The organism is Streptomyces sp. cmx-4-9 (genome assembly GCF_046548835.1).
Lineage (GTDB): Bacteria > Actinomycetota > Actinomycetes > Streptomycetales > Streptomycetaceae > Streptomyces.
Window position 1 is genome coordinate 55,171 of the sequence record NZ_JAEBEE010000004.1, and the last position, 54,904, is coordinate 110,074.

Below are 54,904 nucleotides of genomic sequence, written 5' to 3' on the forward strand. Positions count from 1 at the left end.
GCCCCGCCCGCCCGACCCAGCCCGGCCCAGCCCAGCCCGGCCCCGCCCCCCCCGCCCGGCCCGACCCTGCCCGGCCCGGCCCCGCCCGGCCCGGCCCCGCCCGGCCCGGCCCGGCCCAGCCGGCCCAGCCCGGTCCCGGCCCCCGGCCCGGGCCCGCCCCCCAGCCCGGCCCGGCCCGGCCCCTGGCCCGGACCCGCCCGGCCGCCCCCCCAGCCCGGCCCGGCTGGCCCGGCCCGCCCCGCTCGGCTTGGCCTCCCGGCCCCCCGGCCCCCGGCCCCCGGCCGGGCGACGCACCGCGCCGGGGGCCGCGGCCCGGTACGCCTTGCCGGTCACGGCACTAGGCTGCGGGCATGACCGAACCACGCGACCCCCAGACGCCGTTGCCGCCGCTGCCGGAGATGCCGACCGACTGGAAGCGCGCCCTGGCGGTGGTGGCCCACCCCGACGACCTGGAGTACGGCGCCGCCGCGGCGATCGCGCAGTGGACCGACGGCGGCCGCGAGGTGGTCTACGTCCTCGCCACGCGCGGCGAGGCCGGCATCGACACCGTCGCCCCGGCCGAGTGCGCCCCGCTGCGCGAGGCGGAGCAGCGGGCGAGCGCCGCCGTGGTCGGCGTGTCCGCGGTGGAGTTCCTCGACTACCGCGACGGCGTCGTCGAGTACGGCCTGGACCTGCGGCGCGACATCGCCGCGGCCATCCGGCGCCACCGCCCCGAGCTGGTCGTCACCATGAACCACCGCGACACCTGGGGCGGGCAGGCCGGCGGCGGCTTCTGGAACACCCCCGACCACAAGGCCGTCGGCCGGGCCACCCTGGACGCGGCTGCCGACGCGGGCAACCGGTGGATCTTCCCCGAGCTCGCCGAGCAGGGCCTGGAGCCGTGGAACGGCGTGCGCTGGGTCGCCGTGTCCGGGACGACCACCCCGACGCACGCGGTGGACGCCGGTCCCGGCATGGAGCGGGCGGTGAAGTCCCTCATGGAGCACAAGGCGTACATCGAGGTGCTGACGGACCAGGACCCCGAGGAGTACGTCCGCGGCTTCCTCGGCGGCTACGCCGAGCAGGCGGCCGCCAGGTTCGGCGGCCGTCCGGCCGTGCTGTTCGAGGTCTTCCCCCGGTGACCCCGCCCCCCTAGGCTGACGATCCGTCAGTTTGCGGCGCGGGCCGGGAGGTGCGGTACACGGTGATCGACACCATCGCCACCGACATCGCGGAGGGTGAGGAGCGCATCCGGCTGGAGGTCGCGGACGGCATCGCGGCCCTCACCTTGTGCCGGCCCGACCGGCTCAACGGCTGGAGCTGGGAGTCCACCCGCCAGCTCGGGCTGCTGGCCGACCGGATCCGCTTCGACCCGGCCGTGCGCGCGGTCCTGCTGCGGGCCGAGGGCCGTGCCTTCTGCGCGGGCATCGACGTGAAGGCCCCCGGCGGAGCCGTCACGGGCGCCTCCGCCGCCGAACGCACCCGCAACTACTACGAGGGCATCCGCTGGGTCCACGAGCGCTTCGCGGTGCTGACCCGGCTGCCCCAGCCGGTGGTGGCCGCCGTCCAGGGGTACTGTCTGGGCTTCGGCTTCGAGCTGGCCCTGATGGCCGATGTCCGGGTGGCGGCCGAGGACGCCGTCTTCGCCCTGCCCGAGGCGCAGCTGGGCGTGGCCGTGGACGCGGGCGGGGACCTGCGCATCGCCCGGGAGGCGGGCGCGGGCTGGGCCAAGTTCCTCGCCCTGACCGGCCGCCGGATCGACGCCCCGACCGCGGAACGGCTGAACCTGGTGCAACTGGTCGTCCCGGCAGCCGAACTGGACTCCGTCGCCCGCTCCCTGGCCGCGGAGATCGCGGCGAACGCCCCGCTCGCCGTGCAGGGCATCAAACGCGCCGTCGACGCCTACGCAGACGCCGCCCTGCCCGCGGCCCTCGACCGGGTCGCCATGACCGCGGCGCTGACCCTCACCTCGGAGGACTGCCGCGAGGGCTACGGCGCGAAGGCGGCCCGCCGCGCACCGGACTTCAACGGGACCTGACCGCCTGCCCGACGCGGGGGGGCCGGGCCCGACACGGTCCGCGCGGGGCGCCTCAGCCGGTGAACGGCCCCCGCCCCAGCTGCTCGCGCACCGGGACCACGTCCGTGCCGACCAGCGTCCGGCGCTGCCAGTTCGCCCCGTCCACCACCAGGGTGTGCCCGGTGACGAACCGGGCGTACGGCGAGGCCAGGAAGGTGGCGGCCCAGCCCAGTTCGTGCGGTTCCCCGACCCGCAACGCGGGCTGGCGCCCGTCCCTGCTGCCCGGCGCGGCGCGCGCCAGGCCGTCCTGGATGTCCTCGGTCATGTCGGGGTGCGGGAACAGTCCGGGGACGAGCCCGTTGATCTGGATGCCGTACGGGCCCCACTCCACGGCGAGCGTCTCCACCAGGCTCTTCACCCCGGCCTTGGCCGCCGCGCTGTGGGCGAAGCCGGGCCCGCCCGTCCAGGCGTACGAGGCGCCGATGTTCACGATCGAGCCGGGGGTGCCCGCGGCGAGGTGGCGGCGGCCGAACTCGCGGGTCATGAACCAGGTGCCGGTCAGGGTGATGTCGACGACCGCCCGCCAGCCGTTGGGCGAGAGGTCCTCCGCCGGGCAGGGGAAGTTGGCGGCCGCGTTGTTGACGAGGACGTCCGGCAGGGCGAGCGCCGCCGCGGCGGCGTCGAAGACCTCCGCGACCCGCTCCGGGTCCCGGATGTCGCAGACGGCCGCCGCCACCCTGCCCGCCCCCGGGACGGCCGCCAGCTCGCCCCGGGCCGCCTCCAGCTGCCCGGCCCGCCGGCCGGCGATCACCAGGTCGGCGCCGAGCCGGGCGAACTCCGCGGCGATGGCCTTGCCCAGGCCGGTGCCCCCGCCCGTCACCAGCACCACCTGTCCGGCGTACGTACCGGGGGGCAGGGCGGCCGCGCCGGGCGGGGGCGGCGCGGGCAGGCCGCGCAGGATCTCGTCCGTCATGGGGGCATCGATAGCGTGCGGGCGCGCAGATCGCCAGGCCCGCGACGGACCGACGGGGTTCCCAGGACGGCAAGCGACCGCTTAGTATGCCCGCGAAGTGTGGTTCCTCGACGGCGGCTGGAGGCCCCCGGATGCAGGCATGGCGCGTACACACCCCCGGCGAACCCCGCGAGGCCATGCGCCTCGAAGAGGTTCCCGAACCGGTGCCCGGCGAGGGTGAGGTGAGGCTCAAGGTACTCGCCGCCAACGTCAACTTCCCCGACGCGCTGCTCGTGCGCGGCCAGTACCAGATCCGGCCGCCGCTGCCCTTCACCCCCGGCGTGGAGGTCTGCGGCGAGACGGAGGACGGCCGCCGCGTCATCGCGAACCCGAGCCTGCCGCACGGCGGCTTCGCCGAGTACGTCACCGCGCCCGCCCGCGCCCTGCTGCCCGCCCCGGACGCCCTGGACGACGCCGAGGCCGCGGCCCTGCACATCGGGTACCAGACCGGCTGGTTCGGCCTGCACCGCCGGGCCCGCCTCCAGCCCGGCGAGACCCTCCTCGTCCACGCCGCCGCCGGCGGGGTGGGCAGCGCCGCCGTCCAGCTCGGCAAGGCCGCCGGAGCCACCGTCATCGGGGTGGTCGGCGGCAAGGCCAAGGCCCGCACCGCCGAGGAGCTCGGCTGCGACCTGGTGATCGACCGCACGGCCGAGGACCTCGTCGCCCGGGTCAAGGAGTTCACCGGCGGGCGGGGCGCCGACGTGGTCTACGACCCCGTCGGGGGCGATGCCTACGCCGCCTCCGCGAAGTGCGTGGCCTTCGAGGGGCGGATCGTGGTCGTCGGTTTCGCCAGCGGCACCGTCCCCGCCCCCGCCCTCAACCACGCCCTCGTCAAGAACTACGCCGTCCTCGGCCTGCACTGGGGCCTGTACGCCGCCAAGGAGCCCGCCGCCATCGCCGCCTGCCACACCGAACTCACCCGCCTCGCCACCGAGGGCGCCATCACACCGCTCGTCAGCGAGCGGGTCCCGCTCGCCGCGGCCGCCGACGCCGTACAGCGCCTCGCCGACGGCACCACCACCGGCCGCCTGGTCGTCGTACCGGCGCTGGACGGAGGCACCCGATGACCGTCACCGCCGAGGACCTGAGCCGCCGCGTACGGGACCTGCTCGCCGCGCACCCGCCCGCCGGCACCGCCCGCGAGGCTTTCCTCCAGGCCCGGTTCGACGCCGGCCTGGCCTGGGTGCACTACCCCGAAGGACTCGGAGGCCTCGGCGCCCCCCGCTCGCTGCAGGCCGTCGTCGACACCGCACTGGAAGCCGCCGCAGCCCCGGACAACGACCCCCGCCGCATCGGCATCGGCCTCGGCATGGCCGCGCCCACCATCCTGGCGTACGGCACCGAGGAGCAGAAGCAGCGCTTCCTGCGGCCCCTGTGGACGGGGGAGGAGGTCTGGTGCCAGCTCTTCAGCGAACCCGGCGCCGGATCCGACCTCGCCGCGCTCGGCACCCGGGCCGTGCTCGACGAGACCACGGACGAGTGGGTGGTCGACGGCCAGAAGGTGTGGACCTCCAGCGCCCACACCGCCCGCTGGGCCATCCTCATCGCCCGCACCGATCCGGCCCTGCCCAAGCACCGCGGCATCACCTACTTCCTCTGCGACATGCACGCCCCCGGCGTCGAGGTCCGCCCGCTGCGCCAGATCACCGGCGAGGCCGAGTTCAACGAGGTGTTCCTCACCGGCGTCCGCATCCCCGACCGGCACCGCCTCGGCGCCGTCGGCCAGGGCTGGGAGGTGGCCCGCACCACCCTGATGAACGAACGCGTCTCCATCGGCGGCATGCGCATCCCGCGCGAAGGCGGCATGATCGCGCCGGTGGCCGCCACCTGGCGCGAACGGCCCGCACTGCGTACCCCCGCCCTCCACCAGCGGCTGCTGGAACTCTGGGTCGAGGCCGAGGTCGCCCGCCTGACGGGGGAGCGGCTGCGCCAGCAGCTCGCCGCCGGCGCACCCGGCCCCGAGGGCTCGGGCATGAAGCTCACCTTCGCCCGCCTCAACCAGGAGATCAGCGGACTGGAGGTGGAACTCCTCGGCGAGGAGGGCCTGCTGTACGAGGACTGGACCCTGCGCCGCCCCGAACTCGTCGACTTCACCGGACGCGACGCCGGCTACCGCTACCTGCGCGCCAAGGGCAACAGCATCGAGGGCGGCACCAGCGAAATCCTCCTCAACATCGTCGCCGAACGCGTCCTCGGCCTGCCCCCCGAGCCGCGCGACGACAAGGACCTCGCCTGGAAGGACCTGGCCCGATGACCCACTCGCCCGACCCGAGCGCCCCCCTCGACCTGCTCTACTCCGAGACCGAGGAGGAACTGCGCTCGGCCGTACGGTCCCTGCTCGCCGACCGCTGCGACGCCGCGACCGTCCTCACCCGGGCCGAGAGCGGACAGCCGCACGACCGCGCCCTGTGGCACACCCTGGCCGCCGGGATCGGCGCCGCGGGACTGCTGGTCCCCGAGAAGCTCGGCGGCCAGGGCGCAGGCCACCGGGAGGCGGCCGTGGTCCTCGAGGAACTCGGCCGGGCGGTGGCCCCGCTGCCCTACCTGACCAGTTCCGTCCTGGCGACGGAGATCCTGCTCGGCTGCGACACCGACGAGGCCGCCCCGCTGCTGCGGGAACTGGCTTCCGGCCGGCAGGTCTGCGCGCCGGCCCTGCCGCCGACCCTGGCGCCGGGCCACCCCCTGCCCGCGGCCGTGCGCGACGGCGGCGGCGGGGTGCTGACCGGCACCGTCGCCGCCGTGGCGGACGCCGAGGCCGCGGACGTCCTGCTCGTCCTCGCCGACACCGGCTTGTACGCCGTCCCCGCGGCGTCCGCCGCGCTGGTCCCGCTGGTGCCCCTCGACCTGACCCGCCCGCTCGCCCGGGTCACCCTCGACGCCGTCGCCGGGACCCGGCTCGCGGACCCGGCGACGGCCCGGGCCGCCGTGGCCGGCGCCCTGCTGTCCGCGGCCGGCCTGCTCGCCGCCGAACAGCTCGGCATCGCCGAGTGGTGCCTGACGCAGACCGTGGCGTACGTCCGCGACCGCCACCAGTTCAACCGGCCCGTGGGCTCCTTCCAGGCCCTCAAGCACCGCTTGGCGAGGCTGTGGCTCGACGTGGCCTCCGCCCGCGCCGCCTCCCGCGCGGCGGCCGACGCGCTGGCCACCGGCTCCCCCGACGCGCCGCTCGCGGTGGCCGTCGCCCAGGCCTACTGCTCGGGCGTTGCCGTGCGGGCCGCCGAGGAATGCGTCCAGCTGCACGGCGGCATCGGCATGACCTGGGAACACCCGGCCCACCTCTACCTGAAGCGGGCCAAGGCCGACTCCCTCGTTCTCGGAACGGCCGGCCACCACCGGTCCCTGGTCGCGGAGTTCGCGGAGCTCCCCGCCCCGTGACCGCCCCGCCCCGGGAGCAGGTGCGGCTGCCGGGGCGCCCCCGCGGCCCGGCTCCCGGACGGCAGCCGGGACCGGGCGCGGCCCCTCGGCCGGTCCGCCGCGGCCCGCGCCTGGCGGCCGGCCGGTGCGCGGGCGACGGCGCCTGCGGCAGGCCCGACGGGGCACCGGACTGCGGCGGGTCCCCGGCTCACGCGCCCCGCGCCGCAGACCCCGTACGCGCACCCGCAGGGGCGCCGCGCCCTGCCGCAACCCCCGCAAGGGTGACCTTCGCCCGCCGCGCCGCGTTAGACCCGTAGCCGCCGGCCGCCGAGCGAGGGAGACCGTATGTCCGCAGCACCAGCCGCCCCCCTGACCCGCCGCGCACTGCTGCGGTCGGCCTTCACCGCGGCCGTGCTCGCCGGTACGGCGGCTGCGTTGGCGCCCGTGCTGCGGGCCCGCCGGCCCCGCCAGACCCTCACCCCGGCGCCACTGGCGGAGGAGACCTACCGGGGCCGGCACCTCGCCGTCGACCAGGCGGGGGTGCGGATCGACGGCCGCCCGCTGCACGTCATGCGCCGGGCCGACGGCAGCTACCTGAGCGGGATCAACCACTTCCAGTCCTATCCGACACCGCTGGAGCTGGCCCGCGCCGCCGTCGACGAACTGGGCACCGCCCAGCTCGCGCCGGCCGCCCCGCACCACGGCTGAGGGGAGCACCGCCTTGTACACCCGGCAGAACCAGAAGGACCTGACCAGCGCCCAGAAGAAGCGGTTCACGGCGGCCGTGCTCGAACTCAAGCGCAACGGCACCTATGACCGGTTCGTGCGCACCCACGACACATTCTTCGTCCCCGACCGCGACCGCAAGCTCCGCGTCGGGCACATGTCCCCGTCCTTCTTCCCCTGGCACCGGCGCTACCTGCTGGAGTTCGAGCGGCAGTTGCAGGCCGTCGACCCGGGCGTCTCCATCCCGTACTGGGACTGGACCACCGACACCAGCCCGGTCTCCCCGCTGTGGGCCGACGACTTCCTCGGCGGCACCGGCCGCGCCGCGGACCGCAAGGTCATGACGGGCCCCTTCGCCTACGACCGGGGCAACTGGACCGTCACCGTCGGCGTGTCGGAGGCCCGCTTCCTCACCCGCAACCTGGGGCGGCCGCAGAACCCGATCTCCCTGCCCACCCCCGCCGAACTCCAGTGGGCGATCGACGACCCGGTCTACGACGTCTCACCCTGGGACTCCACCGCCACCGCCGGGGGCTTCCGCAACAAACTGGAGGGCTGGGCCGCGCCGAAGAGCGAGCGCTGGCGCAACCACAACAAGGTCCACCAGTGGATCGGCGGCCACATGACCGGCGGCACGGCGCCCAACGACCCGGCGTTCTGGCTGCACCACGCCTTCGTGGACCTGGTCTGGGACCGCTGGCAGCAGAAGCACCCCGGCTCCTCCTACCTGCCTGCCGCCCCCTTGCAGCCCGGCGACCTCCAGTGGGGCCGGGTGGTCGCCCTGGACGAGCCGATGCCCCCGTGGGACGTCACGCCCCGCGAACTCCTGGGACACCAGGGCGTCTACCGCTACGCATGACAGCCCCGGCCCGGCCGGATGCGGCCCGGGCCGGGGCGGTGGGCGCACGGGGAGGGCCCCCGCCCTGAGGGCGGGGGCCCTTCGACCGTCGTGCCGGCCGGAAGATCGAGGGGGTCAGTGACCGTAGCCCTCGGTGTGGTGCTGGTCGCCGCCCGAGGCGTTGACGCAGGTGTTGCCGAACGCCGGGTTCAGCAGGGCGATCACGTTGACGGTGTTGCCGCAGACGTTGACCGGGACGTGGACCGGAACCTGGAGCAGGTTGCCCGACAGGACACCGGGGGAGCCGACCGCCGCACCCTGCGCTCCGGCATCGGCGACGGCCAGACCCGCACCGGCGGCCATGGCGCTACCGGCGACAGCGGTGATGGCGACAGCCTTCGCGATACGCGACATCAAGATCTCCTCGAAAGGTATGGGGCGCCGCAGACTCTGCGGCATTTGACATGGCATACAACGCAGCGGTGGCCCAGGGGTCACGGCCCGTGGGCCTACCTGGTGACGGCGAACCGTACCGAGGCGAAGGACGGGCGCACCTGGGTGGAGGTTCCGGGCCGCACCACCTCCACCACCCGGCCGGTGCAGCCGGCCTCCCGGTAGAGGGTCGCGGTGCCGGTGGTCCGGTTCGTCACGGCCCGGGCCCCACCGCCCTCCGCCTCGACGCAGCCCCGAGGGGCGATGAGGCCGTGGACGCGGTCGTCCTGGCCCACGTACTGGAAGTCCGGCCCGGCCGCCGCCAGGGCCGGGCCGGCGGCGGCTGCCGGGACGGCCAGCAGAAGGAGGGGGCCCGAGCAGACCCGGAGGATGTTCCGTACGGTGTGGTGGCGCGGGGATCGCATGCCCGTCCAACCCGGCCGGGCCGGGGCGCGGTCACGCCTTGTCACCCGTTGGACGGCAGTGCGACCGGCGGGGCGGGGCGGACCCGGGCCCGCACACCAGGAGGACGCAGATGAGCGCAGCGGGCAGCACCCGGCCCCGGGTCAGGACCTCGTCCGGGGTGGTCGAGGGCCGCACCGGACCCGACGGGACCGCCGTCTTCCGGGGCATCCCGTACGCGGCCCCGCCGGTCGGCCCGCTCCGGTTCGCCGCGCCGGCGCCCCCGGCCGCCTGGGACGGCGTCCGCGATGCGGGGAGCTTCGGGCCCACCGCGCCGAAGGTCCCCTACCCGGAACCCTTCGCCTCCCTGCTGTCCGACCCGGTCGTCCCCGGGGACGACTGCCTGAACCTCAACGTGTGGACGCCCGATCCGGCGCCCGGCGCCGGGCTGCCCGTCATGGTGTGGATCCACGGCGGAGCCCTCACGCGCGGCTCCTCCGCCGTCCCCGTCTACGACGGCGCGGCCTTCGCCCGCGACGGGGTCGTGCTCGTCTCCTTCAACCACCGCCTCGGCGTCCTCGGGTACGGACTCTTCCCCGACGCCCCCGCCAACCGCGGCCTGCTGGACCAGATCGCCGCCCTGGAATGGGTCCGCGACAACATCGGCGCCTTCGGCGGCGATCCGGCGCGCGTGAGCGTCTTCGGCGAGTCCGCCGGGGCGATCAGCGTCGGCGCCCTGCTCGCCGCGCCGCGGGCCGCCGGGCTCTTCGCGCGTGCGGTCCTGCAGAGCGGCGCCCCGGAGGTGCTGACCCGTGACCGGGTCCGCACGATGGTCCGCCGGATGGCTTCGCTGCTCACGGTGGAGGCGACCGCCGAGGCCTTCACCGCCACCGCCCTGCCCGCCCTGCTCGCCGCCCAGGGCGCCGTGCTGCGCCGGTCGAACGCACTGATCGGCGGACCCGCCTTCGGACTGGTCACCGACCCGGACTCGCTGCCCGACGACCCGCTCCGCGCCCTCACCGCCCCGGACGCACCCGGGACGCCCGCCCCCTCGGCGAACGTGCCGCTGCTCCTGGGCTGGACGGCGCAGGAGCACCGGCTCTGGCTCGCCCCCACGGGCGCCGCGCGGATGCTGGACCGGCTGGGCCCGCTCGCCGTCTCCCTGGCCCGCCTGCGCAGCGGCAAGGACCGCACCGCGGTACGGGCGCTGCGCGCGGGCCTGCCCGAAGCCGGCGCGGCCGAGGTCGTCGGCAACCTGCTCGCCGACCGGCTGCTGCGCGACCCGCTGCGCCTGCTGGCGGGCGCGGGGCGGGCGGCGCCGAGCTTCGTCTACGAGTTCGGCTGGCCCTCCGGCATCCCGGGGCTCGGCGCCTGCCACGCCCTGGAGATCGGCTTCGTCTTCGACACCCTGGCCGTCCCGGAGTCCGCCTGGCTGGCGGGACCGGACGCCCCGCAGGCGCTGGCCGACGAGATGCACGCGGCGTGGGTGGCCTTCGCCGTGACGGGGGACCCGGGGTGGGCCCCCTGGACGGGCAACGGCCCGCCGAAGGGGTTCGGCGGGCCGGAGCGGGTCCAGGAGCAGGTGCGGGCGGCGCCGGCTACTCCACGGGTCCTTCCATGACCTTGCTGATGAACTGGATGGGGCCCTCGGCCATGTTGGGCACGTAGGTCTTGGCGTTGTGCTGGCCGCCCTTGATCACCCGCAGGTCGGTGTGGATCGGCCCCTTGTTGCCGAAGGTGGCGATGAACTTCTGCACGTCCGGCAGGGTCTTCTTGTTGTTCTCGCTGTCGCCGACCTGGAAGGCGAGGTAGACGTCCGGCCCCTTCTTGTCGATCAGCTGCTTCGCGAGGAGCTCCGGGTTGTTCTCGGCCTTCTCCTGGTCGTGGCCCTTCCACAGGGAGGAGTCCGGGACGATGTCCGGGCCGGAGGCGATCACGGCCTTGAACTTGTCCGGGTGCTTGAGCACGGCCTTCAGACCGGCGAAGCCACCCGTGGAGGAGCCCATGAAGGCCCAGCCGTCACGGGACTTGACCGTGCGGAAGTTCGCCTTCATGAGGTCCGGGACGTCCTCGGTCAGCCAGGTGCCCATCTTGGGCTGGCCGGGGATGTCTGAGCCGTCCCAGTAGACGCCCTTGTCGTCCGGCGCCGGGTTGAGCACCGGCATGGCCAGGATGAACGGCTTGCTCTTGCCCTCGGCGTACCACTTGCCGATGCTGCTCTGCAGGCCGAGGTCGGTGCCCATCCAGTAGTTGTTGGGGAAGCCGGCGCCGCCCGGCAGGGCGATCAGGACGGGGAAGCCGCTCTTGGCGAACTCCGGATCGTTGTACTCCTTCGGGGCCCAGACCCACACCTTGCCCTTGAATCCGGACTTCTTGCCGTCCAGCGTGGTGACGGCGACGTGCGTGCCGTCGGGCAGCGTCGAGGCGTTCTTGAACTCGGCCGCCGGACCCGTGGGCATCAGCATCTTGGAGTTGGCCGGTTGCTGCGGCGTCTCACCGGGCTTGCCCCCGCTGCCTGCGGGCGGCTTCCCGAAGGACACGGCGGCGCCCTTGTCGGTGAAGGGGGGTATCTCGTAGTGCTGCATCACGAGCGCGCCGACGCCTGCCAGGGCGAGCACGGACGCGCCGGCGATCACCCAGCGGCGCACCCTGGACCGGCGCCGCGGCGCGGGCCCGGGCGGCTCCTCCCCGTACCCGGGGTCTGCGTACCGGGCGTCCCCGTACCGGGCACCCTCCTCGTACGGGGGCTCCTGTCCGTACGGGGGCTCCTGTCCGTGGGGCGGCCGGGGCGCGCCGTGGGACCGGCCGCCGTAGGGCGGCTGTGGCTGCGGTCCTTCCGGCCGGTACGGCTGGTACGGCTGCCCGTCGGGTGCATGGGACATGTGCGGTGGCTCTCCGGCTGGTGCTGCCCCGGTGGGGCGGGTGGTCTCGGGGTGTGATCCTTCCGTTCGAAGGATGAACGAAAGCAGGCCCCGGTTCCCCATTTTTCCTTTTTTTGGGACGGCGACGGTACCGAGCGGTCCGTGCCCGGTATGCCGAGGCCCCCGGGCCGGTCGGTCCTCGGCGGAGGACCACCGGCACGGGGGCCGTGGCAGGGCAGGAGCCGCAGGCGGCGGCTCAGGCGGGGATCAGGGCCCGCCGGCGCCGCTTGCGCTGCACGGAGCCCGCCAGCCGCAGCTCGATGACCGAGCGTACGGCCGGCCACTCCTCGTCGAGGATCGAGTAGAAGGCGGTACTGCGCACCGCGCCGTCCAGGCCGCGCGAATGGGCCCGGCGGACCCCTTCGCTGGTGAAGCCCAGCCGCTCCAGCGCGGCCCGGGACCGGCCGTTGCGGGCGTCCGCGCGCAGCGAGATGCGGCGCACCCCCCAGGTGTCGAAGGCGTGGCGCAGCATGAGCAGCTTCGCCTCGGTGTTGATGCCGGTGCCCTGGGCGCTCGGGGACAGCCAGGTGTTGCCGATCTCGGCGGCATCGGGGATCGCCGTGGCCGGGTCGCCGAACGGGACCCCCGGCACGGCGGGCCACACCAGCGGCCCCTGCCAGTAGTCGAGTTCCAGGAACCGGGTCGAACCGACGACCCGCCCGTCGGTGGCCCTGACCACCGCGAACGGGAGGGATCGACCCGCCGCCTGATCGGCGAGGGCACGGTCGATGTACTCGTGGGACGCCTGCACGCCGTGGGGTACGGGGGTGAAGGCGTAAGTCGTACGATCCTCGGCCCCGGCCACGGCCAGAGCCTCGGTGTGGTGGGGGGCGAGGGGCTCAAGCCGCACGCTGCGGCCGGCGAGGAGTACGGGTACGGGCACGGAGCCTTCGGTCCTTCTGGGCGGTGGGGTGGTTGCACAGTCTGCGTTTCTGACGTCGCCCCCCGTGCAAAACACGGGTGAAAGGCAACAGGCGGTCAGGTGAACGCGGGTGGCTCAATGTAGCCCCTCGGGGTCCTCCGATGAAGCCCCCGTCTGGCCATGACGCGCCGCTGTTTTCCGACGGCTCGGGCGCCTGCGGCGGAGCGCCCTCCGGCAGCGTCCCCACGCATCCGTCCGAGCGGCCGGCACGGGGTCCCCGGACGACCGCACCCGCCCGGACCGCGGTCCGATACACCCCCTGTGACCTGCGCACATGCCGGGAAGGGCCGGCGCGGTCCGGAACGCGGGCGCCGGCTGTTCCCAGGGGCGGACCCGCCGTCCCGGCCGACCGCCCGGGAATCGAACAGGGGGCCGTCGGCGGTGTGTCCGGGGCCGGGTGGGCCGCCGTGCGGACGCGGTTGCGCCACCCGGGTCCGCAACGGGCGGCGACGCAGTCGCCCGAGCGCCGGTTCGGGGCCTTTCGGCGGCCCCCGCGAGGCCAACGGCACCCCGGCCGGGGCGCGGGGGCGTGTCAGTCTGTCTGCAGGGTGGTGCGCAGCCGGTAGCGGTCCCCGCTGTACTCCACCGTCGACAGCAGCAGCGGCCGCTGGTCGCGGGTGAACACGGTCTGGTCGAGAAGGAGCACGGGCGCGCCCGGCGCGATTCCCAGGTGGCCGGCGAGCGTCTCGTCCGCGGTGCGCGCCTCGATGGTGGCCTCCGCCCGGTCGGGCTCGACGCCCCAGCGGCGCAGCTCCGTGAAGAGGGAGGCCTCGCGGAAGTCGGTCCGCATCAGGTCGGGGGCGAGCTGGGCGACGACCAGGGTGCGGTCCAGGGCGATCCGTACGTCGTTGAGCAGCCGTACCCGCTCCAGCCGCACCAGCGGGGTCCCGGCGGGCACGCCGAGACGGTCGGCGTCGTCGAGTGAGGCGGTGACGGTGTCGTGGCGCAGCACGACCGAACCGGCCCGCATGTGCTTGCGGCGGGCCGTGGCGGTGAAGGACTCCAGGTCCTTGGGCCAGTCCCGGGCGGGAGCCGGCGCAGCGGGCGCGAACACGAACCAGCCGCGGCCGTGGGAGGCGGTGACCAGGCCGCGCTCGACCAGGTGCGCGAGGGCCCGGCGCAGGGTGACCCGCGAGACGTCGAGCCGGGTGCACAGCTCGCGTTCGGGCGGGAGGCGGCTGCCCTCGGTGAGGCCGCGGCGGGCGATCTCCTCGCGGATCCGGTCGGCGGCCTGCGACCAGAGCGGATCGGCGCCCCGGTCGGCGGTGACGGCGGAGGGGGCGGGCGTGGAGTCGTCGGTCATGGCCGAAACCATACCACTGCTTACCACTCGATGAGGTCGAATGGCCTGTGCAGTAGGGGCCAAGGCCATCGATCGGGAGGCATCGGCAAGACCACATAGAACCACAATTGACCAATAAGAGACCTCTCAGTACCTTCGAATCCATCACCACCCCCCCGCTCGACGAGGAGTCCCGACATGAGTACGGCCACCGCCCCGGCCCCGGCGAGGAAACCGGCCCGGATCATGCCGGTCCTGCAGCGCATCGGCCGCAGCCTCATGCTGCCCGTGGCCACGCTCCCGGCCGCCGCCCTCCTCAAGCGGCTCGGCGGCGACGACCTGCTGGGCCGGGAGAACTTCCCGGAGGTCATCCGCAAGCTCGCGATGGTCCTGGACGCGGCCGGCGAAGCGGTGTTCGCCAACCTCCCCCTCCTCTTCGCCATCGGTGTGGCCATCGGCTTCGCCAAGAAGGCCGACGGCTCCACGGCCCTGTCGGCGGCGGTGGGCTACCTCGTCTTCAAGGCCGTCCTCGCCAGCCCCGCCTTCCCCAAGGGCGTGGACGGCGAACCCCTGGACGCCAAGGTGCTCGGCGGCATCGTGATGGGCCTCGTCGCCGCCCTCCTCTACCAGCGCTTCAGCCGGACCAAGCTGCCGGACTGGCTCGGTTTCTTCGGCGGCCGCCGACTGGTACCCATCCTCAGCGCCTTCGCGGGCGTCCTCGCCGGAGTGGTATGCGGAGTGGTATGGCCGACCGTCGGCTCCTGGTTCTTCCACTTCGGTGAGTGGCTGGTCGGCACCGGCGCATGGGGCGCGGGCATCTTCGGACTCGTCGTCCGGGCCCGCATCCCGATCGGGATGCACCACTTCTTCTCGTTCTTCCCCTGGTTCGAGGCCGGCACCTTCGTCAACCCGGCCACCGGCGCCGAGGTCCACGGGGACATCCACCGCTTCCTCGCCGGAGACCCGACCGCGGGCCAGTTCATGACCGGCGGCTTCCCCATCTACATGTTCGCGCTCCCGGCCGCCGCCATGGCCATCGCCCACACCGCCCGACCCGAGAACCGCACCATGATCAAGGGCATGATGATCTCGGTTGCCCTGACCTCCTTCGTCACGGGCGTGACCGAGCCCATCGAGTTCGCCTTCATGTTCGTGGCCCCGGTGCTCTACGCCATCCACGCCGTCCTGTTCGGCGTCTCGATGGCCCTCTGCTACGCCCTCGGGATCCGCGACGGGTTCGGCTTCTCCTCCGGCGCGATCGACTACGTCGTCAACTTCGGCATCGCCACCAAGCCGCTGCTGCTCATACCGATCGGCCTGGCCTTCGCCGCCCTCTACTACGTGATCTTCCGCTTCGCCATCGTCAGGTTCGACCTGCCGACCCCGGGACGCGAACGCGATCCCGAGAGCGGGGCCGCCAAGGCCGACAGCACCCCGTAGGAAGCGGCCTGCCGCTCCCGCCCCCGCACCGAAGCCCCACCGCACCGACAACGAGGAACGACCATGTCCGGATCCCGCATCACCTTCCTCCAGGGCCAGGCCGCCCAGGGCGCCGCGCTCGCCCGGATCGCCGCCCGCGTCCGCAGCCGGCTCGACTCCCCGCAGCTGGCCGCCCTGCACACCGCCCGCCGACCGCTGTTCACCGGCATCGGGGCCTCGTACGCGGCCCTGGCCGTCCCCGTACAGCAGCTGCGCGAGGCGGGGATCGTCACGCAGCGGGTGCTGTCCAGCGAGATCGAGACCGGCACCGCCGGCTTCGACACCGACTGCCTGATCGCCGTGTCCCAGGGCGGCCGCAGCTCCGAGACCCTCGCCGCCTTCCAGTGCGCGGCCCCCGGCATCACCAAGACCGCGCTCCTCAACGTCGTGCCCTCGCCACTGGGCGACCTCGCCGACCTGGTCGTGGACCTCGGCAACGAGTCCGACTCGTACGCCTCCACCATCGGCTACACCGGCACCCTCGTCGCCCTCGACCTGATCGCGGGCGCCCTGGCCGGACGCCAGGGCGACCCCTGGGACCGGATCGCCGAACAGACCACTGCGGTCCACCGGCAGGCCGCCGAGGTGGTCGCGGGTCTGCGCGTGCGCGGCGCCCGCTGCATCGCCTCCGACGGGGTGGCGGCCGGTGCGTCCCGGGCCTCCGCCGAGGAGGGGGCCCTGCTGCTGCGCGAGGTGGTGCGGATGACGGCGGCCGCCTCGGCCACGCGCAACTACCTGCACGGAGAGATGGAGTCGGCCGGCAACACCCTCCACCTCGTGTACGGCGACGGCCGCGAGATCGAACTGGCCCGCTCGCTCGCCGCTGCAGGCCATCTGACCCTGCTGATCACCGCGGTCGACGTGGAGGTCGCCGAGAACCTGTTCGTGGTCCGCCTGCCGCAGGTGGCCGACGCCGTCCGCGTCGTCCTGGAGACGGTCGTCCTGCAGGAGCTGGTGGCCCAGCTCAGCGAGGAGCGGGGCGTGCCGATCGAGTCCTTCGTCTTCGCCAACGACGACACCAAGGAAGGCGGACTGGACATGTCCGACTTCGAGGTGTCCGCCTACTCCCCGGCGGCCGCCGGCTGAGCCCCGGACTCCACCCGTCCGTCCCCGGCTGAGACCATCCGGGGATGGACGAGGTACTGCGCACCCTGGCCGCGGTGGGCCCCTTCTTCGCCGTTGCGTACGGGAAGGAGCCGCCCGGCCCCGGCTTCCGGCCGCTGGACGGGCTGTACGGGGAGGGGCTCGGCCCGTACGTGGCCGAGGTCGGCCGGCGGATCGGCACCGGACCGGACCGGGTGGCCGCCTCGACGGCGCACCTGGGGATCGCCTCGCGGCTCTGGTCGATCGGGCTGGGCTGCGCGGCCCTCGGCGGGCGGGTGCCGGACCTGGATCCCGGGCGCATCCGGTGGCGGCTGCCGGCGGCGGGCTCGCTGGAACTGTGGCTCCCCGAACCGGTGGCCCTGCCCGCCGAGGCGCTGGGCGGGACCGTCCTCGGCCACCTCGCCGTGCTCGACACCGGGCTGCGGAAGAGGTTCGGGGTCTCGCCGAAGGTGCTGCGCGGCAATGCCGCGTCCGGGCTCGTCGGGGCACTGCGGGTGCTGACCGACCGGGTCGAGGGGGACGCGGCGGTGCGCGCGGCGGCCGCCCTGCTCACCGGCGGCGGCCCGCTGGCCGGCGCCGGCACCTTCGTCCACGAACCGGGCCTGGGGGTCGCCTTCGTACGGCGCAGCTGCTGCCTCTACTACCGGGTCCCCGGGGGCGGCCTGTGCGGGGACTGCGTGCTGCGGACCCGATGACGGCACAGGGCCACCGGGGAGAGGTCCTTCCCGGTGGCCCTGGCGTGGTGCGGTGGCGGCTAGAAGGTCAGGTTCCAGGAGTCGATCTTCCCGGTGTCGCCGCCCGCGTTGTCGTTCACGCGGAGCTTCCAGGTGCCGTTGGCGACCTCGGAGGAGGCGTTGACGGTGAAGACCTGGCTGATGTTGTCGGCGCTGCCGCCGGCCCGGTTGTGCACGGTGTACACCGAGCCGTCCGGGGCGACGAGGTCGACCTTCAGGTCGCCGATGTAGGTGTGCACGATGTTCACACCCACCTTGAGGGTGGCCGGGGCGTTGCCGCTCACCCCGCTGACGGTCAGGGGGCTCTCCACCGTGGTGTTGTCGCCGATGGCGACGTCACCGGTGTTCTCGAAGAACTTGCCGGGAGGAGGGGTCGCGCCGACGGCCTTCAGGGCGTCGACCTGGCCCTCGCCGAAGAAGCCGTTCTTGGCGGTGGTGCCCTTGCAGCGGCTGTCCGAGGGGCAGGCGACGTCGTTGGCCTGGGTGGCCAGCTTGTCGCGCAGCTGCGCCGGGGTGATGCCCGGGTTGGTGCTGGCCAGCAGCGCGGCCACGCCGGCCACGTGCGGGGAGGCCATCGAGGTGCCGCTCATGGTGCCGTACTTGCCGCCCGGCTGGGTGCTGTAGATGCCGGTGGCGTCGCCGCCGGGGGCCGTGACGTCGACGACGTTCAGGCCGTAGTTGGAGTAGGACGCCTTGGCGGTGGTGCCCATGGCCGAAACCGTGACCACGCCCGGGAGCTCGGTCGGGATGTCCAGGCAGGCGTTGGTGATGGTGCGGGTGACCGGGGTCGAGTCGTTCGGGCTCTCGGTGTCGGTCGTCTTGTTGGCCAGGTCGATGTTGGAGTTGCCGGCCGCCGCGACCTGGAGCGAGCCCTTGCTCTCCGCGTACTCCTGGGCGCGCTTGACGCCCTCGATGATCGCGGCCTGGTCGGCGTTGTCCGGGCAGTTGAACTGCCACGGGTCGGTGTAGTAGCTGTTGTTGGTGACCTTGAAGCCGTGGTCGCCGGCCCACATGAACCCGCAGACGGTGTTCTCGGCGAAGAACAGCGAGGAGCCGGGCTCCGCGATGCGCACCGAGGAGATCTTCACGCCCGGGGCCACACCGATGACGCCCTTGCCGTTCTTGGCGGCGGCGACCGTACCGGCCACGTGGGTGCCGTGGGTGCCCACGTCCCGCCAGGAACCGGTGCGGGTGTCGGCCTTGCCGTAGGCGCAGGACGCGGAGTCCGCCGCGTTGAAGTTCGGCGCCAGGTCCTGGTGCTGGTCGTCCACCCCGGTGTCCAGGATGCCGACCTTCACGGAGGCGGACCCGGTGGTGACGGCCCAGGCCTGGTCGGCCTTGATCTGCGTCATGTCGGCGCGGACCGGCTCGCCCGAAGGCGTCGTGGACTGCGCCGGGTTGGCGGGCAGCGCCGGGTTGTAGGCGTCCGCCGGGACGTCGGAGGTACGGGTGGCGCCGACCTGCTGGACGCCGCTGACGCCGCGCAGGGTGGCGGCGAAGGAGGCGGACGCCGAGTGGGCGACGATCACGCCGATCGCATCGTAGTGCGCGAAGACGGTGCCGCCGTTGGCGGTGACGGCCGAGCGCACCGCCGTGCTGTCACCGGGGGCGGTGATCACGAGGTAGGCGCGGGTACCGGCGGCCCAGGCCGCGCTCGGGGAGGCCGGCGCCGCTGCCTGCGGCGCGGGAGCCGGGGCCGGGGCGGCGGGGGCGACCGGGGCGGTGCCGGCGAGTGCGGCGGGGGCCCCGAAGGCCAGTGCAGCGCCCAGTGCGGCGGCCAGCACCAGGCTTCTGCGAGGTCGGCTGGATATGTGGGGTATCAATGCGTCCTCCGAATGACCCGGCAGGTCGCACCTACCGGGCCGTACGAAACGAGTGGTGGACGCAAGATGTCAGACGCATGCCCCGGTGCGGAAGTACCTTTTGCCACACGGGGGTTCGTTTATCGGTGGCGGGTAACCGAGTATGGGTGAGATGTGCGGTTGTGCCGGGTCCGGCCGGGCTGGGCACCGTGGGGGCGAGCCCGGCCCGGCCGCCCCGTGCGGGCGTTCCGGTCAGACCGGCACGCCGTCCTTGTCGCCGTGCGGCTGGACCGGTACGGCGTCCTTCCCGGCGCCGCCGCCCGGGGCGCCGGCCTCGCCGGAAGCGGCTGCGTGGACGTCGTCGACCAGCGTGGTCTCGTCGAACGGCAGTCGTCCTGCGAGGACTTCGGCCGCCCGCTGGTGGTCGAACTCCTTCGTCCAGGTCCCGATCAGCACGGTTGCGACCGCATTGCCCGCGAAGTTGGTCAGGGCTCGGGCCTCGCTCATGAACCGGTCGATCCCCACGATCAGGCCGACCCCGTCCACCAGTTCCGGCCGGTGGGACTGGAGCCCGCCCGCGAGGGTGGCCAGTCCGGCGCCCGTCACCCCGGCGGCGCCCTTCGAGGCGATGACCATGAAGAGCAGCAGCGAGATCTGCTCGCCCAGCGCGAGGGGCTTGCCCATCGCCTCCGCGATGAACAGCGAGGACATCGTGAGGTAGATCGCGGTCCCGTCCAGATTGAAGGAGTACCCGGTCGGCACCGTGATGCCGGTGACCGGCCGCGACACCCCGAGGTGCTCCATCTTCGCGATCAGCCGCGGCAGCGCGGACTCCGACGAGGACGTGGACAGGATGAGCAGGAACTCCCGGCCCAGGTAGCGCAGCAGCGCGAACACACTGACGCCCGTACACACCCGCAGCAGCGTGCCCAGGACCACGAACACGAACAGCAGGCACGTCGTGTAGAAGCCGATCATGATCACGGCCAGGGACTTCAGCGCGTCCATGCCGGTGGCCCCGACCACCGCCGCGATGGCCCCGAAGGCACCCACCGGCGCCGCCCACATGATCATCGCCAGGATGCGGAACACCAGCTTCTGCACATGCCCGATCCCGCGCAGCAGCGGCTCGCCGGCCCGGCCCATGGCCTGCAGCGCAAACCCCGACAGCAGCGCGACCAGGAGCGTCTGGAGCACCTCGCCCCCGGTGAAGGCCGACACCAGCGTGGTCGGGATGACCCCGAGCAGGAACTCCGAGGTGCTCTCGGCCCCGCCCGCCTCGGCCTGCGCCTCGCCCGCACTGCGCGCCGCCTCGGTCAGGTGCAGGCCGCTCCCCGGCTCCAGCAGATTGCCGACCAGCAGGCCGATGGCCAGCGCGACCGTCGACATCACCATGAAGTAGCCGAGGGCGAGCCCGCCCACCGCCCCCACCTTGGCGGCCTTGCGGACCGAGCCGATGCCCAGCACGATCGTGCAGAAGATCACGGGCGAGATCATCATCTTGATGAGGTTCACGAAGCCGGTGCCCAACGGCTTGAGCTCCACGGCCACGCCGGGGGCGGCGAAGCCGACGGCGATGCCGAGCAGCACCGCGGCGATCACCGCGATGTAGAGATAGTGCGTTCTGTCGCGCCTGGCGGCCACGATGCCTCCTGGTGGTGAATACGTCCCGGGAGGACCATCACCCGCAGCTGTGACCCCGGTCACCCTTGCGTTCATTGAGTTCACGGCCCGGTGCACACTGAGCGCCATGTTCCGTTTGCCCCGTCCACCGCGCAGCCTCGCCGGCCAGCTCTTCGCCATGCAGGTACTGCTGGTCGCCGTCGTCGTCGCCGGCTGCGCCGTCTTCGCGTACGCGACCGCCCGCGGCCAGGCCGAGGACGCCGCCCGCCGCCAGGCCGGGGCCGTGGCCCGGGCGGTCGCCGACTCCCCGTCGGTCCAGCAGGCCGTACGGGAGGCCGCCCGCGGAACCGACGCCTCGGCCGCGCTCCAGCCGTACGCGGAGCGGGTGCGCGTGGACTCGGGGGTGGACTTCGTCACGATCATGGACGCGACCGGCCGGCGCTGGACCCATCCCGACCCGCGCCGGATCGGCGAACCGTTCCTGGGCAACACCGCGCCCGCCCTGCGCGGCGAGACCTTCAGCGAGACCTACACCGGCACCCTCGGCCCCTCGATCCGGGTGGTCACCCCGGTCACCGACGGGGGCCGCGTCGTCGCCATGGTCAGCGCGGGCATCACGGTCCGCGCGATCAGTGCCCGGCTCGCCGCGCAGCTCTCCGCCCTGGCCTGGGTCGCGGCCGGCGCCCTCGCTCTCGGCGGCCTGGGCACGTACGTGGTCAATGCACGGCTGCGACGCCACACCCACGGCATGAACGCGGCCGAGCTCAGCCGGATGTACGACTACCACCAGGCGGCCCTGCACGGGGTGCGCGAGGGACTGCTGATGCTCGACGGGCACCGCAGGATCACGCTGATCAACGACGCCGGACGCGAACTGCTCGGCCTGCGGGGCCCGATGACCGGGACCCCGGTGGCCGAGCTGGGCCTCCCCGCCCCGCTCACCGGCGCCCTGCTCGCCGACCGGCCCCGTACCGACGAGGTGCACCTGACCGCGGACCGGGTCCTCGTCGTCAGCAGCTCGCCCGTCGCGGGCGGCGGCCGCCGCGGCACCGTGGTAACCCTCCGGGATCACACCGAACTGCAGGTGCTCACGGGCGAGTTGGACAACGAGCGCGGATTCACCGAGGCCCTGCGCTCCCAGGCGCACGAGGCGGCCAACCGGCTGCACACCATGGTCTCCCTCATCGAACTCGGCCGAGCCCAGGAGGCCGTGGACTTCGCGACCGCCGAACTGGAGCTCGCCCAGGCCCTCACCGACGAGGTGATCACCGCCGTCGGCGAGCCGGTCCTGGTGGCGCTCCTGCTCGGCAAGGCCGCCCAGGCCCACGAGCGGGGGGTGGAGCTGGTCGTGACCCGGGACAGCAGCGCCATCGACGGCGGCCCCGGCATCCCGCCCGCCCGCGACCTGGTGACCGTGCTCGGCAACCTCGTCGACAACGCCGTCGAGGCGCTCACCGGCGTCCCGGGAGCCCGGATCGCGGTGACGGTCCGGCCCGACGGGGACCAGTTGCTGCTGCGGGTCGCCGACAACGGCCCCGGGCTGCCCGAGGGCGCCGCCGCCGACGTCTTCCGGCGCGGCTGGTCGGGCAAGGGGGAGGGGCGGGGCCTCGGCCTCGCCCTGGTCCGCCAGGTGGCGCACCGGCACGGGGGCAGCGCGCACGCCGGGGCCGCGCCGGCCGGCGGGGCCGAGTTCACCGTACGGCTGCCCCTGGCCCGGGAGGTCGGCGCATGAGCGCGACGGGCGCTGCGGACCCGGCCGCGGTGCGGGTGCTGGTCGTCGAGGACGACCCCGTCGCCGCCGCCGCACACGCCCTGTACATCGGCCGGGTGCCCGGGTTCACCGCCGCCGGCGTCGTCCACTCCCTCGCCGAGGCCACCCGCGCCCTGGAACGGACCCGGGTGGACCTCCTGCTGCTCGACCTCGGCCTGCCCGACGGGCACGGGCTGCGCTTCGCCCGCGGGCTGCGGGCCGCCGGGCACCCCGTCGACGTGATCGTGGTGACCTCGGCCCGGGACCTCGCCGTGGTCCGCGAGAGCGTCTCCCTCGGCGTGGTCCAGTACGTGCTGAAGCCCTTCGCCTTCCCGACCCTGCGCGAACGCCTGCTGCGCTACGCCGAGTTCCGTGCGACGGCCGGCGAAGCGGCCGGGCAGGACGACGTGGACCGGGCGATGGCCGCCCTGCGGGCGCCCCGCCCGGCGGAGCTGCCGAAGGGGCTGAGCGCGCCGACCCTGGACCGGGTCGCCGCGCTGCTGCGGGGAACCGCCGAGGGGCTGACCGCAGCGGGGACGGCCGAGGCAGCCGGGATCTCCCGGATCACCGCCCGCCGCTACCTGGAGCACCTGGTGGACACCGGCCGGGCCGGCCGCACCCCCCGGTACGGCCAGGTCGGCCGCCCCGAACTGCACTACCGCTGGCTGCCGGAGGCCGCTGCGGCCGGTTCGGTGTCGAAGGTGTAGTGCTTGCGGTGGTCCAGCATGTCGGCCGGGGTCACGTCGTTCCACGGCCGCATCGTGTCGTGCAGGTCCACCACGTTCGCCGTGCCCGCGGCCGGGAGGTAGGGGGACTGCGGGTGCCGGGCCTGCCAGTCGGCCCACAGCTTGTCGATGAAGGCGTGGTGCATCCAGAACACCGGGTCGTTCGGGGAGACCCCGGTCGCCATCTGCCCGCCGACCCACACGTGCACCCGGTTGTGCAGGTTGGCGCCGCGCCAGCCCTCCAGGTGGTTGCGGAAGCTGTTCGAGGAGCTGTTCCACGGGGCCGTGTCGTAGACCGGCATCGCGAGGACGGAGTCCACCTCGGCCTTCGTCGGCAGCTGGGCGACGCCGGTGCCCAGGGCGCGCCGCAGGTAGGCCCGCCCGTCCACCCGCACGGCTATGTCCCACTTGCCCGTCGCGTGGGCGAACGGCCCGTCGAGGACCTGTCCGTCGCGCGCCCGCCCGGTGCCGCCGAGGAAGTCGGGGGCCCAGAGGGAGGAGCGGGCGGTGCGGTCCGTGGTCCAGTCCCAGTAGGGGATCGACACGCCCGCATCCACTTTCTGCAGCGCCGCCTCGAACTCCAGCAGGAAGCGGCGGTGCCAGGGGAGGAAGGAGGGAGAGCGGTGTCCGACCCGGTCGCCGGAATCGGTGTCGCTCATGATGAAGCCGTTGTGCGTGGTGACGAAGCGGTCGTAGCTGCCGGTGCGCTTGAGTTCCAGCAGGGCCGCGGTGAAGGCGCGCTTTTCCTCGGGGGTCAGCGCGGCCTGGTTCTTGCGGACGGTCATGCCGCGCCTCCGAACGGGACGAGGTCGGAGCCCTGGAGCTCGCGGACCGCGGCGCGGGCGAGCGAGGTGGGATCGGCGTAGGTCTCGTAGTGGTTGATCACGCTGATCCAACTGCCGTCGGCATTGCGCATGACGTGCAGCTCCTGGCCGTCTATCCGCACGGTGGGCAGGCCGGGGGAGTGGTGGCCGCCGTGGTGGCCGCCTCCCGTTCCGGGCGTGATCCGGATGCGGCGGCCCAGGTAGACCTCGTTGACGGTGTCCCCGGTGCCCGGGCCGGCGGCGCCGGCCGAGGGGTCGGGTGAAGTGCGCGGGGGACGGACGGCGGCGGTGGCTGCGGCGGCGGTGAGGCCGAGGGCGGTGAGTGCGCCGGCGGAGACCCCTAAGGCTTCGCGGCGGGTGATCCTGTTCATGGCCCGAGAGGTATCAGGGCGGCGCGGAGCGTCAGCCGGTATCTGGACATCTGCCGATAAGTTGCCGGTAGAACCAGTTAGATGATCTTCCCGTCCGGACCGGCTCCGGCGGCGCGGACGGGAAAATCTGTGGTGATCATCCTATGGAACGACAAACCTTGCGGTCGGGCGGGGTGGTTTATGGAGGGGGTCACACCCCGGAGACGGCCGGAAGCGGCGCACGGGCGCCCGCTCCGGGCCCGCGCGGACCCTTCGTCGGGTGCGCCGCGGGGCAGTGCCGGGTGCGCCGCGGGGTCGCGCCGGGGCGCCTTGCGGGGTCGCGTCGTGCCGGTCCGCCCCGCAGGTCCTTCCCCCATGAACGCCCGATTGTTCCCTATAGTCCCGGTATGGCTCTTCATGAGACGAAGGACGTCAGCGCGACCGACGCCGACACGGACGTGTTCGCGTCCGCGCTGAGCGGCCAGGTCCTCCCCAAGTACCGGATGCCGGACGACCACTCGCCGACCGAGGTCGTCTACGAGCTGCTCCACAACGAACTCCTCCTCGACGGCAACGCCGCCCAGAACCTGGCCACCTTCTGCACCACCTGGTCGGACGACGGCGTGCACCGCCTGATGAACGAGTGCCTCGACAAGAACATGATCGACAAGGACGAGTACCCGCAGACCGCCGAGATCGAGGCCCGCTGCGTCAACATCCTGGCCGACCTCTGGAACGCCCCGGCCGGCGCCAAGGCCGCCGGCTGCTCCACCACCGGCTCCAGCGAGGCCGCCATGCTCGGCGGGCTCGCCCTCAAGTGGCGCTGGCGCGCCCGCCGCCGCGCCGAGGGCCGCTCCACCGACCGGCCGAACCTGGTGTGCGGACCGGTCCAGGTCTGCTGGGAGAAGTTCGCCCGCTACTTCGACGTCGAGCTGCGCCAAGTCCCCCTGGAACCCGGCGCGACCGGCCTGCAGCCCCACCAGCTCTCCCGCCACGTCGACGAGAACACCATCGGGGTCGTCGCCATCCTCGGCGTCACCTACACCTGCGACTACGAGCCGGTCGCCGCCATCGCCGCCGAACTCGACCGCATCCAGGCCGAGCACGGCTGGGACGTCCCCATCCACGTCGACGGCGCGAGCGGCGCGTTCGTGGCACCCTTCCTCCACCCCGACGTGGAATGGGACTTCAGGCTGCCGCGGGTCGCCTCCGTCAACACCTCAGGGCACAAGTACGGGCTCGCCCCGCTCGGCGTCGGCTGGATCGTGTGGCGCACCGCCGACCTGCTGCCCGCCGACCTCGTCTTCGACGTGGACTACCTGGGCGGCGACATGCCCACCTTCGCCCTGAACTTCTCCCGCCCCGGCGGCGAGGTCATCGCCCAGTACTACCTCTTCCTGCGCCTCGGCCGGGGCGGCTACCGGCGCGTCCAGGAGGCCTGCGCCGAGACCGCCCGGTACCTGGCCGGGGAGATCGGCGCCATGGGCCCTTTCACCCTGCTGTACGACGGCCAGGGCGCCCTGCCCGCGGTGTCCTACACGCTCACCGACCCCGGCGGAGCCGGCTTCAGTCTCTACGACCTCTCCGACCGGCTGCGGATGCGCGGCTGGCAGGTGCCCTCGTACCCGCTGCCGGCCGACCGCCAGGAGACCGTCATCCAACGGGTGCTCATCCGGCACGGCGTGACGCGCGACCAGATCGCCCTGCTCGCCGACGACCTGCGCCAGGCGGTGGAGCACCTGCAGACCACGCCCCCGCCCGCCCCGGCAGCCACCCCCCGCTCCGGCTTCCACCACTGAGCCGCGCGCCGCACCCGTCCCGCCCGGCCGTCCGCCGCCCCCCCCGATGGAGGGAGGCGGCGGACGCCGTCAGCTCCGCGCGGCGACCCTCGGCACCCGCCCGGCCCGCGGCGTAGGCCAGTGCATGCCCAGCTCCGTCAGCGCCTCGATCCGCTCCGGAGCCAGGGTGCCCGCGCGGGAGCGCTGGTTCGCGATCCACGAACCGAGCCGCAGCTCCCGGTCGTCGACCCGTTCCACGTGCGTGCGCGGCACCCTGAGGTGCCGCTCCCGGGCCTGGAACCGTCGGGCGGCCTCCAGGTGCTCCGCCCAGGCGGCGGCATGAGCGCGGCGCGGCGGCGCTGCTCCCGCCCCGGCCGGCGGCCCCAGCCCCAGGGTGTGCTCCAACAGCCACCGCTGGGCCCACGACAGCCGTTCCCAGGAAGCCTGCTGACCGCGCACCCACGCCCCGAGGTCCTGCCCCTGCACCACCGTCTCGCCGGGGGCGGACGGCAGCCCGCCGCCCCCGTCCAGGTGGAGGCGGGTCAGGTGGAAGGCCCGCTGCCAGGCGATGTCCCAGGCCGGGCACCAGGAGGGGTCGATGGCGTCAAGGGCCTCCCGGCGCTCCGCGGACAGCGCTCCGGGCCCCTCGCGCCGCGCCGCCGCCCGCTGGTTCTTGACCCACACCCCGACCGGCGCCCCGCCCCAGGTGGCGTCCACCGGCGGCAGCAGATGGCCGTGCTGCGCCGCCCAGGACCGGGCCGCCGCCAGCCCTTCCTCGAAGGCCACGTCGAAGTGGCTCCACACCATCCCCAGTTCGTCGAGCTGCGCCACCCGCTCCCGGCCGAGCGCCCCCCGCCGGTAGGTACGCCGCGCGTCCGCGATCCACTGCCCGAGCGGGAACCCGGCCAGCCCGGCGGGCCGGCCCTCGCCCTCCGCCGGCACCTGGTACGCGAAGGGCACCTTCAGGTCCCCGGCCGCGGCGGCGTAGAGCCGCGCGGCCTCCACCCCGCGCCGCCAGTGCTCACGCTCCGGGTGCAGGACGCGCAGCCGGATGAACGCCGCGAGCCGCGCCGGGTCCCGCGGCGTGGAGAAGCTCAGCAGGGACTGCGCCCCGCCCGACACCCCGTCGTCCCCGGCCCGGCCCGCCTGCGGCCGGGACGGCCGGCTCCGCGCCTGCGGCTGCGCCAGCGACTCCACCAGACGGGTGTCGTGGGCCCGCAGCGCCTCCAGCAGCCGCGCCAGGTCCCCGTACGCCCGCGAGGTCAGCATCGTCTCGGGCGTGTCACCCGGACCCAGCAGGACCGGCACCACGAGGGAGGCGACCTTGCCCTCCCCGGGCCTGATCCGCAGCGCACGTCCGACCGCCTGGACCAGGTCGGGCATGGATCCGCGGACGTCCGCCCAGAAGACCGAGTCGCACTCCTTGGTGTCCACGCCCTCGCCCAGCACCCGGACACTTCCCAGGAAGGCCTTGTCGGCGATCCGGTCGTCGGCGAACGCGTCCAGCACGCGCCGCCGGTGCCCCGCCGTGTGCTGCCCGGACAGCCAGTCCGCCCAGACCGTCCGCGGGTACACCGGCCCCGGCGGCCGGGCCGCCCGCCGCAGCCGGTCGGCCACCGCGGGCAGCCCCGCCGCGAAGGCCTCGGCCTCCTTCGTCAGGTGGTGGAAGACCAGCGTCCGGCGGAAACCCTGGTCGGCTGCCGCCGTGACCAGGGCCGCCTGGAGCGCGGCCAGCCGCGCCCCGCGTACCGCATCCGAGCGCCCGTCCCTGCCGAGGAGGGCGGCCGCCTGGAATCCGGGGTCGGTGACGTCGACGCACACCACCCGGTACGGGGCGCAGATCCCGCGGTCGACGGCCTCCGACAGGGAGAGCGTGTGGCAGCGGGCGCCGAACGGGCCCTGCGGGTCGTCCTCCATGGAGGCCACCAGCTCGCCGCGCCCGGCCGGCCTGCCGGCCTCGCCCTCCTCACCGTCCTGCCAGACCCGCGGGGTGGCCGTCAGGTACAGCCGCCGGACGGCGGGAATCCGGGCGTTGTCGTGCACGACGGCCCACGGTTTGCCGATCCGCCCGGACGTCCGGTGCGCCTCGTCCACCACGATCAGGTCCCAGCCCGGCAGACCGGCGCGGTGGGCACGCTCCACGGTCCCCAGTCCCAGCGAGGCGTACGTGGCGAAGACGGTCACCCGCTCCTCCGGCGGGCCGCCCCGGCGGGCCAGTTCGGCCGGGTCGGTGGTGGTGGGGGCGCCCGCGTCCTTCTCGCTCAGCGAGCAGACCGCGAGGTAGCGGCCGGGCCGGCCGCCCTCCCGCCAGGCCGCGGCGGTCTGCGCCAGCAGGTCCAGGGAGGGCAGCAGCACCAGGACGCGGCGGGCCCGCATCTCCTCGGCCGAGCCCACGGCGACCAGGGATTTGCCGGAGCCCGTGGCCATGATCACCTGTGTGCGGAGTCCGGTGTCGGGTACGCGGCCACCAGGCGGCAGTTGCAGCGCCCGCACCACGGCGTCGACGGCCTCGCGCTGGTGCGGACGGAGCTGCTTCTTCGCCATGCATTGTCACCCCCGTCATCGGCCGGTCGGCCAGGTCCGCCGCTGTGATCAGGCCTTTCCGTTCCAGCCTTTATCCCCTCCCCATTATTGACTCACGAAGTGCGGGGCGGGGCCACAGCCGCGCCGCGCGGGCCGGCGCGGGTGCGCGACGGGAGTGCGCGGCGGGGGTGCGTGTCAGGGGTACGTGGCGGGGACCGGACCCGGGGAGTCCGGTCGGTGACGGGGGCCGGTCCGCTGCGCGGTCGGATCACGGCGGCCGGACCGCCGGCGGGGGATCACGGCGGCGGTTCACATCCGGGCGCCGAAGTTCTGCGTCCACCAGGGGCCCCCGGGGCCCTGGTGGACGCCCACGCCGATGTCCTTGAAGGAGCAGTTGAGGATGTTGGCGCGATGCCCCGGGCTCTTCATCCAGCTGTCCATGACCTGGTCAGGGGTCTGCTGCCCCTTCGCGATGTTCTCGCCGTACGTCGACCAGCGGTACCCGGCGGCGGTCGTCCGCTTGCCCGGGTCGGAGCCGTCGGGGCTGGTGTGCGAGAAGAAGTCCCGGTTCGCCATGTCGTCGGAGTGCCCCTGCGCGGCCGCGCGCAGTTGCGGGTCCTCCTTGAGCGGCCCGCAGCCCGCCGCCGCCCGTTCGCTGTTGACCAGGGCCACCACCTGGGCCGCCGTGCCCTGCGGGGCGGGGGCCGGGGCGGGCTTCGAGGGCCGCGGCGCAGGCGGGCTGGTACGGGGCTGGGTGGGGCTCGGGCTGGGACGTGCGCTTGCGGCGGACGGGCTCGGCGAGGCGGAGGCCGTGGGGGAGGGGGAGACCGTGGGCGAAGCCGAGGGGGAGGACGGCTCGGAGGGCGCCGGGGCCTCGGTCGCCGACAGTGCGGCCAGGGGCGAGGCGGGTGCACCGCCGCCCGCCTCGGTCCGGCCGGAGCCGGGCAGGGTGCCCAGGTAGACCAGGCCGCCGCCCGCGACGCACGCGGCGAGCACCGCACCCCCGATCACCCGGCGCCGGTTCTGCCGCCGTTTGCGCAGGGCCCCGCGGCCGCCGGCCATGGTGCCCGGGCCGTGCGCCCCACCGGTGGTGGCGACCGGGGTGAGCTGGGTCGCCGCATCCGCGAACTCTGCTCCGGCGCCGTCCGCGTACGCCGAACCGGCGAGGTCGAAGCCGGTGGTGGCGCCCGCCCGCACGGCCGCCGCAAGGGCTGCCGTGACGGGGACCAGGGCCAGGCCGGCGAGCAAGCCCTCCGCCGGGACCAGGCCGCTCCACAGGCCGGAGCAGCGCACGCACTCACGGGCGTGCCGGGCTATTCGCTTGCGCCACAGCGCCGAGGGCCCGCCGTCCCAGCCGGCCGTCACGGCGCGCAGCCCGTCGCACGGGGGCTGCGCGTCCAGAGCCCGCTCCACCACGCGGGCCGCTTCGAGCTGGGCCTTCATCCGCTGCACCCGGACCGCGGTGTGCTGCGGGGACAGTTCCAGGGCCGAGGCCATTTCGGCGCGGGTCAGCTCCCCGGCACACTCCAGCCACCACAGGGAGAGCAGGCCGCGGTCCTCCGGCTCCAGCCAGCGCGTGGCCCGTGCCGTCTCCCGGCGCTGGCCGGCCAGCTGGAGGCGTACGACGGTCAGGTCGGCGAAGTCGGCGCCCGGATCGGCCACGTCCGCCGCCGTCTCCAGGGTGCTGTCGCCGTAGCCGCTCTGCAGGGCCTGGCCGTGGGCCCGGACCCGGTTCATGGCGATGGCGACCAGCCAGGACCGGAAGCTTTCGTCCGACCGCAGGCCGCCGAGTCCGTCGAGAGCCCGCAGCATCGTGTCCTGCACCACGTCGTCCACGTCGCAGGACCCGTTCAGAGCCCGGCCGACGATGTTGTAGACGAGCGGCAGGTAGCTGCTGACCAGCTCGTCCTGCGCGCGGGGATCGCCCGCGCGGGCCGCTGCGACCAGTGCTGCCGTGTGCTGAGTGCTCATGTGGTGATCCCTGTCCGTACCGGCGGCTGATGATGCCCAATACCTGGGAGACCGTCCAGTGGGGCCCCGATAACACTTATCCCGGATACCGGTCCGCTGCCGCTCGGGAATCCCGCCGCAGGACCGCCGGGAAAGCGCTGGCGGGGCGGGTCCCCCACCGGTGAGCATGACGGGTATGACAGGAACAGACGGACCCGCACGATGGAGCACGGCCACGGTCTACCCCGACATGTGGGCCGACCCGGACGACGACCCCCGCCACAGCGACGGGCCCGGTCCGGAGGGCGAACTCGCGACGCTGCACGACTACCTGGCGGACTACCGCATGACGCTGCGGATGAAGTGCGAGGGACTGGATCCGGAGCAGCTGGCCCGCCGCTCGGTCCCGCCGTCGACGATGTCCCTGCTCGGCCTGCTCCGGCACCTGGCCGAGGTGGAGCGGGACTGGCGCAACTGGATCACCGACGGCGACCCGCTGCCGAAGCTGTACGGGGACGGAGGGGATTTCGGCGCGGCGGCCGCCGAACAGGCCCAGGTCGACGCCGCGTACGCCGACCTGGCACGCGAACAGGCCGCGACGGACGCCGTGCTGGCCCGCCACCCCGACCTCGGTGAGCGGCTGGGCAGGGAGCGGATCACGGGCCGGGCGCTGATGGTGCACCGGATCGAGGAGTACGCCCGGCACTGCGGGCACGCCGACCTGCTGCGGGAGTGCGTCGACGGGAGGGTCGGCCAGTAGGGGAACCATGCCGTCGTGGGACCGGGCTGCCGAAGGACCCGGCCTCGTGGGACGCGGCCGTCGTGGGATCCGGCCCCCTCGGAGCCCGCCGTCGTGGGACCCGGTCGCCGCGCCGCCACCGCACCGGCATTACGGCACCGGCGTCACAGCAGGGGAGCCAGTGCCCGCGTTGCCGCACGCAGGGCCGGGGCGTGGGATTCCAGTTCCTCCCGGGTGGCCAGGAAGGTGACCGTGGTGACGCTCACCCCGCCCACCGGCCGGCCCCCGGAGGCCAGGACGGCCGCGCCGATGCAGCGGATGCCCGCTTCGTTCTCCTCGTCGTCCACCGCGAAGCCCCGGGTCCGCACCGCCGCCAGCTCCGCGTGCAGTTGGCGCGCGGTGGTGAGCGTCTGCGGTGTCCGGCGCGGCAGTCCGGCGGCGCGCACCACGGCCCGCACCTCCCCCTCCGGCAGGTGCGCCAGGATGCTCTTGCCGATCGCGGTGGAGTGCAGCGGCATCCGCATGCCGATCCTGGAGGCGGCCTGGACGGACTGGTCGCCCTCCAGCTTCCGGATGTAGGTGATCGTCTCCCCGCTGTGCAGGGCGAGGTGCACCGTCTGCCCGGTGGCCCGCTGCAGGTCTCCCAGGATCCGCCCGATGCTCGCCGGCTCCCCTCCGTCGACCAGGGCGGACAGGCCCCGCAGTCGCGGGCCCACCCCGTAGCGGCTGTCGGCGTCCACCCGGACGAAACCCTGCTCGGCCAGCGACGCCAGGATGCGGAAGGTGCTCGACTTCGGGACGGCCGCCGCCGCCGTCACGTCGGTGAGGCGGTGCGGTCCGCCGGGTGCGGCCACCGCCTCCAGGACGCGCATCGACTTCTCCAGTGCCGATCCGGCTGCGGACGTGCGTCCCGCGCGCGGACTTTCCCCACTGCCTGCTGCCGTCTCCTCCGTTGACAAGGGTTCTCCCGGTCTGGGTAGGGTCTAGACCACACGGTTCCGTTACACGGTACTGCGTTCCACAACGTGGAACAAAGGAGGGTCCTTGTCCTGTCACCCGTACGCCGTCATCGCCGCTCAGCGCCTCCTGCCCGTCCTGCGCAGCCCCGACGCCGACGCGGCCGGGCGGCAGGCCGCCGCGCTGCTCGCCGCAGGCTGCCGCGCCGTCGAGCTGACCACCACCACTCCCGGCTGGGCCGATGCCGTCACCCGGACCGCACCCCTCGCCGACGCGCACGGCCGTCCGGCCCTCGTCGGCGTCGGCACGGTCACCACCGCCGCACAGGCCCACACCGCCCTGGACGCGGGAGCCGCCTTCCTCGTCTCCCCGTACCCGGCGCCCGAGGTCCGACGGGCCGCCCTGCGCCGCGGGGCGGTCTTCGTCGAAGGCGGTTTCACCCCCGGGGAGATCGCCGCGGCCGCCCGGGCAGCGGGCGCCGCCAAGATCTTCCCCGCGCACGTGGGCGGCCCGCGCTTCATCCGCTCCCTCAGAGCCGTCCTGCCCGACGCCCTGCTCATCCCGACCGGGGGCATCCGGCCCGCCGAAGTCCTCGACTGGCTTGCGGCCGGAGCCACCGCTGTCGGCATCGGCGACGGCCTGCCCGCCGATCCGGCCGAACTCGCCACCCTCTTCGCGGAACTTGCGCAGCCCTGCTGCACCGACTGCACAGGCCCCGCCGCGGAGCCCCGCCGATGACCGGCCCTGCCGTCGGCGGCTACGACGTGCTCGTCCTCGGCGAGGTCCTCGTCGAGGTCCACACCGCCACCGCCCTGCGGGACGCGGCCGACGGGACGGCCGCCCGGATCTCCTACTCCGGCGACGCCCTCAACGCGGCAGCCGCCGCAGCCGCCGCCGGGGCCCGTACCGCCCTCCTCGCCGTCGTCGGGGACGACGAACTGTCCGAACCCCTGCTGCGCCGGGTCGACGCACTCGGCGTGGACGTCTCGCACGTGCGGCGCGCCCCGCGGCCCAACGGCGCCTACCTGCTCTCCGCCGACACCGAAGGCGACCGCGGGTTCGTCTACTGGCGCACCCGCAGCGCCGGTTCCACCCTTTCGGTCCGGCACATCGCGTCCTGGCGGGAGCTGCTCACCGGGGCCGGAGCCCTCATCACCAGCGGCATCACCGGCGCCCTCTCGCCGAGCAGCCGGCACGCCGTACTCGCCGCCGCGCAGACCGTGCACGCGGCCGGCGGCCACCTCTCGTACGACCCCAACTTCCGCCCGCGGCTGACCGGCCCGGACGAGGCAAGGGACCTGCTCACCCGGATCGCCCCGCTGACCGGCCTGCTCAAAACCTCCTGCCCGCATGACGCGCTGGCCCTGGTCGGCACCGACGACGCGCGCACCGCCGCCGCCCGCTACCGTGCACTGGGCGCCCGCACCGTCCTCGTCACCGCCGGACCCCACGACCTGCTCCTCGACCGGGACGGCCAGGTGACCCGCCACGCCGTCCCCCCGAACCCCGACCCGGTGGACGCCACCGGCGCCGGGGACTGCTTCACGGGCACCGCGACCGCCCGGCTCGTCCTCGGCGACAGCCTCGCCGACGCCGTGGCGTACGGGGCGGCCGCCGCCTCCCTCTCCGTGTCCGGCCGCGGTGGCACCGGCCACGTACCGGCCTTCCCCAGGACGGCAGCCCTGGCCGCCGCCCACCGCAAGACCGGACGCAGCAGACACGGATGAGGGACCGTCGCCCTCGGCCACCGGCCGCCGTGCGACGCTCCCCGTCCGGCCGGCGCCCGGCTGTGGCGCCGGGCGTTCCGGCCCGTCGGCCTCGTCAGCAGCCCGGCGCGGACCCCGTGAGCGCCCCGTTGATCAGCTCGTTCGCGCAGCGCTGCGGTGAGAAGGTCGCAGCACGGCCGTCACCCGGTCCCGGTTGCCGGGGTGCCGTCGGCGAGGTGCGTCAGGCGCATCACGCCGAAACCGGGCGGTTGACGGTGAGGTCGCCCAGCTGCCACGAACCGGAGGCGGACACGTCGATCCGTGCGGTGGCCACGCGACCGTAGCGGCCCCGCCCGCCCGCCCACCGCGCAGGACGCCCTCCGGGGATCTGCGCGCCCGGCCCTCCCGGACACCGCCCGGCTGCCGCCCGGTCCGGGCTGCGGGGCGGTCGCGGTCGCCGCATCGCCCCGCAGCCCGCCGCGTGGCGCGCCGTTGAGGGCGCCGCCGGGCCGGATCGGAGTCCGCGGCCCGGCGGCGCCGGTCGGTGGGCCCCCGTACGGGGGCGCGGCCGGTACGCCGTCCCGTTGGGACGCCGTACCGGTCCGGCTCAGCGGCCGCGCAGCCCCCGGTCCACGGCCGTGATCAGCTCGCCGTCGGCGGTGTCCGCGTCCAGCGACCAGAACATGGCGCCGCCGAGGCCCTCGTCGCGGACGTAGCGGCTCTTGGTGTGCAGCACCTGGGGGTCGTCGTAGGTCCACAGGGTGGTCCCGTCGAAGAGCCAGGCATGGCCGCCCTGCCGGTCGCGGTGGACCTGGTACGCCCCCGAACCGGCCAGCTGCTTCAGCACCTTGTAGTCCTCGTACCCGGCAGCCCAGGTGGCCGGCGCGGGCCCTGTCGCGGGTTGCCCCATGCCGTCCCCGCCACCGCTGACGCCGGTCCAGCCCTGCCCGTAGAACGGCATGCCCACCACCAGTTTGCCCGCGGGGGCGCCGCGCCGCTTCCAGGCTTCCACGGTCGAGTCGACGCTGAAGTCGTTGCGGGCGTACAGCGCGGACTGCTGGGCGGTGGTCTTCTCGCCGGAGACGTGGAAGTCGTAGCCCTGGAGGTTCACGAAGTCGAGGTCCCGCATGATCCGACGGACGTCGAAGCCCGCGTCGATCTTGGCGGGTGCGGTCGGGACGAAGGCCGTCAGCTCGTACGAGGACTTCCTGCGCTGGCTGCGCGCGTGGGCGTCGAGCTGGGTGCGGAACTCCTTCACGAGTTCGGTGAAGTTGCGCTTGTCCTCCGGCCGGAACGTCGTGTCGGTGTCACCCGCCGAGCCGGGCCACTCCCAGTCCAGGTCGATCCCGTCGAAGACCCCGGCGGCGGCGCCGGCGCCGCCGCGGGTGCCGTCCTGCGGCAGGTTGCCTTTGATGTACAGGTCGATGCAGGAGGCCACCAGGGCCTTGCGGGAGGCCGGGGTGAGGGCGGCGTCCGAGAAGTGGGTCGACCAGCTCCAACCACCCAGGGACACCAGCACCTTGAGACCCGGGTGCTTGGCCTTCAGCTCGCGGAGCTGGTTGAAGTTGCCGGCCAGCGGCTGGTCCCAGGTGTCGGCCACGCCGTCGACCGAGTTCGCGGCGTCCAGCGGGCGGGCGTAGTCGGCCCAGGCGTCGGCCTCCCCGGGCACGTTGCCCGTGAAGCACTTCCCTTCCGCGTTGATGTTGCCGAAGGCGTAGTTGATGTGGGTGAGCTTGGCGGCCGACCCGTTCGCTTCGAGGTCCTGGACCTGGAAGTCCCGTCCGTAGACGCCCCATTGGGTGAAGTAGCCGACCTTCCGGTACGCACGGTCGTGACCGCCGCCCGTCCGGTCGTCGCCGTGCGCGCCGGCGGCGGGCGCGAAGGCGGTCAGCAAGGAGAGGGAACAGACGGCGACGGCCATCCTGCCGAGCATGCTGCGGCGCATGGGCTTCCTTTGCGATGCGGGGAACGGTGCAGTGCGCGTGCCTGTGCACGCCGGAAACTATTGGTCTGGACCAGAGTGGGTCAAGGGGGTGGAGGGGGTCCTCTCGATCCGAACGGCCCCGTGGGCCTCCCGGGCCCGCGCCGGCGTCTCACGCAGCGGACGCCGACGGGGCCCGACGCGCCGAACGGATTCCGCCTCGCACCGCCCTGACCAGCGGTTTACCTGGGCGGGCGGAACCTTGACCCGGTTGCCCGCCGTATTCGGTGGATCTTCGGTTCGCCTCGTGTCATGGTTGGTCTCGCCGAAGGGGTGTAGCTCAGCTGGTCAGAGCGCCGGTCTCCAAAACCGAAGGCCGCAGGTTCGAATCCTGCCGCCCCTGCACCGTGCCGTGAGCCGTACGACGCCGGGCCGGACCCCGTGAAGGGGTCCGGCCCGGCGTCGTCAGAGCCGAACCGCCTTCCGGCGCCCCTGCGTTCTGCCGGTGAGGGCCGGGGGCCGGGGCCGGGGTGGGGGTCCGGGTCAGGCGGTGCCGGTGTCCGCGGCCGGCTCCTGGTAGCCGTACGGGCGCGTGATGATTTCCATGCCGTGCCCGGCCGGGTCGAGGAAGTAGACGCCGCGTCCGCCGTCATGGGTGTTGATCTCCCCGGGCAGCTTGCCGTGCGGATCCGCGAAGTACGCCCGGCCGGCTGCCCGGATCTTCCGGAACGCGGCGTCGAACTCCTCCTCGGAGAGGAGGAAGGCGTAGTGCTGCGGGGTGATGGACCCGGCCGGCACGGTGGCGAAGTCCAGGGTGACGCCGTTGCTGAGGTCGACGGGGACGAACGGCCCCGCCGCGGGCCCGACTTCGAGGCCGAGGACGTCCGCGAGGAAGGCGGCCGACTCCCGGTTGTCGAGGGAGTGGACGATCGTGTGGTTCAGTTCGACTGCCATGGGTGGATGCCTCCGAAAGGCATGTCACGGCGCCTCCATGCCTCACCCGGCCGGTGACCGACACGCGATGCCGTGGTCGCGATCGTAGACTCCGGCTCAGGGCGGAGTCCACCGCGAAACCCCCCGCGCGGGTTGTGCTGCCCGCACCGGCCGTGCCCGCACGCCGAAGGGGCCGGTGCCGCAAAGGGGCCTCGGTGCGCGCTGCGCGCCCGGTATCCGGTCCTCGTCTCCGGGAGGACCCGGGGAGGACCCGCCGCCCGCCCGGATCCCCGGGATGTCCACGCGCACCGGGCCGGCGATCCACCGTCAGGAGCACCTGTCGGACGACTGCCACCGTCCTCCCCGACGCCACGGCCCGCCCGCTGAGCCGGTGCTGCCAGGCCGGGGCGGCGGCCCCTGTGTCCGCACGGTGGCGTGCCGACCTCTGGTGGCGTCGCCGCCTCGCACTGGGTGGCCGGTGCGCCGCCCACCCTGCGGGGTCAGTGCTGGTGCCGGGGGCTAGGGTCGGGAGCAGCTGCCGCCTCCGTGAGGCGCCGTACGCCGCTGCCCGCACCCGGACGGGCTCACGGTCGGCGGACGGGCCAGAGGGCCCCCTGTCCCGCAGGTGGTGTGCCGCCTGAGGCCGGGCGGGGGTGGCCGGAGCCGCTGTCGGGGCGCTTTGTCCCAGATACGCGGATATCGTATGAGGTGTGATCGAGTCTGGACGGCCGCGGCTGCGTCGGCGCCGCGGTCGCGGGAGACTTGTGCGGCTGTCGCCGGTCATCCTGACCGTCGTCATCGCCGGCCTGGCCTACGCCACGCCGCCCGAAATGGCTTTCAGCCGCCTCCTGCCGGCGGCGCCTGCCCTCGCCGCCGCCATGTGGCCGGTGCTGCCCACCGTCCTGCTCGGGACCGTCTGCCTCCTGCTGATGATCGGCCTCGGCCTCGTCTTCCCCGACCTGGGGACGTGGTGGACGGCCGCCGGGATCATCGCGGTCACCGTGGCCGCTGCGTACGGGAGCCACGTCCGGCTCCAGCGGGAGCGCACCCTCATCCAGGTCCGGCTCGTCGCCGATGCCGCCCAGCAGGTGGTGCTCAGCCCCATGCCCCGCCGGTCCGGCAACGTCGAAATCGAGTCGCTCTACCTGGCGGCCGCTGCGGAGGCCCGGATCGGCGGGGACTTCTACGAGGTGGTCGACACGCCCTACGGGGTCAGGCTGCTCATCGGAGACGTACGGGGAAAGGGCCTGCCTGCCGTGGGGGCCGCGGCGGCGATCGTCAACGCCTTCCGGGAGGCCGCCTACGACGAGGCCGACATGATCAGCGTCGCGCGACGCCTCGACGCCAGCAGCACCCGCTACAACGCCGCCTTTCCCCCCGAGGGGCCGATCGAACGGTTCGCCACCGCCCTCCTCGTCGAGATCCCGCACTCCGGCGGCCGCATCGACATCCTCAACTGCGGGCACCCGCCACCCCTGCTCCTGAACCGCGGGGAACTGCGCGTCCTCGAACCTGCCTCCCCGTCGCCGCTGCTCAGCCTCGCCGACCTGATCGGTGACCATTACAGCGTCGACCGTTTCGACTTCGCTGCCGGAGACCTGCTGCTCCTCTACACCGACGGCATCGCCGAGGCGCGAGCCCGCGACGGCGAGTTCTTTCCGCTGGCCGCCTGGATGCGCCGCCAGCCCCGCACCCCGCCACGCGAACTCCTCACGACCCTGCACCGCGACCTCCTGCGGTACAGCAGAGGGCGCCTGGACGACGACGTCGCCGCCCTGGCCGTGCGCCTGCGTGAGCCGTGATCCGGCGACGGCCGGGCGGCCTGGCCGCCCCCGGCGGCCTCGTCGCGGTCCGGGTGGGCCTCCGTGACGTCCTGCACGGGACCGTCCGGCGGGTACGGGCAGGGGCCGTACGGCAGGACTACCAGGCCAGTTCCACATGGACGGTCTTGCCGACGCCGTCGGAGTGGACGCACACCTGGCGGGCCAGGCTCTCCACGATGGGCCACCCGCGGCCGCCCGTCCGATCGGGTGTCCGACACTGCGGGAGGGTGGGGTTGCCGTCCCGCACGGTGATCCCGATTCCGTCGGGCAGCAGGTCCAGCTCCAGGGCGAAGGGCCCCGGCGCGTGGCGGACCGCATTGGTCACCAGTTCGGAGACGACCAGCACGACGTCGTCGCGGAAGGGGTGACGGGCGTGCAGGGCGTGGTGGCGCAGGAAGTCGACCGCGGCTCCGCGGGCCGCGGCAATGCAGCCGGCGGCGCCGTCGAAGTCCACGCACACCTCCGCAGGAGGAGGGGCTTCGTGCGCAGGGGCCGGTGGGAGCTCCATCCGCCACTCCCTTTCCGCTGGGTGCCTCGGCGCCGGGCGTCCCGTGCCGTGGCGGAGCCGCGGCGGTGCAGAGGGCCTGCCGTCCGGGCTCGTCCTCACAGCAGGGTACCGAGCCCCGGGAGCCATGCTGACGGGTTCGCGCCCCCCGAGGTACGCGCTTTTGCGCCGATCCGCCCGTGCGTGTGGCGATCCGTTCGGTGAAACGGGTTCTCTTCTAGTGCAGATTCACTACTCTTGCCTGGTGCCCATGACCCAGACCGGGGGTTGCCACATGAGGGAGGCCGCGACATGACCGGCCCTGCATTCCAGGTCGCCCTGGCCTTCGACGCCGATGGGGCCTGCCTCCGGCTCGTCGGCGCGCTGGACCTGGACGGTACCGCGCAGTTGCGCACCGCCCTCGGCGACTGCCTCGCACTGGAGGCCGACCGCATCGTGCTCGACCTCTGGGACCTGCGGTTCTGCGACTGCGCGGGGCTGAACGTGGTGCTGGAGGCCAGAGCCGCGGCGGATAGGATCGGCATCGAGCTGCGCGTGGAGGGCGCCCTTGCGCAGGTGGCTCGGCTGTTCGCCCTCACGGGTGTCGACCAGCTGTTCGCCGACCCCGTGCCGCGTCTACCACCGAGGACCGTGTGATGCCTTCGACACCGCAGGTGCTGCCACCGGCAGAGCAGGCCGCACCGGACACGGCGCGGCACGGCGCCGGGGCGCACATCACCCTCCTGCTCGTCGAGGACCACGACATGGTGGCGGAGGCGATCCGGCTCGCCCTGGACCGCACCGACGACCTGAAGGTGGTCGGCCGCAGCCTGTCCCTGCAGGACGCACTCCGTGACGCCGCCCTGCTCCGCCCCGCCGTCGTGGTCCTGGACCGGCGGCTGCCGGACGGCGACGGCATCGCCGCCATCGCGGCGCTCAAGGCCGCTGCCCCCGGCGCCCGGGTCCTGGTCCTCACAGGTGAGGGGACCCCCGCCGTCGCCGCCCAGGTTGCCGAGGCCGGCGGTTCGGGCCTGATCCTCAAAGCCGGCAACCTCGCCGAACTCCAGGACGGCGTACGCCTGGTGGCCGCCGGTGAACCGGCCTTCAGCAAGGGCCTGCTGAGCGGGGCGCTGGACCGGCTGACCGGCCGGAGCGCCGACCCGGGCACCCGGCTCACCCCCCGCGAACGCGAGACCCTCGCCCTGCTCGGCGACGGTCTGGGCACCGCCGAGATCAGCCAGCGGCTCGGTGTCGCCCTCAACACCGCCAGGAACCACGTCCAGCGGGTCCTGGAGAAACTCGGCGCCCGCTCCCAACTGGAAGCCGTCGCGGTGGCCCGCCGGCAGGGCATCCTCCCGTGACCGCCACGCATCCCGCCGGGCCGGGCGGCGCCCTCGCCCCGACCGAGACGGCCTTCACCCTGCTCGTCTCCAGCGTCGTCGACTACGGCATCTTCATGCTCGACCCGACCGGCCGCGTGTCCAGCTGGAACGCCGGCGCCGAACGGATCAAGGGCTACCGGGCCACGGACATCATCGGCAAGCACTTCTCGGTCTTCTACCCGCCCGAGGACATCGCGGCGCGCAAACCCCACCTGGAGCTGGAAGCGGCCATCGCCGACGGCCGGCTGGAGGACGAAGGCTGGCGCATCCGCAAGGACGGCTCCCGCTTCTGGGCCAACGTGGTCATCACCCCCCTCTTCGACGAGACCGGCGAACTGCGCGGCTTCGGCAAGGTCACCCGGGACATGACCGAGCGCCGCGCCGCGGAACAGGCACTCACCGAACGCCGCCGCCTGTTCACCCACCTGGTGCAGGCGCAGGAGCTCGAACGCCGGCGCATCGCCTGGGACGTCCACGACGACACCATCCAGGCCATGGTCGCCGTCGGCATGCGCCTGCAGCTCCTCGCCGACACCGCCGACGAGCCCTACGCCCGCGAACTCACCCGGCTCGACGCCTCGGTACGCGAAGCCGTGGGCCGCCTGCGCAATCTCACCTTCCGCCTCCAGCCGCCCGGCATCGACCGGCACGGCCTGGTCGAATCGCTGTCCCAGCACCTCGACGAGGTGGTGAGCGGCGACTGGGGACTCACGCCGTCCCTGGAACACGACCTCACCGGGGAGCCCGCCCCGGAGACCGCGATCACCATCTTCCGCATCGTGCAGGAAGCGCTCCTGAACGTGCACAAGCACGCTCGCGCCCGCACCGTGCGGATCACCATCACCAGCGGGGACCGGGGGCTGCTGGTACGGGTCATCGACGACGGCACCGGGCAGCGGGCGCCCGTCCAGCGGCTGCACGAGCACTTCGGGCTGATGGAGATGCGCGAGCGGGCCGAGACCGCGGGCGGCTGGTGGACCCTGCGCAGCGAACCCGGCACCGGCACCACCGTGGAGTTCTGGGTACCCGACCTCCCGCCCGGCGTGCTCGACGAACCCCTCCCGGGCGCATCCGCCGGCGCCGTCGACTCCCCGACCGCGTCCCGGGAGCCGTCGTGACCGGTCCTGCCACGGCCCGAAGCCGCATCCGGGTCCTGATCTGCGACGACAACGACATGCTGCGCGCAGCGCTGTCGGACGTCATCCGCGCCCAGCACGACCTCACCCTGGTCGGCAGCGCAGCGGACGCCGCCGAGGCCGTCCGGCTCGCCACCGCCCGACTGCCGCACGTGGTCGTGCTCGACGTCCGCTTCCCCGGCGGCGGCCCCCACACCGCCCGGCAGATCATCGCCGCCGTTCCCGGCGTACGCATCCTCGTGCTCTCCGCCTACGGCGACCAGACCCCCCGCACCGACATGGCCGCGGCGGGCGTCTCCGGATACCTCGTCAAAGGCGTCACCAACGCCCGGCTCCTGAGCGAACTCCGAACCCTGGGGGCGCAGGCACTCGCCGCCGCCCCGCCCGCCACCGCCGCCGAGGGCGGCCCCGACAGCCGTCCGTGACCGCCCCCGGCCCCGCGCGGCCACCGGGCCCCCCGTTTCCCGCTGTCCTGTCGGTGGCGGGTGGCATCATCGCCGCCATGTCCGATCCCACACCTGCCATCACCGCGTACTGGGACGGCGCCGCGTCCGCGTTCGACGACGAGCCCGACCACGGGCTGCGCGACGGGCACACCCGCGACGCCTGGGCCCGCCTGCTGAGTTCCTGGATGCCGGCCGGACCGGCCGACGTCCTCGACGTCGGCTGCGGCACCGGATCGCTGGCCCTGCTGCTGGCGCAGGCCGGGCACCGCGTCACCGGGGTGGACCTCGCACCGCGGATGGTGCAGCGGGCCACGGCCAAGCTCGCCGCCGCGGGCCTGTCCGGCCGGTTCCTCGTCGGCGACGCCGCCCACCCGCCGACCGGGCCGGAGCGTTACGACGTCCTGCTCTGCCGCCACCTGGTGTGGACGCTGCCCGACCCCGAGGCCGCGCTCCGTACCTGGGTCGCCCGGTTGCGGCCGGGCGGCCGGCTGGTGCTCGTCGAGGGGCGGTGGCGGGAAGCCGGCCAGAGCGGCGAGCCCTACGTCGCCGGAGCGCAGTCGCTGCCCTGGTACGGCGGCGTCACCGCCGAGGAACTGGCCGCCGCGGTCCGCCCCCTGGCCGCCGACCTCCGCATCGAGCCGCTCAGCGGCGAACCCGCACTGTGGGGCGGCCCCGTCACCGACGAGAGGTACGCGCTGATCGCCCGGACCTGACCGTCCTGCGGGAGCCCGTCCGGGCATGGCCGGCCCCCTGACCGGCCGGCCCTCCTGTTCGAGCCGGCCCCCCGACGGGCCGGCCCCCCTGTCCGGGCCGAAAGGCGGTTGCGCGGGGCAGACGGCCGCGGATGCAATGGCCCCGTCGTCACCCGGCGCGCCCGCCCGCGGTGCGGGCCGGGTGAACGCGTACCACCCAGCCCGTCCGCGCTGCGGTCCGGACGGCCCGCCGGCGCACCGCCACGAGGGAGACCACCCCATGCATACGCCGCCGTCGACTCCTGCAGCGGTACGGGCCGGCGCGCCGCCCGTCCGGATCGGCGCGCTGGTTCCGCTGACGCGTCCCGGCTGGGTCGAGGCGGGCCGGCACCTGCTCGCCGGACTGGAGCTGGCCGTCGCCGATGCCAACGCCGCCGGAGGAATCCTCGGAAGACCGCTGGACCTGCTGGTCCGGGACACCGCGGCGGATCCCCGCCGCGCCGTCGCGGCCGTGGACGAACTGGCCCGGCTGGGCGTCGCCGCCGTGGCGGGGGAGTACCACAGCGTCGTCGCACGCGCCGCAGCCGGCAGGGCCGACGCCCTCGGCCTGCCGTTCCTCTGCTCGTCGGCGGTCCTGGACCGGCTCACCGAGCAGCCCACGCAGTGGGTCGCGCGGCTCGCCCCCGCGCAGTCCCACGGCTGGCGGGTGTACGCGGACTTCCTCCTGGACGCGGGTCACCGCCGCATCGCGGCGGCAGCCGAACCGAGCGCGTACTGGGCAGCCGGGACGGGCATCCTGCGGGACCACCTCGGTCCGCGCGGCGGCGACGTCCTCGCACTGGACCTGCGCGCACTCTCGCCGACGGCGGTGTGCGACGCCCTCGCCGACCATCGTGCGACAGCGCTCCTCCTCCTCCCCGGCCATCCCGATCCGGCCGTGCAGGTCGTCCGGTCCGTCCGTCGCGACGACCGCCTCGCCGGACTGCTGGTGGGGGCTCCGGCCGGACAGCCCGAATTCGCCTCCTGGGCGGAGCTGCTGGGCGGGGACGGCGCCGGCATCCCGTTCCTGCGCTACCTGCCCGAGCACCTCGGCCCCCTCGGTACCCGCGTCGGGACCGCCCTGCGCGAGCGGCTGGGCGAATCCCCCTCCTTCGTCGCGTTCGAGGGCTACGACACGGTCGCCGTCCTCGCCGGACTGCTGCGCTCCCACGGCCCGGACCGGGCGCGCACCGCCGACTCCTGGCCGCGCGTGGCCGTCGAGGGCACCCGCGGGCCGATCCGGTTCTCCCGCCCACCGGGCAGCGGCGTGTGGCAGTGGGCCTGGGCGCCGGTCCAGGTCGTGGACCGGGACCCGGCCGACCCGACCGCTTCCGGATCCTGCGCACCGTCTGAGCCCGCCCGCCGCCCGGTGCTCCCTCAGCCCGCAGCCCCCGCCCCCGCATCCGGGAGCGACCTCCTCGTTCCGGCCGGAAGGACCGCGGACCACCCGCGCACCCCGGGGCCTTCGCCCCGGTCAGGGCATGATGGGTTCATGAGAACGCATCCGGTGCTCGTCTACGACGGGGACTGCGGATTCTGCACGGCGTCGGCGAGGACGGTCCGGCGCCTGCTCGACCCCCGCTGCGAGTTCACCGCCTGGCAGGCCGCGGACCTGGACTCCCTCGGCGTCTCGCAGGAGCGGGCCGAGTACGAGGCGCTGTGGGTGACCCCCCGCGGGGAGGTCTACGGCGGCGCCCAGGCGGTGGCGAGGCTGCTGCTGCGCGCCGGCGGCGCCTGGGCCGTCCCGGGCGCACTCCTCACCCTGCCACCGCTGCGCTGGATCGCGCACGCCGTCTACCGGGTCGTCGCGGCCAACCGCCGGCGGCTGCCCGGCTGGACACCGACCTGCGCGGCCCTTCCCCCACGGCCGTCCCCACCAGCCCCTCCAGAAGTCCGCAGCCCCAGCTGACGGTCCCCTGCCGCCGGCGCGCAGCCCCGCGGGACGGCGCGGTCATTCCACCTGGGCGACCAGACGGCCGTGCTCCATGTCCTGCGGCGTCAGAGCCAGGAGGGAGGAGCCCGGACCGTCGAAGGCGGTGCGCAGGACGCTCCGGGCCTGGGCGTACGCGCGGGCGGCTGCGGGGTCGCAGGCCTCCGGCACCCAGGAGACCATGACCAGTTCGTTCCTCCGGGTCCCGTCGGAGGTCGCATAGGCGAGCTCGTAGAGGACGATGCGGGGCTGGTCCACGGGCAGCGCTGCCACCAGCTCCTCGTGCGTCACATTGCCCTGCGATTCGACGGTGATGCCGTCCAGGGCGCTGTTGAGCCGGTACACCACGGCGTTGACGTCCCGTTTGGTCCGTACGTCGTGGAACGCGCCGGTGCAGCTGCCGTCCATGCCGATTCCAGTGGTCACAGCAGTCCTTCCGTCGAGTGCGGGCGGTGGCTCAACGAACACGGCAGCGTGACGTTTCGCCCGGCCGCGCCGCCGCGCGCGCCGCCGGCACATCCGAGGCCCGCCCGCGCGAACGGCGCCGCCGGACCGGATGCGCCCATCGGGTGGACCGGGGGCCCGGATCGTCTGAGGGACCCGCCCCCAGGGGGACGAATGTCTCGCCCGGCCAAGGGGAAAGCGGCCGAGCGCATCTGTTTGCCCCGTGAGTACGGAACAGATGTCACGCACTGCTTACGACACGGAGGCCTGGATGCAAGCGAAGTCGGCTGCTCGGCGTCTCGAGGCGGCCTCCCACCGGCCGGGCGCACCCGCATCTGCACCCGCATCTGCACCCGCGCCCGCCCGCGAGCCCGCCCGCGAACCCACCGCCGAGCCCACCGCCCGCCCCCGCACGGAGACCGTCGACACGGCAGCGGTCGACGCGGACGTGGTGGGCGCGGTCACCCGCGAACTCCACCACGTCTGCGGCGAGTTCGTCAGCCGCAGCCGTTCCCTCGACCCCGTCTTCGCCACCGACATCGCGGAACGGCTGGCCGCCTTCACCCTCGACGGCGGCTCCCGCATCCGCCCCCGGTTCCTCTGGTGGTCCCTGCGCGCCTGCGGCGGTACGGACACCCGCGCGGCCGCGGCCCTGGGCATCGCCGCAGCGCTCGAACTCATCCAGAGCTGCGCCCTGGTGCACGACGACGTCATGGACCGGTCGGCCGTCCGCCGCGGCCGCCCCTCCTTCCACGCCCAGCTCACGGACCAGTATCCGCAGGCCCCGCACCGGAAGGAGTCCGGCGGGCCGTCACCGTTCGCCCTGTCGGGCGCCGTCCTCGCCGGCGACCTCGCGCTGTCCTGGGCCGACGACCTCGTCGCCGCCGTCGACCTCGAACCGGCCGTGCGCACCGAGGTCCTGCGGATCTGGCGGGCCATGCGCATGGAGATGATCGCCGGCCAGTACCTCGACCTGCACGGGCAGACCACCTCCTCCCGCTCGACCGCCCGGGCCGTCCGCACCATCTGCCTCAAGACCGCCCGCTACACGGTGGAGCAGCCCCTGGCCCTGGGCGCGGCGCTGGCCGGAGCAGACGAGGACACCGCGCGCGCCCTGGCCGACGCCGGCCGGTTCGCCGGCATCGCCTTCCAGTTGCGCGACGACCTCCTCGGCGTCTTCGGTGACCCCGAGGTGACGGGAAAGCCCTCGGGCGAAGACCTCCGCACCGGGAAGGCCACCTACCTGCTGGCGCTGGCCCACGCCCGGGCCCGCGCCACCGGCGCGACCGGCGTCACCGCACTTCTCGACGACTACCGCACGAGCACCGACCGGTCGGCCGCCGCACTCACCCGCGTCCGTGAAGCCCTGCGCTCCACCGGGGCCCCCGCCCTGGTCGAACGGCGCATCACGGGTCTGGCCCGCGCCTCACGGCGCCGCCTGGCGGACGCCCGGCTGCACGGCCCCGCCGCCGGACACCTCGCCGCACTGCTGAGCCACGTCGCCTCACCGCCCCACACGGCCGTCCGCACCCCTGCGCCGGCCACCCGCCACGGGAGGACCCCATGAAGACCGTCACCGGGCGCACCGACCACGTGGTGGTGGTCGGCGCCGGACTCGCGGGCCTCTCCGCCGCCCTCCACCTCCTCGGTGCGGGCCGCCGCGTCACCCTCGTCGAACGCGACCCGCTCCCCGGCGGCCGGACCGGCCGGGCCGAACGCGACGGCCACCTGTTCGACACCGGCCCCACCGTGCTCACCATGCCGCACCTGCTGGAGGAGGCCTTCGCCGCCGTCGGCCGGAACATGTCCGACCTGCTGACCCTGCACCCCCTCCACCCCGCCTACCGCGCCCGGTTCGCGGACGGCAGCAGCCTCGACGTCCACACCGACGCCCAGGCGATGGAAGCCGAGATCGAACGTTTCGCCGGCAGCCGCGAGGCCGCGGGCTACCGGCGTCTGCGGCAGTGGCTGCACAGCCTCTACCGCGTCCAGATGGGCCGGTTCATCGAAACGAACTTCGACTCGCCCTTCTCCCTCCTCCACCCGGACCTGGCCCGCCTCGCCGCGCTCGGCGGATTCGGGCGCCTCCAGCCGAAGATCGGACAGTTCGTCAAGGACGAACGGCTCCAGCGGGTCTTCTCCTTCCAGGCCCTCTACGCGGGCGTCCCACCGGCCCGCGCCCTCGCCGCGTACGCCGTCATCGCCTACATGGACACCATCGCCGGCGTGTACTTCCCCGAAGGCGGCATGCACGCCGTACCGGCAGCCCTGTCACGCGCCGCAGCGGAGGCCGGCGCCACCCTCCTGCACGGGCAGACGGTCACCCGCCTGGAACGCGCCGGCGACCGGATCACCGCCGTGGTCACCGACCGGCAGCGGATCCCCTGCGACGCGGTCGTCCTCACCCCGGACCTGCCGGCCGCCTACCGGCTGCTCGGCGCCCGCCCGCGCCGGCCGCTCGCCCTGCGGCACGCACCGTCCGCCGTCGTCCTGCACGCCGGCACCGACCGCACCTGGCCCGGACTGGCCCACCACACCCTGTCCTTCGGTGCCGCCTGGAAGACGACCTTCCGCGAACTCACCCGCACGGGAAGCCTGATGAGCGACCCCTCGCTCCTCATCACCCGGCCCACCGCCACCGACCCGTCCCTCGCCCCGCCGGGAAAGCACACGCACTACGTGCTCGCCCCCTGCCCCAACACCACCGTCGGCCCCACCGCCGCCACCTGGAAGGACCTCGGGCCCCGCTACCGGGACAGCCTGCTGCGCGAACTGGAGCGCCGCGGCATCACCGGCTTCGAGGCCGCCATCGACACCGAGCTCCTCGTCACCCCCGCCGACTGGATCGCGCAGGGGCACGCCGCCGGCACCCCCTTCTCCGTCGCCCACACCTTCCCGCAGACCGGACCCTTCCGCCCCCGCAACCTCGTACGGGGCACCGCCAACGCCGTCCTCGCCGGCTGCGGCACGACCCCCGGCGTCGGCGTCCCCACGGTCCTGGTCTCCGGACGCCTCGCCGCCGCCCGCATCACCGGTCTGCCCGGTGCCCGCCCTCCGCGCGTCCCCCTGCCCGGAGCCGTGAAAGGCAGCTCCGCATGACCCGACGCGAACTCGACGCCGCCCGCCTCACCGACCCGGCGCTGCGCGCGGCCTACGCGCGCTGCCGCCGGCTCAACGCACGCCACGGCAAGACGTACTTCCTCGCCACCCGGCTCCTGCCCGCGTCCCGCCGGCCCGCCGTCCACGCCCTGTACGGCTTCGCCCGGCTCGCCGACGACATCGTCGACGACCTGGACGGGCCCGCCACGCCTGGCGAACGCGCCCGCCGGCTCCAGGACCTCTCGCTCGACCTCCGCACCGCGATGACCGGCGGCCCGGGCCACCACCCGGTCGTCACCGCCGTCGCCCACACCGCACACCAGTACCGCATCCCCCACCGGCACTTCGACGACTTCCTCACCTCCATGCGCAGCGACCTCACCGTCACCGACTACGCCACCCTGGACGACCTGCGCGGCTACATGCACGGATCCGCCGCCGTCATCGGACTCCAGATGCTCCCGGTACTCGGCCACACCGCCCCCCGCAGCGAAGCCGCCCCGCACGCCGCCGCACTGGGGGAGGCGTTCCAGCTCACCAACTTCCTGCGCGACGTCGGCGAGGACCTCGACCGCGACCGCGTCTACCTGCCCGCCGACCTGCTGGCGTCCGAGGGCGTGGACCGGGACCTGCTGCGCTGGAGCAGACGCACCGGCCGCGACGACCCCCGCATCCTGCGCGCCCTGCGCTCCGCCGCCGCCCTGACCCGCCGCTTCTACGCGACCGCCGAACCGGGCCTGGCCATGCTCGAACCGGTCTCCCGCCCCTGCGTCCGCACCGCCTTCATCCTCTACGGGGAGATCCTCGACGCGGTCGCCCGCGACGGGTACGCCAGCCTCCACCGCCGCTCCACCGTCCCCCTCCGCCGCCGGGCAGCCGTCGCGGCCGTCGGCCTGGCGAAGATCGCCGCGACCCGGCTGCGTGCACCCGCCGCGGCCGCCCCCCTCCCACCCGCCGTCGAGGAGCCCTCACGATGAGCCCGCGCGCCCCCCGCGGCCGCCGCCTGCCGGTCAGCGTCCGCCGCCACCCGGTGGCCTGGCACCGCCAGCGGTCCACCTGGAAGGACGCCTCGCCCGCCCTGATCGGCGCCGCCCTCGCCCGAGCCCGCGCCCGGCCCTCGGGCAACTGGTACGTCCTGGGGCCCAGCAGCGCCGTCCGCCCCGGCGCCGGGTACGGGCGCACCGTGGCCGGCACGGAGGTCGTGGCCTGGCGCGACGCCCGGGGGGCGCTCGTCGCCGGCCCGGGTGCCTGCCCGCACCTCGGCGCCGCCCTGGCCCAGGCTCCCGTCGTCTGCGGCACCCTGGTCTGCCCCTGGCACGGCCTGGCGCTCGACGGCGCCCCCTTCGGCGGATGGAACCCTTACCCGGCGCACGACGACGGGGTTTTGGCCTGGGTGCGGCTGGACGGCCCGGGTGGCGAAGAGCCCTGCGACAGGCCCGCGGTGCCGGCGCGCCCGCCCGCAGACCTCTCCCTGACCGCCGTCTACACCGGCACGGGCGCCTGCGATCCGGAGGACGTCGTCGCCAACCGGCTGGACCCCTGGCACGGCGCCTGGTTCCACCCGTACTCCTTCGTCGACCTCACCGTCCTCGACGACGGCGCGGCCGGCGACGTCCTGACCGTGCAGGTCTCCTTCAAGCTGGCCCGCCGTCTCGTCGTGCCCGTCACCGCGGAGTTCAGCGCCCCCGGCCCCCGTACCGTCGTCATGCGCATCACCGAGGGCGAAGGCGTCGGCTCCGTCGTCGAAACCCACGCCACCCCGCTGGGCGCAGGCTCCGACGGCCGCCCCCGCACCCTGGTCACCGAGGCCGTCGTCGCCGCCTCGCACCGCCCTGGCTTCGCCCTCGCCCGCACCGCCGCCCCGCTCCTGCGGCCCCTCATGCGACGGGCGGCAGGCCGCCTGTGGCAGGACGACCTCGCCTACGCGGAGCGCCGCTGGGAGCTGCGCAGCACCGGCCGCTTCCCCGGCTGACCCGGCACCGGGCCCGCCCGCCCGCCCCGAGGTCAGGTGGCGCGGGCCGGGCGGCGTCCCAGGCCGGCCAGTGCCCGGAGCGCGGCGGACCGGCCCCGCTCGGGCACCGTCCACACCGTCTCGCCCGCCACCCCCCACCGCTCCAGCAGGGCGTTGGCAGCCAGGAACCCGCTCGTGGCCGCCCGTTCCATCAGCGCCACCGGCAGGCCCGTCCGCACCAGGTCCCCGGCGACCACCACCCGGGCGTCCCCCGTGCGGACACCGGGCCGGTCGCGGTAACCGCCCACCGTGAACAGCGGGCAGTCCTCGCGCCACTCGTGGCGCGCGTCGACGACCGCCGCCTGCCCGGTCTCGGGGTACACCTCGCGCAGCCGCCGTAGCATCCGCTCCTGCACCTGCGGGCGCCGCTCGGACGGATCGACGGCGTAGGCGTGCAGTTCCACCACCGAACCACCGGTCCGCAGCGCCCAGCGGTGTGCCTCGCCCTCCCACCGGTCCAGCACGCTCACATTGTCGAGGCCGTCGAAGCCGCTGGTGCCGAGGAAGCCGTGCCGCCCGCCCGCCACCGGCCGCGACAGCCACAGCCGGGACACCAGGAACGGCGGCGCCGTCCGCAGGCCGGCGACCCGCGCCCGCCACCGCGCGTCCACCAGCTCGGGCGAGGCCCCGACCACCGCCCGCAAGCCGCCGGTGTCCAGGGCCAGCACCACCCCGTCGTACCGTTCGCCCGCCGCCCCGGCGACGACCTCCACCCGGTCCTGCGCCACGGGCCGCACCCCGTCCACAGCCGAACCCGTACGGATCTCCACACCCAGGCCGCCCAGGTGGCGGGCCAGCGGATCCCACAGGGCCTGGGGGAACGGCTCGCGCGGCACGTCGAACAGCAGGCCCTCGCTGGAACCGAGGAAGTAGATGTGGAACATCAGCACCAGCTCCGCCGCCGACAGCTTCGCCGGATCCGCGAAGAAACTCCGCGAGAACACCTCGAAGGCCAGGTGGTGGGCAGCCTCCGGGAAGCGGATCCGGGCCAGGAACTCCGCCGCGCTCACCCCGTCCAACGCCTCGTACACCCCCGGGACCGACACGTCCAGCAGCGGCAGCGCAGCCCGCGCATCCATCCGCCCCAGGTCCCGCCACCCGAAGGACGGGCTCTGCGCGACGAACCCGAGGGCGCTGAGCGGCGGCGTGCGCGGCACCCGCGCGAAGCTGTCCTGGCCGCCGTCGCGGTGACGCAGCGGATAGTCCGGCAGCCCCGTCAGGCCGTGCAGCCCGGGATCGGTCCGCCGCAGCAGGGAACGCAGGTTGTAGTACTGCCGGAAGAAGGCATGGAACCCGCGGCTCATCGTGGCCTGCGACCCGTCGGCCAGCTCCGTCCGCCACCCCGCCAGCCGGCCGCCCAGCTGCGCGTCCCTCTCGTACAGCGTGACCCGCACACCCCGTTCGGCGAGGACCGTCGCCGCCGCGAGCCCGGCGATGCCCCCGCCCACCACGGCCACCCGCGGCCCGTCCCCCTCGATGCGCGGCCGGCCGCCCCGGCCCGCCACACGCCGCGCGCGCCGGTCCCGGCCCGGGAGAGGCCCGCTCATGCCGCGACCCGGCCGACGAAGGTGTGCGTGATGCCCGTCTGCCAGCCCGGCAGCGGCAGCACCCGCACGTCCGTGAAACCGGCGGCCCGCATCCGTGCCGCGAACTCCCCTGCCGTGTCGAAGGCGAGGACGCTGCGCCACAGGTGCTCGTACAGTCCCGCGTCCCCGCCGGCCCGGCCCAGCGGCATGACCACCGAGCGGCACACGGCCGTCCACAGCGCCCGGTGCACCGGCTTCCCGCTGAGTGCGTACTCGTGGACGGCGATGCGCGCGCCCGGCGCCATCACCGCGCGCACCGCGGCCAGCGTGCGGTCCGGATCGGGCACGTTGCGCAGCAGGTACGCGGCGAAGACGGCGTCGAACGGACCGACGACACCCGCCTCGTCCAGCCGGTCGGCCGACGCATGGACGAAGCGGACCCCCGGCGGCCACACCTTGGCCTCCGCCCGGTCCAGCATGCCCCGCGAGGCGTCCACCCCGGTGATCCGGGCCCGCTCCGCGACCGACAGCAGCGCGGCCGTGGACGCGCCCGTCCCGCAGCCGAGGTCCAGGATGCGGGCGCCGCTGCCCGCGTCCGCAAGGCCGAGGCGCCGCGCCGAACGGCGCAGGTGCCCGTGGTAGCCGGGATTCGCCGCGACCAGCAGGTCGTAGCGGGAAGCGGCATGGTCGAAGGCAACCGACAGGGCGTCGTCGCGCAGCAGGGGCATGGCAGCCTTTCAGTGGTGTCCGGGCCACGCGGCCGGGACGGATCGGGGGAGGAGCGGAAGCTCCACCAGTGAACGCAGCATGGGGGCGACGGGGGTGCGCAGACCGATGCCGAAGTCCTCCCACGGCGTGGTCGCGCCGTCCAGGAACCGCAGGACCCGCTCGGCCGGCACGGACCGGAAGAGGTCGGCGAAGAACCGCCCGCCGTCCACCCGCCCGGTGTCCAGCGCGCGCAGCAGCACCGCGTCCATCGCGAGCGCCCTGCGCCCGTGGACGGGGGGAGCGCCGGCCGGTGAGCGGCCCGCGCGTACGGCTTCGGCAAGGTGACGGCTCTGCCGCTGGATCGCGGCGAAGGTGTACCCGGTCGACGGACGGGTCGCCCCGCCCGCGGCCCCGACGAGGAAGACCCGCCGCCCGGTGCGGCGCGGGAAGCGGCCGTCACTCATCGGGATCACCCCGTGCTCGCTCCCGCGCACGGTGAAGGCGCCGAGCCCGAGGACCGATCCGCAGTAGTGGTGCAGGGCGCGCTCGTACGCGGCCGCGTCCAGGGGGGCGGGCGAGAACTCCGTGTACTCGACCAGGGCGTCACGGGCGCTCAGCGGCAGCACGTATCCGAAGGCCAGGCCGTGGTCCGGCTGCGGGAGACGGAAGTCCATCAAGGTGGCCGTGCCCGGGTCGAAGGCGGGCTCCTCCGTGCGCACGAACCAGCCCGTGAAGTGCTGGAGCAGTGTGGTCCGGGCGGGCGGCAGCCGCCGCGGCGGACGCGAGTCGAAGACCAGCCCCGAGCGGAGCGTGCAGGGCTCTCCCGCCCCGTCGCGGCCCCGGACCACCGCCCCACTGCCGTCGTCGTACGCCGACTCCACCGCCATCTGCCGGACGTCGACCCCGCGGGCCCGGAGCTGCTCCGACAGGGCCGTCTCGAACCGGTCCGAGCTCAGCATCTTGTACCGCAGCGGCCCCAGGGTCCGGTCGACGGCGGCGCCGTCCGGGGCGTAGACCCGCAGCCTGCCCCAACTCGCCGTCAGGAGGGCGTCGTACGGCCCGGCGCCCGCCTCCCAGTAGCACCAGGTCCGGGCGGGCGGACGCAGCGCGCCCGGCGGAGCCTGCACCAGGGCGACCCGCGGTCCGCGCCGCGCCCCGGGCACAGGCTCCGTCAACCCCGCGGCCAGGGACAGGCCTGCGGCCCCGGCCCCGACCACGGTCACATCGGCGTCCCACCTCACCCATCGGCCTCCCGCCTTGCGCACCCACGGTGTTCTTCCGGGCCGCGTACCCCGGCGGATGCAGTAAACCCCTTCGGCGGGCCGAGCAGGCGGGGACGCGACGGCGCGACGGGGTCCGCTTCAGGGCAGCGCGAGGACGCAGAACGCGTGGCCCTCCGGGTCGGCCAGGCAGGTCCACGGGACGTCACCCTGGCCGAGATCGAGATCGCCGGCACCCAGGGCCCGCAACCGGTCCGCCTCCGCCGCCGCGTCACCACCGGGGTACGGCAGCAGGTCGAGGTGCACGCGGTCCGCCGGGCCCGTCCCTCCGGGCGTGCGCAGGAACTCCAGGTAGGGGCCGCCGCCCGTCGCGGAGCGGAGCACCGCACGGTCGTCCGTCACCTCGTGCACGATCCAGTCCACCGCCGCGCCCCAGAACCGGGCCATGGCCCGGGGGTCCGCACTGTCGACCACCACGGCGGCGATCGGCCCGGTGTCCCGGTAGACCTCCCGGGGCTCCAGCACGCAGAACTCGTTGCCCTCCGGATCGGCGAGCACCGTCCACGGCACCGCGCCCTGGCCGACGTCGGCAGGCGTCGCACCGAGGGCCCGCAGCCGGGCCACCAGCTCCGCCTGATGGGCGGGGGAGGAGGTGGCCAGGTCGAGGTGCACCCGGTTCTTGGCCGGCGCCTTGGGTTCCGGGACCGGGACGACGTCGACGCCGATGACTGCCGGGTCCGGCCAGACGAGTCCGCCGGCGGGTCCCACGTAGGTGGTCGCACCGGGGCTGTACGCGGTCCAGCCGAGGGCCTGCGCCCAGAACCGGCCGACCGCCGAGCTGTCGACGGCCTTGATGTTCACCTGTACGGGTCGCAGTGCCATGCCCGCGATCCTATGCACCCCCCGTCCAGGGACGTCCGGACCGCGGAGGTCCGGACCGCCCGTTCCGTGCCCCGCCGGGCGGCCGCAGGAGGTGGTCGGCACGTCGTCCCCGCGGGTGGGCCGGCAGGGGGAGTCGCCTCGTCGGCCGAGCGTGCCGTCACGGCGGTCTCCCTTCCTCGCTCGATGATCGGGTTCGCGTTTGACATCGACGGCGGGTGTGCCGGTGTGCGCGCATCGCGGCGATGCCTCGTCGCCCCGCCGCACCAGCCGTCGTGAACAGCAGAGAGGTGTTGCCATGC

50 protein-coding genes, 1 tRNA gene and 1 pseudogene (1 of these 52 cut by a window edge) are annotated in these 54,904 nt (G+C 74.4%); 31 read left to right on the top strand and 21 right to left on the bottom strand.

From position 1 onward, the window contains the following. The first annotated feature begins 350 nt into the window (after positions 1-350). A complete protein-coding gene (locus ACLJTM_RS14020; RefSeq protein ID WP_411103862.1) occupies positions 351-1,121 on the top strand; it encodes a PIG-L deacetylase family protein in 771 nt (256 codons plus the stop codon). Positions 1,122-1,183: 62 nt separating this feature from the next. Continuing rightward, complete coding sequence (locus ACLJTM_RS14025) at positions 1,184-2,017, top strand: enoyl-CoA hydratase/isomerase family protein (protein WP_411103863.1); 834 nt, start codon at positions 1,184-1,186, stop codon at positions 2,015-2,017. Between the two features lie 52 nt (positions 2,018-2,069). On the opposite strand, the gene ACLJTM_RS14030 is transcribed toward ACLJTM_RS14025, so the two are convergent. Continuing rightward, positions 2,070-2,969 carry an SDR family oxidoreductase gene (locus tag ACLJTM_RS14030; protein WP_411103864.1) on the bottom strand — a complete coding sequence of 300 codons (900 nt, stop codon included), beginning with the start codon at positions 2,967-2,969 and terminating at the stop codon, positions 2,070-2,072. Positions 2,970-3,100: 131 nt separating this feature from the next. Between ACLJTM_RS14030 and ACLJTM_RS14035 the strand changes: the two genes are divergently transcribed. From ACLJTM_RS14035 to ACLJTM_RS14055, 5 genes are all read left to right on the top strand, one after another. Beyond that, a complete protein-coding gene (locus ACLJTM_RS14035; protein WP_411103865.1) occupies positions 3,101-4,075 on the top strand; it encodes an NADPH:quinone oxidoreductase family protein in 975 nt (324 codons plus the stop codon). Then, positions 4,072-5,262 (top strand): acyl-CoA dehydrogenase family protein, encoded by a 1,191-nt coding sequence (locus tag ACLJTM_RS14040; RefSeq protein ID WP_411103866.1) that lies wholly within the window; start codon positions 4,072-4,074, stop codon positions 5,260-5,262. Before ACLJTM_RS14035 ends, ACLJTM_RS14040 begins: the two co-directional genes overlap by 4 nt. After that, complete coding sequence (locus ACLJTM_RS14045; protein ID WP_411103867.1) at positions 5,259-6,383, top strand: acyl-CoA dehydrogenase family protein; 1,125 nt, start codon at positions 5,259-5,261, stop codon at positions 6,381-6,383. Before ACLJTM_RS14040 ends, ACLJTM_RS14045 begins: the two co-directional genes overlap by 4 nt. 324 nt (positions 6,384-6,707) lie before the next feature. Further along, positions 6,708-7,070 (top strand): tyrosinase family oxidase copper chaperone, encoded by a 363-nt coding sequence (locus ACLJTM_RS14050; RefSeq protein ID WP_411103868.1) that lies wholly within the window; start codon positions 6,708-6,710, stop codon positions 7,068-7,070. Between the two features lie 13 nt (positions 7,071-7,083). Then, on the top strand, positions 7,084-7,947 hold the full coding sequence (locus tag ACLJTM_RS14055; RefSeq protein ID WP_411103869.1) for a tyrosinase family protein: 864 nt from the start codon (positions 7,084-7,086) through the stop codon (positions 7,945-7,947). 114 nt (positions 7,948-8,061) lie between these two features. Here ACLJTM_RS14055 and ACLJTM_RS14060 read toward each other — a convergent pair whose 3' ends face one another. Together ACLJTM_RS14060 and ACLJTM_RS14065 are read right to left on the bottom strand one after the other, a co-directional pair. Then, entirely contained in the window at positions 8,062-8,340 is a 279-nt protein-coding gene (locus ACLJTM_RS14060) for a chaplin (protein WP_411103870.1), read from the bottom strand. A gap of 95 nt (positions 8,341-8,435) precedes the next feature. Continuing rightward, on the bottom strand, positions 8,436-8,783 hold the full coding sequence (locus ACLJTM_RS14065) for a hypothetical protein (RefSeq protein WP_411103871.1): 348 nt from the start codon (positions 8,781-8,783) through the stop codon (positions 8,436-8,438). 110 nt (positions 8,784-8,893) lie between these two features. Here ACLJTM_RS14065 and ACLJTM_RS14070 point away from each other — a divergent pair, with 110 nt between their 5' ends. Beyond that, positions 8,894-10,381: a carboxylesterase/lipase family protein gene (locus ACLJTM_RS14070; protein ID WP_411103872.1), complete on the top strand. Its 1,488-nt coding sequence runs from the start codon at positions 8,894-8,896 to the stop codon at positions 10,379-10,381. On the opposite strand, the gene ACLJTM_RS14075 is transcribed toward ACLJTM_RS14070, so the two are convergent. From ACLJTM_RS14075 to ACLJTM_RS14085, 3 genes are all read right to left on the bottom strand, one after another. After that, the gene (locus ACLJTM_RS14075) at positions 10,359-11,642 is read right to left on the bottom strand and encodes an alpha/beta hydrolase (RefSeq protein ID WP_411103873.1); all 1,284 of its coding nucleotides are present in this window, start codon (positions 11,640-11,642) and stop codon (positions 10,359-10,361) included. The genes ACLJTM_RS14070 and ACLJTM_RS14075 overlap by 23 nt on opposite strands. A gap of 235 nt (positions 11,643-11,877) precedes the next feature. Then, the gene (locus tag ACLJTM_RS14080) at positions 11,878-12,564 is read right to left on the bottom strand and encodes a GNAT family N-acetyltransferase (protein ID WP_411103874.1); all 687 of its coding nucleotides are present in this window, start codon (positions 12,562-12,564) and stop codon (positions 11,878-11,880) included. Between the two features lie 571 nt (positions 12,565-13,135). Then, the gene (locus tag ACLJTM_RS14085) at positions 13,136-13,906 is read right to left on the bottom strand and encodes a GntR family transcriptional regulator (protein WP_411103875.1); all 771 of its coding nucleotides are present in this window, start codon (positions 13,904-13,906) and stop codon (positions 13,136-13,138) included. 177 nt (positions 13,907-14,083) lie between these two features. On the opposite strand from ACLJTM_RS14085, the gene ACLJTM_RS14090 reads away from it, so the two are divergent. From ACLJTM_RS14090 to ACLJTM_RS14100, 3 genes are all read left to right on the top strand, one after another. Next, positions 14,084-15,325, top strand: a complete 1,242-nt coding sequence (locus ACLJTM_RS14090; protein ID WP_411103876.1) for a PTS transporter subunit EIIC — start codon at positions 14,084-14,086, stop codon at positions 15,323-15,325. A 63-nt stretch (positions 15,326-15,388) separates the two neighbouring features. Next, positions 15,389-16,450 (top strand): SIS domain-containing protein, encoded by a 1,062-nt coding sequence (locus ACLJTM_RS14095; protein WP_411103877.1) that lies wholly within the window; start codon positions 15,389-15,391, stop codon positions 16,448-16,450. A 44-nt stretch (positions 16,451-16,494) separates the two neighbouring features. Then, positions 16,495-17,163: a (2Fe-2S)-binding protein gene (locus tag ACLJTM_RS14100; protein ID WP_411103878.1), complete on the top strand. Its 669-nt coding sequence runs from the start codon at positions 16,495-16,497 to the stop codon at positions 17,161-17,163. A 59-nt stretch (positions 17,164-17,222) separates the two neighbouring features. Here ACLJTM_RS14100 and ACLJTM_RS14105 read toward each other — a convergent pair whose 3' ends face one another. Both ACLJTM_RS14105 and ACLJTM_RS14110 read right to left on the bottom strand, forming a co-directional pair. Beyond that, positions 17,223-18,986 carry a S8 family serine peptidase gene (locus ACLJTM_RS14105; protein WP_411103879.1) on the bottom strand — a complete coding sequence of 588 codons (1,764 nt, stop codon included), beginning with the start codon at positions 18,984-18,986 and terminating at the stop codon, positions 17,223-17,225. Between the two features lie 270 nt (positions 18,987-19,256). Continuing rightward, positions 19,257-20,648 (bottom strand): cation:dicarboxylate symporter family transporter, encoded by a 1,392-nt coding sequence (locus tag ACLJTM_RS14110; RefSeq protein ID WP_411103880.1) that lies wholly within the window; start codon positions 20,646-20,648, stop codon positions 19,257-19,259. Between the two features lie 106 nt (positions 20,649-20,754). On the opposite strand from ACLJTM_RS14110, the gene ACLJTM_RS14115 reads away from it, so the two are divergent. Together ACLJTM_RS14115 and ACLJTM_RS14120 are read left to right on the top strand one after the other, a co-directional pair. After that, positions 20,755-22,359 (top strand): ATP-binding protein, encoded by a 1,605-nt coding sequence (locus ACLJTM_RS14115; RefSeq protein WP_411103881.1) that lies wholly within the window; start codon positions 20,755-20,757, stop codon positions 22,357-22,359. Next, positions 22,356-23,084: a response regulator gene (locus ACLJTM_RS14120; RefSeq protein WP_411103882.1), complete on the top strand. Its 729-nt coding sequence runs from the start codon at positions 22,356-22,358 to the stop codon at positions 23,082-23,084. Before ACLJTM_RS14115 ends, ACLJTM_RS14120 begins: the two co-directional genes overlap by 4 nt. On the opposite strand, the gene melC2 is transcribed toward ACLJTM_RS14120, so the two are convergent. Next, entirely contained in the window at positions 23,033-23,887 is an 855-nt protein-coding gene (melC2, locus tag ACLJTM_RS14125; protein ID WP_411103883.1) for a tyrosinase MelC2, read from the bottom strand. The genes ACLJTM_RS14120 and melC2 overlap by 52 nt on opposite strands. After that, positions 23,884-24,297 (bottom strand): apotyrosinase chaperone MelC1, encoded by a 414-nt coding sequence (melC1, locus tag ACLJTM_RS14130; RefSeq protein ID WP_411103884.1) that lies wholly within the window; start codon positions 24,295-24,297, stop codon positions 23,884-23,886. Before melC1 ends, melC2 begins: the two co-directional genes overlap by 4 nt. Before the next feature lie 386 nt (positions 24,298-24,683). Between melC1 and ACLJTM_RS14135 the strand changes: the two genes are divergently transcribed. Beyond that, positions 24,684-26,075 (top strand): glutamate decarboxylase, encoded by a 1,392-nt coding sequence (locus ACLJTM_RS14135; RefSeq protein ID WP_411103885.1) that lies wholly within the window; start codon positions 24,684-24,686, stop codon positions 26,073-26,075. A gap of 69 nt (positions 26,076-26,144) precedes the next feature. Here ACLJTM_RS14135 and ACLJTM_RS14140 read toward each other — a convergent pair whose 3' ends face one another. Continuing rightward, positions 26,145-28,598, bottom strand: a complete 2,454-nt coding sequence (locus ACLJTM_RS14140) for a Helicase associated domain protein (protein ID WP_411103886.1) — start codon at positions 28,596-28,598, stop codon at positions 26,145-26,147. Between the two features lie 288 nt (positions 28,599-28,886). Next, positions 28,887-30,548 carry a sigma-70 family RNA polymerase sigma factor gene (locus ACLJTM_RS14145; RefSeq protein WP_411103887.1) on the bottom strand — a complete coding sequence of 554 codons (1,662 nt, stop codon included), beginning with the start codon at positions 30,546-30,548 and terminating at the stop codon, positions 28,887-28,889. A gap of 175 nt (positions 30,549-30,723) precedes the next feature. Between ACLJTM_RS14145 and ACLJTM_RS14150 the strand changes: the two genes are divergently transcribed. Then, positions 30,724-31,287, top strand: a complete 564-nt coding sequence (locus ACLJTM_RS14150; RefSeq protein ID WP_411103888.1) for a DinB family protein — start codon at positions 30,724-30,726, stop codon at positions 31,285-31,287. Between the two features lie 143 nt (positions 31,288-31,430). On the opposite strand, the gene ACLJTM_RS14155 is transcribed toward ACLJTM_RS14150, so the two are convergent. Next, complete coding sequence (locus ACLJTM_RS14155; RefSeq protein WP_411103889.1) at positions 31,431-32,225, bottom strand: IclR family transcriptional regulator; 795 nt, start codon at positions 32,223-32,225, stop codon at positions 31,431-31,433. Positions 32,226-32,310: 85 nt separating this feature from the next. Between ACLJTM_RS14155 and ACLJTM_RS14160 the strand changes: the two genes are divergently transcribed. Together ACLJTM_RS14160 and ACLJTM_RS14165 are read left to right on the top strand one after the other, a co-directional pair. After that, the gene (locus ACLJTM_RS14160; RefSeq protein WP_411103890.1) at positions 32,311-32,961 is read left to right on the top strand and encodes a bifunctional 4-hydroxy-2-oxoglutarate aldolase/2-dehydro-3-deoxy-phosphogluconate aldolase; all 651 of its coding nucleotides are present in this window, start codon (positions 32,311-32,313) and stop codon (positions 32,959-32,961) included. Beyond that, positions 32,958-33,950 carry a PfkB family carbohydrate kinase gene (locus ACLJTM_RS14165; RefSeq protein ID WP_411103891.1) on the top strand — a complete coding sequence of 331 codons (993 nt, stop codon included), beginning with the start codon at positions 32,958-32,960 and terminating at the stop codon, positions 33,948-33,950. Before ACLJTM_RS14160 ends, ACLJTM_RS14165 begins: the two co-directional genes overlap by 4 nt. Before the next feature lie 586 nt (positions 33,951-34,536). Here the strand turns inward: ACLJTM_RS14165 and ACLJTM_RS14170 are convergent. After that, positions 34,537-35,874, bottom strand: coding sequence for a glycoside hydrolase family 18 protein (locus ACLJTM_RS14170; RefSeq protein ID WP_411103892.1), 1,338 nt, complete (start codon positions 35,872-35,874; stop codon positions 34,537-34,539). A 305-nt stretch (positions 35,875-36,179) separates the two neighbouring features. Between ACLJTM_RS14170 and ACLJTM_RS14175 the strand changes: the two genes are divergently transcribed. Continuing rightward, positions 36,180-36,253: transfer RNA gene (locus ACLJTM_RS14175), tRNA-Trp, on the top strand. A 140-nt stretch (positions 36,254-36,393) separates the two neighbouring features. Here the strand turns inward: ACLJTM_RS14175 and ACLJTM_RS14180 are convergent. Next, positions 36,394-36,804, bottom strand: a complete 411-nt coding sequence (locus tag ACLJTM_RS14180; protein ID WP_411103893.1) for a VOC family protein — start codon at positions 36,802-36,804, stop codon at positions 36,394-36,396. A 743-nt stretch (positions 36,805-37,547) separates the two neighbouring features. On the opposite strand from ACLJTM_RS14180, the gene ACLJTM_RS14185 reads away from it, so the two are divergent. Next, positions 37,548-38,585 carry a PP2C family protein-serine/threonine phosphatase gene (locus ACLJTM_RS14185; protein WP_411103894.1) on the top strand — a complete coding sequence of 346 codons (1,038 nt, stop codon included), beginning with the start codon at positions 37,548-37,550 and terminating at the stop codon, positions 38,583-38,585. 118 nt (positions 38,586-38,703) lie between these two features. Here the strand turns inward: ACLJTM_RS14185 and ACLJTM_RS14190 are convergent, their stop codons facing one another. Further along, the gene (locus tag ACLJTM_RS14190; RefSeq protein ID WP_411103895.1) at positions 38,704-39,114 is read right to left on the bottom strand and encodes an ATP-binding protein; all 411 of its coding nucleotides are present in this window, start codon (positions 39,112-39,114) and stop codon (positions 38,704-38,706) included. 288 nt (positions 39,115-39,402) lie between these two features. Here ACLJTM_RS14190 and ACLJTM_RS14195 point away from each other — a divergent pair, with 288 nt between their 5' ends. From ACLJTM_RS14195 to ACLJTM_RS14225, 7 genes and pseudogenes are all read left to right on the top strand, one after another. Then, positions 39,403-39,747 carry an STAS domain-containing protein gene (locus ACLJTM_RS14195; RefSeq protein ID WP_411103896.1) on the top strand — a complete coding sequence of 115 codons (345 nt, stop codon included), beginning with the start codon at positions 39,403-39,405 and terminating at the stop codon, positions 39,745-39,747. Further along, positions 39,747-40,451 carry a response regulator transcription factor gene (locus ACLJTM_RS14200; protein WP_411103897.1) on the top strand — a complete coding sequence of 235 codons (705 nt, stop codon included), beginning with the start codon at positions 39,747-39,749 and terminating at the stop codon, positions 40,449-40,451. Before ACLJTM_RS14195 ends, ACLJTM_RS14200 begins: the two co-directional genes overlap by 1 nt. Then, entirely contained in the window at positions 40,448-41,590 is a 1,143-nt protein-coding gene (locus tag ACLJTM_RS14205) for a PAS domain S-box protein (RefSeq protein ID WP_411103898.1), read from the top strand. The genes ACLJTM_RS14200 and ACLJTM_RS14205 overlap by 4 nt, the downstream gene beginning before the upstream one ends. Continuing rightward, positions 41,587-42,033 carry a response regulator transcription factor gene (locus tag ACLJTM_RS14210; RefSeq protein ID WP_411103899.1) on the top strand — a complete coding sequence of 149 codons (447 nt, stop codon included), beginning with the start codon at positions 41,587-41,589 and terminating at the stop codon, positions 42,031-42,033. The genes ACLJTM_RS14205 and ACLJTM_RS14210 overlap by 4 nt, the downstream gene beginning before the upstream one ends. Positions 42,034-42,110: 77 nt before the next feature. Then, positions 42,111-42,767 carry a class I SAM-dependent methyltransferase gene (locus tag ACLJTM_RS14215; protein WP_411103900.1) on the top strand — a complete coding sequence of 219 codons (657 nt, stop codon included), beginning with the start codon at positions 42,111-42,113 and terminating at the stop codon, positions 42,765-42,767. A gap of 259 nt (positions 42,768-43,026) precedes the next feature. After that, positions 43,027-44,138 (top strand): annotated as a pseudogene (locus tag ACLJTM_RS14220) (ABC transporter substrate-binding protein). 139 nt (positions 44,139-44,277) lie between these two features. Further along, positions 44,278-44,694: a thiol-disulfide oxidoreductase DCC family protein gene (locus tag ACLJTM_RS14225; protein WP_411103901.1), complete on the top strand. Its 417-nt coding sequence runs from the start codon at positions 44,278-44,280 to the stop codon at positions 44,692-44,694. 42 nt (positions 44,695-44,736) lie between these two features. Here ACLJTM_RS14225 and ACLJTM_RS14230 read toward each other — a convergent pair whose 3' ends face one another. Next, positions 44,737-45,141, bottom strand: coding sequence for a hypothetical protein (locus ACLJTM_RS14230; RefSeq protein WP_411103902.1), 405 nt, complete (start codon positions 45,139-45,141; stop codon positions 44,737-44,739). Positions 45,142-45,397: 256 nt separating this feature from the next. Here ACLJTM_RS14230 and ACLJTM_RS14235 point away from each other — a divergent pair, with 256 nt between their 5' ends. The 4 genes from ACLJTM_RS14235 to ACLJTM_RS14250 are packed head-to-tail and all read left to right on the top strand — an operon-like array spanning position 45,398 to position 50,230. Further along, positions 45,398-46,726, top strand: a complete 1,329-nt coding sequence (locus tag ACLJTM_RS14235; protein ID WP_411103903.1) for a polyprenyl synthetase family protein — start codon at positions 45,398-45,400, stop codon at positions 46,724-46,726. Then, entirely contained in the window at positions 46,723-48,258 is a 1,536-nt protein-coding gene (locus tag ACLJTM_RS14240; RefSeq protein WP_411103904.1) for a phytoene desaturase, read from the top strand. Before ACLJTM_RS14235 ends, ACLJTM_RS14240 begins: the two co-directional genes overlap by 4 nt. Continuing rightward, positions 48,255-49,235, top strand: coding sequence for a phytoene/squalene synthase family protein (locus ACLJTM_RS14245; RefSeq protein ID WP_411103905.1), 981 nt, complete (start codon positions 48,255-48,257; stop codon positions 49,233-49,235). The genes ACLJTM_RS14240 and ACLJTM_RS14245 overlap by 4 nt, the downstream gene beginning before the upstream one ends. Continuing rightward, the gene (locus ACLJTM_RS14250) at positions 49,232-50,230 is read left to right on the top strand and encodes a DUF5914 domain-containing protein (RefSeq protein WP_411103906.1); all 999 of its coding nucleotides are present in this window, start codon (positions 49,232-49,234) and stop codon (positions 50,228-50,230) included. The genes ACLJTM_RS14245 and ACLJTM_RS14250 overlap by 4 nt, the downstream gene beginning before the upstream one ends. 32 nt (positions 50,231-50,262) lie before the next feature. On the opposite strand, the gene ACLJTM_RS14255 is transcribed toward ACLJTM_RS14250, so the two are convergent. From ACLJTM_RS14255 to ACLJTM_RS14270, 4 genes are all read right to left on the bottom strand, one after another. Continuing rightward, positions 50,263-51,816: an FAD-dependent oxidoreductase gene (locus tag ACLJTM_RS14255; protein WP_411103907.1), complete on the bottom strand. Its 1,554-nt coding sequence runs from the start codon at positions 51,814-51,816 to the stop codon at positions 50,263-50,265. Then, positions 51,813-52,523 carry a class I SAM-dependent methyltransferase gene (locus ACLJTM_RS14260; protein ID WP_411103908.1) on the bottom strand — a complete coding sequence of 237 codons (711 nt, stop codon included), beginning with the start codon at positions 52,521-52,523 and terminating at the stop codon, positions 51,813-51,815. The genes ACLJTM_RS14255 and ACLJTM_RS14260 overlap by 4 nt, the downstream gene beginning before the upstream one ends. A gap of 9 nt (positions 52,524-52,532) precedes the next feature. After that, positions 52,533-53,744, bottom strand: coding sequence for a lycopene cyclase family protein (locus ACLJTM_RS14265; protein ID WP_411103909.1), 1,212 nt, complete (start codon positions 53,742-53,744; stop codon positions 52,533-52,535). A 120-nt stretch (positions 53,745-53,864) separates the two neighbouring features. After that, positions 53,865-54,605, bottom strand: coding sequence for a VOC family protein (locus tag ACLJTM_RS14270; protein ID WP_411103910.1), 741 nt, complete (start codon positions 54,603-54,605; stop codon positions 53,865-53,867). A gap of 295 nt (positions 54,606-54,900) precedes the next feature. Between ACLJTM_RS14270 and ACLJTM_RS14275 the strand changes: the two genes are divergently transcribed. Next, positions 54,901-54,904, top strand: the 5' portion of a protein-coding gene (locus tag ACLJTM_RS14275; protein ID WP_411103911.1) for an NADP-dependent oxidoreductase. It continues 959 nt past the right edge of the window; 4 of the gene's 963 nt are visible here — the first part of the coding sequence; the start codon lies at positions 54,901-54,903; its stop codon lies beyond the right edge, outside the window.

What these genes read in the sequence shown, in the direction of transcription:
- ACLJTM_RS14100 (WP_411103878.1), top strand. Translation starts at nt 16,495, where the DNA reads ATGGACGAGGTACTGCGCACCCTGGCCGCGGTGGGCCCCTTCTTCGCC.
- ACLJTM_RS14195 (WP_411103896.1), top strand. Translation starts at nt 39,403, where the DNA reads ATGACCGGCCCTGCATTCCAGGTCGCCCTGGCCTTCGACGCCGATGGG.
- ACLJTM_RS14215 (WP_411103900.1), top strand. Translation starts at nt 42,111, where the DNA reads ATGTCCGATCCCACACCTGCCATCACCGCGTACTGGGACGGCGCCGCG.
- ACLJTM_RS14060 (WP_411103870.1), bottom strand. Translation starts at nt 8,340, where the DNA reads ATGTCGCGTATCGCGAAGGCTGTCGCCATCACCGCTGTCGCCGGTAGC.
- ACLJTM_RS14090 (WP_411103876.1), top strand. Translation starts at nt 14,084, where the DNA reads ATGAGTACGGCCACCGCCCCGGCCCCGGCGAGGAAACCGGCCCGGATC.
- ACLJTM_RS14245 (WP_411103905.1), top strand. Translation starts at nt 48,255, where the DNA reads ATGACCCGACGCGAACTCGACGCCGCCCGCCTCACCGACCCGGCGCTG.
- ACLJTM_RS14255 (WP_411103907.1), bottom strand. Translation starts at nt 51,816, where the DNA reads ATGAGCGGGCCTCTCCCGGGCCGGGACCGGCGCGCGCGGCGTGTGGCG.
- ACLJTM_RS14020 (WP_411103862.1), top strand. Translation starts at nt 351, where the DNA reads ATGACCGAACCACGCGACCCCCAGACGCCGTTGCCGCCGCTGCCGGAG.
- ACLJTM_RS14240 (WP_411103904.1), top strand. Translation starts at nt 46,723, where the DNA reads ATGAAGACCGTCACCGGGCGCACCGACCACGTGGTGGTGGTCGGCGCC.
- ACLJTM_RS14030 (WP_411103864.1), bottom strand. Translation starts at nt 2,969, where the DNA reads ATGACGGACGAGATCCTGCGCGGCCTGCCCGCGCCGCCCCCGCCCGGC.
- melC2 (WP_411103883.1), bottom strand. Translation starts at nt 23,887, where the DNA reads ATGACCGTCCGCAAGAACCAGGCCGCGCTGACCCCCGAGGAAAAGCGC.
- ACLJTM_RS14085 (WP_411103875.1), bottom strand. Translation starts at nt 13,906, where the DNA reads ATGACCGACGACTCCACGCCCGCCCCCTCCGCCGTCACCGCCGACCGG.
- ACLJTM_RS14260 (WP_411103908.1), bottom strand. Translation starts at nt 52,523, where the DNA reads ATGCCCCTGCTGCGCGACGACGCCCTGTCGGTTGCCTTCGACCATGCC.
- ACLJTM_RS14035 (WP_411103865.1), top strand. Translation starts at nt 3,101, where the DNA reads ATGCAGGCATGGCGCGTACACACCCCCGGCGAACCCCGCGAGGCCATG.
- ACLJTM_RS14165 (WP_411103891.1), top strand. Translation starts at nt 32,958, where the DNA reads ATGACCGGCCCTGCCGTCGGCGGCTACGACGTGCTCGTCCTCGGCGAG.
- ACLJTM_RS14075 (WP_411103873.1), bottom strand. Translation starts at nt 11,642, where the DNA reads ATGTCCCATGCACCCGACGGGCAGCCGTACCAGCCGTACCGGCCGGAA.
- melC1 (WP_411103884.1), bottom strand. Translation starts at nt 24,297, where the DNA reads ATGAACAGGATCACCCGCCGCGAAGCCTTAGGGGTCTCCGCCGGCGCA.
- ACLJTM_RS14070 (WP_411103872.1), top strand. Translation starts at nt 8,894, where the DNA reads ATGAGCGCAGCGGGCAGCACCCGGCCCCGGGTCAGGACCTCGTCCGGG.
- ACLJTM_RS14135 (WP_411103885.1), top strand. Translation starts at nt 24,684, where the DNA reads ATGGCTCTTCATGAGACGAAGGACGTCAGCGCGACCGACGCCGACACG.
- ACLJTM_RS14170 (WP_411103892.1), bottom strand. Translation starts at nt 35,874, where the DNA reads ATGCGCCGCAGCATGCTCGGCAGGATGGCCGTCGCCGTCTGTTCCCTC.
- ACLJTM_RS14050 (WP_411103868.1), top strand. Translation starts at nt 6,708, where the DNA reads ATGTCCGCAGCACCAGCCGCCCCCCTGACCCGCCGCGCACTGCTGCGG.
- ACLJTM_RS14250 (WP_411103906.1), top strand. Translation starts at nt 49,232, where the DNA reads ATGAGCCCGCGCGCCCCCCGCGGCCGCCGCCTGCCGGTCAGCGTCCGC.
- ACLJTM_RS14200 (WP_411103897.1), top strand. Translation starts at nt 39,747, where the DNA reads ATGCCTTCGACACCGCAGGTGCTGCCACCGGCAGAGCAGGCCGCACCG.
- ACLJTM_RS14190 (WP_411103895.1), bottom strand. Translation starts at nt 39,114, where the DNA reads ATGGAGCTCCCACCGGCCCCTGCGCACGAAGCCCCTCCTCCTGCGGAG.
- ACLJTM_RS14045 (WP_411103867.1), top strand. Translation starts at nt 5,259, where the DNA reads ATGACCCACTCGCCCGACCCGAGCGCCCCCCTCGACCTGCTCTACTCC.
- ACLJTM_RS14065 (WP_411103871.1), bottom strand. Translation starts at nt 8,783, where the DNA reads ATGCGATCCCCGCGCCACCACACCGTACGGAACATCCTCCGGGTCTGC.
- ACLJTM_RS14120 (WP_411103882.1), top strand. Translation starts at nt 22,356, where the DNA reads ATGAGCGCGACGGGCGCTGCGGACCCGGCCGCGGTGCGGGTGCTGGTC.
- ACLJTM_RS14180 (WP_411103893.1), bottom strand. Translation starts at nt 36,804, where the DNA reads ATGGCAGTCGAACTGAACCACACGATCGTCCACTCCCTCGACAACCGG.
- ACLJTM_RS14145 (WP_411103887.1), bottom strand. Translation starts at nt 30,548, where the DNA reads ATGAGCACTCAGCACACGGCAGCACTGGTCGCAGCGGCCCGCGCGGGC.
- ACLJTM_RS14235 (WP_411103903.1), top strand. Translation starts at nt 45,398, where the DNA reads ATGTCACGCACTGCTTACGACACGGAGGCCTGGATGCAAGCGAAGTCG.
- ACLJTM_RS14040 (WP_411103866.1), top strand. Translation starts at nt 4,072, where the DNA reads ATGACCGTCACCGCCGAGGACCTGAGCCGCCGCGTACGGGACCTGCTC.
- ACLJTM_RS14115 (WP_411103881.1), top strand. Translation starts at nt 20,755, where the DNA reads ATGTTCCGTTTGCCCCGTCCACCGCGCAGCCTCGCCGGCCAGCTCTTC.
- ACLJTM_RS14150 (WP_411103888.1), top strand. Translation starts at nt 30,724, where the DNA reads ATGACAGGAACAGACGGACCCGCACGATGGAGCACGGCCACGGTCTAC.
- ACLJTM_RS14225 (WP_411103901.1), top strand. Translation starts at nt 44,278, where the DNA reads ATGAGAACGCATCCGGTGCTCGTCTACGACGGGGACTGCGGATTCTGC.
- ACLJTM_RS14140 (WP_411103886.1), bottom strand. Translation starts at nt 28,598, where the DNA reads ATGGCGAAGAAGCAGCTCCGTCCGCACCAGCGCGAGGCCGTCGACGCC.
- ACLJTM_RS14095 (WP_411103877.1), top strand. Translation starts at nt 15,389, where the DNA reads ATGTCCGGATCCCGCATCACCTTCCTCCAGGGCCAGGCCGCCCAGGGC.
- ACLJTM_RS14270 (WP_411103910.1), bottom strand. Translation starts at nt 54,605, where the DNA reads ATGGCACTGCGACCCGTACAGGTGAACATCAAGGCCGTCGACAGCTCG.